General features: G+C 62.8%; 54 protein-coding genes and 1 tRNA gene (2 of these 55 running past the window's edge). 22 read left to right on the top strand and 33 right to left on the bottom strand.

Annotated features, from left to right (window positions below; translation table 11 throughout):
- The 3 genes from C163_RS20675 to C163_RS20685 all read left to right on the top strand — a co-directional run.
- Nucleotides 1-1999, top strand: partial view of a glucose/quinate/shikimate family membrane-bound PQQ-dependent dehydrogenase gene (locus C163_RS20675; protein WP_025340415.1) — the 3' portion only. It extends 413 nt beyond the left edge of the window; 1999 of the gene's 2412 nt are visible here — the last part of the coding sequence; its start codon lies off the left edge, out of view; its stop codon occupies nt 1997-1999.
- A gap of 217 nt (nt 2000-2216) precedes the next feature.
- Nucleotides 2217-4637, top strand: coding sequence for an endopeptidase La (lon, locus tag C163_RS20680; protein WP_025340416.1), 2421 nt, complete (start codon nt 2217-2219; stop codon nt 4635-4637).
- 170 nt (nt 4638-4807) lie between these two features.
- Nucleotides 4808-5197 (top strand): protease inhibitor I42 family protein, encoded by a 390-nt coding sequence (locus tag C163_RS20685; protein ID WP_025340417.1) that lies wholly within the window; start codon nt 4808-4810, stop codon nt 5195-5197.
- 6 nt (nt 5198-5203) lie between these two features.
- Here C163_RS20685 and C163_RS20690 read toward each other — a convergent pair whose 3' ends face one another.
- The gene (locus C163_RS20690) at nt 5204-6139 is read right to left on the bottom strand and encodes an alpha-xenorhabdolysin family binary toxin subunit B (protein WP_025340418.1); all 936 of its coding nucleotides are present in this window, start codon (nt 6137-6139) and stop codon (nt 5204-5206) included.
- Nucleotide 6140: 1 nt separating this feature from the next.
- Nucleotides 6141-7331, bottom strand: a complete 1191-nt coding sequence (locus C163_RS20695) for an alpha-xenorhabdolysin family binary toxin subunit A (protein ID WP_025340419.1) — start codon at nt 7329-7331, stop codon at nt 6141-6143.
- 214 nt (nt 7332-7545) lie between these two features.
- On the opposite strand from C163_RS20695, the gene cmoA reads away from it, so the two are divergent.
- Together cmoA and cmoB are read left to right on the top strand one after the other, a co-directional pair.
- The gene (gene cmoA, locus C163_RS20700; protein ID WP_025340420.1) at nt 7546-8289 is read left to right on the top strand and encodes a carboxy-S-adenosyl-L-methionine synthase CmoA; all 744 of its coding nucleotides are present in this window, start codon (nt 7546-7548) and stop codon (nt 8287-8289) included.
- A complete protein-coding gene (cmoB, locus tag C163_RS20705) occupies nt 8286-9242 on the top strand; it encodes a tRNA 5-methoxyuridine(34)/uridine 5-oxyacetic acid(34) synthase CmoB (RefSeq protein WP_025340421.1) in 957 nt (318 codons plus the stop codon). The genes cmoA and cmoB overlap by 4 nt, the downstream gene beginning before the upstream one ends.
- Before the next feature lie 68 nt (nt 9243-9310).
- Here cmoB and C163_RS20710 read toward each other — a convergent pair whose 3' ends face one another.
- Nucleotides 9311-9514 carry a hypothetical protein gene (locus C163_RS20710; protein ID WP_025340422.1) on the bottom strand — a complete coding sequence of 68 codons (204 nt, stop codon included), beginning with the start codon at nt 9512-9514 and terminating at the stop codon, nt 9311-9313.
- A gap of 344 nt (nt 9515-9858) precedes the next feature.
- Here C163_RS20710 and C163_RS20715 point away from each other — a divergent pair, with 344 nt between their 5' ends.
- Together C163_RS20715 and C163_RS20720 are read left to right on the top strand one after the other, a co-directional pair.
- Entirely contained in the window at nt 9859-10533 is a 675-nt protein-coding gene (locus C163_RS20715) for a heavy metal response regulator transcription factor (RefSeq protein WP_025340423.1), read from the top strand.
- Nucleotides 10530-11912, top strand: a complete 1383-nt coding sequence (locus C163_RS20720) for a heavy metal sensor histidine kinase (protein ID WP_025340424.1) — start codon at nt 10530-10532, stop codon at nt 11910-11912. The genes C163_RS20715 and C163_RS20720 overlap by 4 nt, the downstream gene beginning before the upstream one ends.
- A gap of 127 nt (nt 11913-12039) precedes the next feature.
- On the opposite strand, the gene pdxJ is transcribed toward C163_RS20720, so the two are convergent.
- The 10 genes from pdxJ to rpoE form a co-directional block, all read right to left on the bottom strand.
- A complete protein-coding gene (gene pdxJ / locus C163_RS20725; RefSeq protein ID WP_153670549.1) occupies nt 12040-12762 on the bottom strand; it encodes a pyridoxine 5'-phosphate synthase in 723 nt (240 codons plus the stop codon).
- A 61-nt stretch (nt 12763-12823) separates the two neighbouring features.
- Complete coding sequence (gene recO, locus C163_RS20730) at nt 12824-13507, bottom strand: DNA repair protein RecO (protein WP_015271594.1); 684 nt, start codon at nt 13505-13507, stop codon at nt 12824-12826.
- Between the two features lie 170 nt (nt 13508-13677).
- Nucleotides 13678-14580 carry a GTPase Era gene (era, locus tag C163_RS20735; RefSeq protein ID WP_015271595.1) on the bottom strand — a complete coding sequence of 301 codons (903 nt, stop codon included), beginning with the start codon at nt 14578-14580 and terminating at the stop codon, nt 13678-13680.
- Nucleotides 14573-15262 (bottom strand): ribonuclease III, encoded by a 690-nt coding sequence (gene rnc, locus C163_RS20740; protein WP_003258487.1) that lies wholly within the window; start codon nt 15260-15262, stop codon nt 14573-14575. The genes era and rnc overlap by 8 nt, the downstream gene beginning before the upstream one ends.
- Before the next feature lie 161 nt (nt 15263-15423).
- Entirely contained in the window at nt 15424-16278 is an 855-nt protein-coding gene (gene lepB / locus C163_RS20745; RefSeq protein ID WP_003258486.1) for a signal peptidase I, read from the bottom strand.
- Between the two features lie 5 nt (nt 16279-16283).
- Entirely contained in the window at nt 16284-18083 is a 1800-nt protein-coding gene (gene lepA, locus C163_RS20750) for a translation elongation factor 4 (protein ID WP_025340425.1), read from the bottom strand.
- Between the two features lie 181 nt (nt 18084-18264).
- Nucleotides 18265-19665, bottom strand: coding sequence for a DegQ family serine endoprotease (locus C163_RS20755; RefSeq protein ID WP_371257967.1), 1401 nt, complete (start codon nt 19663-19665; stop codon nt 18265-18267).
- A gap of 222 nt (nt 19666-19887) precedes the next feature.
- Nucleotides 19888-20850, bottom strand: coding sequence for a MucB/RseB C-terminal domain-containing protein (locus C163_RS20760; protein ID WP_025340427.1), 963 nt, complete (start codon nt 20848-20850; stop codon nt 19888-19890).
- A gap of 12 nt (nt 20851-20862) precedes the next feature.
- Nucleotides 20863-21453: a sigma-E factor negative regulatory protein gene (locus C163_RS20765; protein WP_015271600.1), complete on the bottom strand. Its 591-nt coding sequence runs from the start codon at nt 21451-21453 to the stop codon at nt 20863-20865.
- A 31-nt stretch (nt 21454-21484) separates the two neighbouring features.
- Nucleotides 21485-22066: an RNA polymerase sigma factor RpoE gene (gene rpoE, locus C163_RS20770; RefSeq protein WP_003252049.1), complete on the bottom strand. Its 582-nt coding sequence runs from the start codon at nt 22064-22066 to the stop codon at nt 21485-21487.
- Between the two features lie 434 nt (nt 22067-22500).
- Between rpoE and nadB the strand changes: the two genes are divergently transcribed.
- Nucleotides 22501-24105: an L-aspartate oxidase gene (nadB, locus tag C163_RS20775; RefSeq protein ID WP_025340428.1), complete on the top strand. Its 1605-nt coding sequence runs from the start codon at nt 22501-22503 to the stop codon at nt 24103-24105.
- Nucleotides 24106-24223: 118 nt separating this feature from the next.
- On the opposite strand, the gene C163_RS20780 is transcribed toward nadB, so the two are convergent.
- Both C163_RS20780 and C163_RS20785 read right to left on the bottom strand, forming a co-directional pair.
- Nucleotides 24224-24682, bottom strand: coding sequence for a protein YgfX (locus C163_RS20780; RefSeq protein ID WP_025340429.1), 459 nt, complete (start codon nt 24680-24682; stop codon nt 24224-24226).
- Nucleotides 24666-24920 (bottom strand): succinate dehydrogenase assembly factor 2, encoded by a 255-nt coding sequence (locus C163_RS20785; RefSeq protein ID WP_003252043.1) that lies wholly within the window; start codon nt 24918-24920, stop codon nt 24666-24668. The genes C163_RS20780 and C163_RS20785 overlap by 17 nt, the downstream gene beginning before the upstream one ends.
- 133 nt (nt 24921-25053) lie before the next feature.
- Here C163_RS20785 and C163_RS20790 point away from each other — a divergent pair, with 133 nt between their 5' ends.
- Nucleotides 25054-25995, top strand: coding sequence for a folate-binding protein YgfZ (locus tag C163_RS20790; RefSeq protein WP_025340430.1), 942 nt, complete (start codon nt 25054-25056; stop codon nt 25993-25995).
- A gap of 55 nt (nt 25996-26050) precedes the next feature.
- Nucleotides 26051-26857 carry an HDOD domain-containing protein gene (locus C163_RS20795; RefSeq protein ID WP_025340431.1) on the top strand — a complete coding sequence of 269 codons (807 nt, stop codon included), beginning with the start codon at nt 26051-26053 and terminating at the stop codon, nt 26855-26857.
- Between the two features lie 127 nt (nt 26858-26984).
- On the opposite strand, the gene C163_RS20800 is transcribed toward C163_RS20795, so the two are convergent.
- Together C163_RS20800 and C163_RS20805 are read right to left on the bottom strand one after the other, a co-directional pair.
- On the bottom strand, nt 26985-28364 hold the full coding sequence (locus C163_RS20800) for a sensor histidine kinase (protein WP_025340432.1): 1380 nt from the start codon (nt 28362-28364) through the stop codon (nt 26985-26987).
- Complete coding sequence (locus C163_RS20805) at nt 28357-29028, bottom strand: response regulator (RefSeq protein ID WP_025340433.1); 672 nt, start codon at nt 29026-29028, stop codon at nt 28357-28359. Before C163_RS20805 ends, C163_RS20800 begins: the two co-directional genes overlap by 8 nt.
- A gap of 199 nt (nt 29029-29227) precedes the next feature.
- Here C163_RS20805 and C163_RS20810 point away from each other — a divergent pair, with 199 nt between their 5' ends.
- The 5 genes from C163_RS20810 (at nt 29228) to C163_RS20830 (ending at nt 34724) form a co-directional block, all read left to right on the top strand.
- Nucleotides 29228-30517 carry an OprD family porin gene (locus C163_RS20810; RefSeq protein ID WP_025340434.1) on the top strand — a complete coding sequence of 430 codons (1290 nt, stop codon included), beginning with the start codon at nt 29228-29230 and terminating at the stop codon, nt 30515-30517.
- 46 nt (nt 30518-30563) lie between these two features.
- A complete protein-coding gene (locus C163_RS20815; protein WP_025340435.1) occupies nt 30564-31544 on the top strand; it encodes a tripartite tricarboxylate transporter substrate binding protein in 981 nt (326 codons plus the stop codon).
- Nucleotides 31545-31723: 179 nt separating this feature from the next.
- Nucleotides 31724-32182 carry a tripartite tricarboxylate transporter TctB family protein gene (locus tag C163_RS20820; protein WP_025340436.1) on the top strand — a complete coding sequence of 153 codons (459 nt, stop codon included), beginning with the start codon at nt 31724-31726 and terminating at the stop codon, nt 32180-32182.
- Between the two features lie 3 nt (nt 32183-32185).
- On the top strand, nt 32186-33700 hold the full coding sequence (locus C163_RS20825; protein ID WP_025340437.1) for a tripartite tricarboxylate transporter permease: 1515 nt from the start codon (nt 32186-32188) through the stop codon (nt 33698-33700).
- The gene (locus tag C163_RS20830) at nt 33693-34724 is read left to right on the top strand and encodes an AbrB family transcriptional regulator (protein WP_025340438.1); all 1032 of its coding nucleotides are present in this window, start codon (nt 33693-33695) and stop codon (nt 34722-34724) included. Before C163_RS20825 ends, C163_RS20830 begins: the two co-directional genes overlap by 8 nt.
- Before the next feature lie 120 nt (nt 34725-34844).
- Here C163_RS20830 and ung read toward each other — a convergent pair whose 3' ends face one another.
- Complete coding sequence (gene ung / locus C163_RS20835; RefSeq protein ID WP_025340439.1) at nt 34845-35537, bottom strand: uracil-DNA glycosylase; 693 nt, start codon at nt 35535-35537, stop codon at nt 34845-34847.
- A 126-nt stretch (nt 35538-35663) separates the two neighbouring features.
- On the opposite strand from ung, the gene C163_RS20840 reads away from it, so the two are divergent.
- On the top strand, nt 35664-36770 hold the full coding sequence (locus C163_RS20840; RefSeq protein ID WP_025340440.1) for an enoyl-CoA hydratase/isomerase family protein: 1107 nt from the start codon (nt 35664-35666) through the stop codon (nt 36768-36770).
- Between the two features lie 130 nt (nt 36771-36900).
- On the opposite strand, the gene C163_RS20845 is transcribed toward C163_RS20840, so the two are convergent.
- A complete protein-coding gene (locus C163_RS20845) occupies nt 36901-37353 on the bottom strand; it encodes a hypothetical protein (protein ID WP_025340441.1) in 453 nt (150 codons plus the stop codon).
- 143 nt (nt 37354-37496) lie between these two features.
- On the opposite strand from C163_RS20845, the gene C163_RS20850 reads away from it, so the two are divergent.
- The 5 genes from C163_RS20850 to C163_RS20870 all read left to right on the top strand — a co-directional run bounded on the left by C163_RS20850 (nt 37497) and on the right by C163_RS20870 (nt 41828).
- Nucleotides 37497-37709 (top strand): cysteine-rich CWC family protein, encoded by a 213-nt coding sequence (locus C163_RS20850; RefSeq protein ID WP_015271611.1) that lies wholly within the window; start codon nt 37497-37499, stop codon nt 37707-37709.
- Nucleotides 37710-37718: 9 nt separating this feature from the next.
- Nucleotides 37719-38411, top strand: coding sequence for a pseudouridine synthase (locus C163_RS20855; RefSeq protein WP_025340442.1), 693 nt, complete (start codon nt 37719-37721; stop codon nt 38409-38411).
- Nucleotides 38412-38859: 448 nt separating this feature from the next.
- Nucleotides 38860-39747, top strand: coding sequence for a (R)-3-hydroxydecanoyl-ACP:CoA transacylase (gene phaG, locus C163_RS20860; RefSeq protein ID WP_025340443.1), 888 nt, complete (start codon nt 38860-38862; stop codon nt 39745-39747).
- Nucleotides 39748-39858: 111 nt separating this feature from the next.
- Nucleotides 39859-39932: transfer RNA gene (locus C163_RS20865), tRNA-Gly, on the top strand.
- 165 nt (nt 39933-40097) lie between these two features.
- Nucleotides 40098-41828 (top strand): SulP family inorganic anion transporter, encoded by a 1731-nt coding sequence (locus tag C163_RS20870; protein WP_025340444.1) that lies wholly within the window; start codon nt 40098-40100, stop codon nt 41826-41828.
- Nucleotides 41829-41859: 31 nt separating this feature from the next.
- Here the strand turns inward: C163_RS20870 and C163_RS20875 are convergent, their stop codons facing one another.
- Nucleotides 41860-42927: a glycerophosphodiester phosphodiesterase family protein gene (locus C163_RS20875; RefSeq protein ID WP_025340445.1), complete on the bottom strand. Its 1068-nt coding sequence runs from the start codon at nt 42925-42927 to the stop codon at nt 41860-41862.
- Nucleotides 42928-43166: 239 nt separating this feature from the next.
- Here C163_RS20875 and C163_RS20880 point away from each other — a divergent pair, with 239 nt between their 5' ends.
- On the top strand, nt 43167-44177 hold the full coding sequence (locus tag C163_RS20880; RefSeq protein ID WP_025340446.1) for a DUF4917 family protein: 1011 nt from the start codon (nt 43167-43169) through the stop codon (nt 44175-44177).
- Between the two features lie 152 nt (nt 44178-44329).
- Here the strand turns inward: C163_RS20880 and C163_RS20885 are convergent, their stop codons facing one another.
- The 13 genes from C163_RS20885 to C163_RS20945 all read right to left on the bottom strand — a co-directional run.
- Complete coding sequence (locus C163_RS20885) at nt 44330-45373, bottom strand: lipopolysaccharide assembly protein LapB (protein ID WP_025340447.1); 1044 nt, start codon at nt 45371-45373, stop codon at nt 44330-44332.
- A gap of 1 nt (nt 45374) precedes the next feature.
- Nucleotides 45375-46343: a type II secretion system F family protein gene (locus tag C163_RS20890; protein ID WP_025340448.1), complete on the bottom strand. Its 969-nt coding sequence runs from the start codon at nt 46341-46343 to the stop codon at nt 45375-45377.
- 27 nt (nt 46344-46370) lie between these two features.
- Entirely contained in the window at nt 46371-47357 is a 987-nt protein-coding gene (locus C163_RS20895) for a type II secretion system F family protein (RefSeq protein WP_025340449.1), read from the bottom strand.
- The gene (locus tag C163_RS20900; protein WP_025340450.1) at nt 47354-48796 is read right to left on the bottom strand and encodes a CpaF family protein; all 1443 of its coding nucleotides are present in this window, start codon (nt 48794-48796) and stop codon (nt 47354-47356) included. The genes C163_RS20895 and C163_RS20900 overlap by 4 nt, the downstream gene beginning before the upstream one ends.
- Nucleotides 48797-48799: 3 nt before the next feature.
- Nucleotides 48800-50017: an AAA family ATPase gene (locus tag C163_RS20905; RefSeq protein WP_025340451.1), complete on the bottom strand. Its 1218-nt coding sequence runs from the start codon at nt 50015-50017 to the stop codon at nt 48800-48802.
- Complete coding sequence (locus tag C163_RS20910) at nt 50011-50514, bottom strand: TadE/TadG family type IV pilus assembly protein (protein WP_025340452.1); 504 nt, start codon at nt 50512-50514, stop codon at nt 50011-50013. Before C163_RS20910 ends, C163_RS20905 begins: the two co-directional genes overlap by 7 nt.
- Complete coding sequence (locus tag C163_RS20915) at nt 50514-50984, bottom strand: TadE/TadG family type IV pilus assembly protein (RefSeq protein ID WP_025340453.1); 471 nt, start codon at nt 50982-50984, stop codon at nt 50514-50516. The genes C163_RS20910 and C163_RS20915 overlap by 1 nt, the downstream gene beginning before the upstream one ends.
- A 9-nt stretch (nt 50985-50993) precedes the next feature.
- Complete coding sequence (locus C163_RS20920; protein ID WP_025340454.1) at nt 50994-52328, bottom strand: TadE/TadG family type IV pilus assembly protein; 1335 nt, start codon at nt 52326-52328, stop codon at nt 50994-50996.
- Between the two features lie 10 nt (nt 52329-52338).
- Nucleotides 52339-52614: a hypothetical protein gene (locus tag C163_RS20925; RefSeq protein WP_025340455.1), complete on the bottom strand. Its 276-nt coding sequence runs from the start codon at nt 52612-52614 to the stop codon at nt 52339-52341.
- Nucleotides 52615-52629: 15 nt separating this feature from the next.
- Nucleotides 52630-54117, bottom strand: a complete 1488-nt coding sequence (locus C163_RS20930; protein ID WP_038408277.1) for a type II and III secretion system protein family protein — start codon at nt 54115-54117, stop codon at nt 52630-52632.
- A gap of 87 nt (nt 54118-54204) precedes the next feature.
- Nucleotides 54205-55017 carry a Flp pilus assembly protein CpaB gene (gene cpaB, locus C163_RS20935; protein WP_025340457.1) on the bottom strand — a complete coding sequence of 271 codons (813 nt, stop codon included), beginning with the start codon at nt 55015-55017 and terminating at the stop codon, nt 54205-54207.
- A gap of 12 nt (nt 55018-55029) precedes the next feature.
- Nucleotides 55030-56367, bottom strand: coding sequence for an ATP-binding protein (locus tag C163_RS20940; protein WP_025340458.1), 1338 nt, complete (start codon nt 56365-56367; stop codon nt 55030-55032).
- A 15-nt stretch (nt 56368-56382) separates the two neighbouring features.
- Nucleotides 56383-56852 carry the 3' portion of a prepilin peptidase gene (locus C163_RS20945; RefSeq protein ID WP_025340459.1) on the bottom strand. Its footprint extends 49 nt past the window's final position, so only the last 470 of its 519 coding nucleotides appear in the window; its start codon lies beyond the right edge, outside the window; the stop codon is at nt 56383-56385.

The following is a 56852-nucleotide window of genomic DNA, read 5'->3' on the forward strand; positions in this document are numbered from 1 at the left end:
GGGCAGCCAGTTCACCCACCCCGGTGAAGTGTTCGGCGAACTGGGCCGCGACAGCAGCGAAATGGCCAGCGCCGCCCCGGCCATGCCCGACGGCGAATGGCAGGCCTACGGCCGCACCGAGCACGGCGACCGCTATTCGCCGCTGCGCCAGATCACCCCGCAGAACGCCTACCGCCTGGAAGAGGCCTGGCGCATCCGCACCGGTGACCTGCCGACCGAAAACGACCCGGTGGAGCTGACCAACCAGAACACCCCGCTGAAGGTCAACGGCATGCTCTATGCCTGCACCGCGCACAGCCGCGTGCTGGCCCTGGACCCGGACACCGGCGCGGAAATCTGGCGCTACGACCCGCAGGTCAAGAGCCCGGTCGGCACCTTCAAGGGCTTCGCCCACATGACCTGCCGTGGCGTTTCGTACTATGACGAAAACCGCTACGTCAGCCGCGACGGCAGCCCGGTACCGAAAATTACCGACGCCGGCCAGGCCGTGGCCCAGGCCTGCCCGCGCCGCCTCTACCTGCCCACCGCAGACGCCCGCCTGATCGCCATCAACGCCGATAACGGTAAAGTCTGCGAAGGCTTCGCCAACCAGGGCGTGATCGACCTCACCACCGGCATCGGCCCGTTCACCGCCGGCGGCTACTACTCCACCTCGCCAGCCGCGGTCACCCGAGACCTGGTGATCATCGGTGGCCATGTCACCGACAACGAGTCGACCAATGAGCCATCCGGCGTGATCCGCGCCTACGATGTGCACGATGGCCACCTGGTGTGGAACTGGGACAGCAACAACCCGGACGACACCCAGCCACTGGCTCCCGGCAAGATGTACAGCCGCAACTCGGCCAACATGTGGTCGATCGCCAGCGTCGACGAAGACCTCGGCATGATCTACCTGCCACTGGGCAACCAGACCCCGGACCAGTGGGGCGCAAACCGCACCCCGGGTGCCGAGAAGTACAGCGCCGGCGTGGTCGCCCTGGACCTTGCCACCGGCAAGGCTCGCTGGAACTACCAGTTCACCCATCACGACCTGTGGGACATGGACGTCGGCAGCCAGCCTACCCTGGTCCACCTGAAGACCGACGATGGCGTGAAGCCGGCAATCATCGTGCCGACCAAGCAAGGCAGCCTGTACGTGCTCGACCGCCGCGACGGTACGCCGATCGTGCCGATCCGCGAGATCCCCACCCCGCAAGGTGCGGTGAAAGGCGACCACACCTCGCCGACCCAGGCCCGCTCCGACCTCAACCTGCTCGGCCCTGAACTGACCGAACAGGCCATGTGGGGCGCCACGCCGTTCGACCAGATGCTGTGCCGCATCCAGTTCCGCGAACTGCGTTACGAAGGCCAGTACACACCGCCGTCCGAGCAAGGCTCGCTGATCTACCCGGGCAACGTCGGTGTGTTCAACTGGGGTAGCGTGTCGGTCGACCCGGTGCGCCAACTGCTGTTCACCTCGCCCAACTACATGGCCTTCGTGTCGAAGATGATCCCGCGTGAGCAGGTGGCCGAGGGCAGCAAGCGCGAAAGCGAGACCAGCGGCGTGCAGCCGAACACCGGTGCGCCGTACGCGGTGACCATGCACCCGTTCATGTCGCCACTGGGCGTACCGTGCCAGGCCCCGGCCTGGGGCTATGTCGCCGCCATCGACCTGTTCACCAACAAGGTGGTGTGGAAGCACAAGAACGGCACCACCCGCGACAGCACCCCGGTGCCGATCGGCCTGCCGGTTGGCGTGCCGAGCATGGGTGGTTCGATCGTCACCGCCGGTGGCGTCGGCTTCCTCAGCGGCACCCTGGACCAGTACCTGCGCGCCTATGACGTGAACAACGGCAAGGAACTGTGGAAAGCCCGCCTGCCAGCGGGTGGCCAGGCCACGCCGATGAGCTACAGCGGCAAGGATGGCAAGCAGTACGTGCTGGTGACTGCCGGCGGGCATGGCTCGCTGGGCACCAGGATGGGCGACTACATCATCGCTTACAAACTGGCTGAGTAATCCAGAGATGCGGCAGTGAACCTGCTGCCGCATTCGCGGGTAAACCCGCTCCCACAGGTATGGCGCTGCCCCCAAGCTCGGCGCCGTACCTGTGGGAGCGGGTTTACCCGCGAAGAGGCCGGTACAGGCATCACTCCTCTCTGCACCCTTCATCTACCATTGAAACCCATCCCCCCCCGCCCCATCTAAGCACCATAGTCATTCACGCAGGTGCCCCATGAGCGACCAGCAGGATTTCCCGGAACATCCCGACGAACACAGCGAAGTCGAACACACCACTCCCCAGGCCGAAACCGGCCACGCCCTCGCCCTGCCCGGCCAGCAGCTGCCGGACAAGGTCTATGTGATTCCGATCCACAACCGCCCGTTCTTCCCGGCCCAGGTGCTGCCGGTCATCGTCAATGAAGACCCTTGGGCAGAAACCCTCGACCTGGTGGCCAAGTCGCCAGACCACAGCCTGGCCCTGTTCTTCATGGATACCCCGCCAGAAGACCACCGCCACTTCGACACATCGGCGCTGCCGCAGTACGGCACGCTGGTGAAGGTGCACCACGCCAGCCGCGAAAACGGCAAGCTGCAGTTCGTCGCCCAGGGCCTGACCCGTGTACGCATCCGTACCTGGCTCAAGCACCACCGCCCGCCGTACCTCGTCGAGGTGGAATACCCGCGTCAGCCAGCCGAGCCGACCGACGAGGTCAAGGCCTACGGCATGGCGCTGATCAATGCGATCAAGGAGCTGCTGCCGCTCAACCCGCTGTACAGCGAAGAGCTGAAAAACTACCTCAACCGCTTCAGCCCCAACGACCCGTCGCCGCTCACCGACTTCGCCGCCGCCCTCACCTCGGCCACCGGCAACCAGTTGCAGGAGGTACTCGACTGCGTACCCATGCTCAAGCGCATGGAAAAGGTCCTGCCGATGCTGCGCAAGGAAGTCGAGGTGGCGCGCCTGCAGAACGAGATCTCGGCCGAGGTCAACCGACAGATCGGCGAGCACCAGCGCGAGTTCTTCCTCAAGGAACAGCTCAAGGTCATCCAGCAGGAGCTGGGCCTGACCAAGGACGACCGCAGCGCCGACCTCGAGCAGTTCGAGCAGCGCCTCGAAGGCAAGACCCTGCCGGACCAGGCACGCAAGCGCATCGACGAAGAGATGGGCAAGCTGGCCATCCTCGAAACCGGCTCGCCCGAATACGCCGTCACCCGCAACTACCTGGACTGGGCCACCGCCCTGCCCTGGGGCGTGTACGGCAAGGACAAGCTCGACCTCAAGCATGCACGCAAGGTCCTGGACCAGCACCACGCCGGCCTCGACGACATCAAGGAGCGCATACTCGAATTCCTCGCCGTGGGCGCCTGGAAAGGCGAGATCAGCGGCTCGATCGTGCTGCTGGTGGGCCCGCCCGGGGTAGGCAAGACCAGCATCGGCAAATCCATCGCCGAATCGCTCGGCCGGCCGTTCTACCGCTTCAGTGTCGGCGGCATGCGGGACGAGGCCGAGATCAAGGGCCACCGCCGCACCTACATCGGCGCCCAGCCCGGCAAGCTGGTGCAGGCCCTGAAGGACGTCGAGGTGATGAACCCGGTGATCATGCTCGACGAGATCGACAAGATGGGCCAGAGCTACCAGGGCGACCCGGCTTCAGCGCTGCTGGAAACCCTGGACCCGGAGCAGAACGTCGACTTCCTCGACCACTACCTGGACCTGCGCCTGGACCTGTCCAAGGTGCTGTTCGTGTGCACCGCCAACACCCTGGACTCGATCCCCGGGCCATTGCTCGACCGCATGGAAGTGATCCGCCTGTCCGGCTACATCACCGAAGAGAAACTGGCCATCGCCAAGCGCCACCTGTGGCCCAAGCAGCTGGAAAAGGCCGGCGTGGCCAAGACCAGCCTCGGCATCAGCGACAGCGCCCTGCGCGCGGTGATCGAAGGCTATGCCCGCGAAGCCGGGGTACGCCAGCTGGAGAAACAACTGGGCAAGCTGGTGCGCAAGGCCGTGGTCAAGCTGCTGGAAAACCCCGAGGCCAAACTGAAGATCGGCACCAAGGACCTGGAAGCCGCGCTCGGCATGCCGGTGTTCCGCAGCGAGCAGGTACTGGCTGGCAAAGGCGTGATCACCGGCCTGGCCTGGACCAGCATGGGCGGCGCCACGCTGCCGATCGAAGCCACCCGCATCCACACCCTCAACCGCGGCTTCAAGCTGACCGGCAAGCTGGGTGATGTGATGAAAGAGTCGGCCGAAATCGCCTACAGCTACGTCAGCTCCAACCTCAAGCAGTTTGGTGGTGACCCTGGTTTCTTCAACGAAGCGTTCATTCACCTGCACGTGCCCGAAGGCGCCACGCCCAAGGACGGCCCGAGTGCCGGCATCACCATGGCCAGCGCCCTGCTGTCGCTGGCCCGAGACCAGGCGCCGAAGAAGGGCGTGGCCATGACCGGCGAGCTGACCCTGACGGGGCAGGTACTGCCGATTGGCGGTGTGCGCGAGAAGGTGATTGCGGCGCGGCGGCAGAAGATCTTCGAGCTGATCTTGCCGGAGCCTAACCGTGGGGACTATGAGGAGCTGCCGGACTACCTGCGCGAAGGCCTGACCGTGCATTTCGCCAAGCGCTTTGCCGACGTGGCCAAAGTACTGTTCTAGCCAGCACCGGCCTCTTCGCGAGTAAACCCGCTCCCACAGGGATAGCGCAGGGCTTGAGCCCAGTGAGATCACTGTGGGAGCGGGTTTACCCGCGAAAGGGCCGCCACAGGCAACACAAATCTCCTCGATCATCGGTTATCCTCAGGCCATCGTCAGCCTCCGGAGCCAACATGACCGCCCCTCGTCTGCTCGTTCCCCTGAGCTTCGCCCTGATTTCCGCCTGCGCCCAACAGCCCACGCAACCCGTCGAACTGGACGCCGAAAGCGAATGCCCGACGCGCCTGCAGGTTGGCCAGGCGCTGACCCTGAGCTTGCCCAGCAACCCGTCCACCGGCTACCGCTGGCGCGTCGAGAACCCCGCCTCGAATGTGCTGAAAAGCCTTGGCCCGGAGGTGTACAACGCACCCGAGGAAGACATGGTCGGCAGCGCCGGTGTCTCTACCTGGCGCTACAAGGCCAGCAGTGTCGGCACATCCCAGTTGCTGCTGCTTTACCAACAACCCTGGGCTAAAGACGTCGCCCCGGTGCAGACCTTCGAATGCAAAGTTATCGTCCGTTAAGGGCAATCAGCTGCGGTCATACGCCATCTGAACCACCTTCAGGTACTCGCAGAGATCTTGCAACGCGACCGTGCCATCCGGCAAAGCCATCGTCGGGTCGAGCTTTGCAGCTTGACCCTGCCACTGCAGTTCCAACTTGCGAAGCTCTTGCAGCCACTCATTCTTGAGTGGCTCGACCCCGGCCAATGCCTTGACGGCATCGCGCTCATCCAGGGTGCTTTCCAAGGTTTGCTGAGCATGCCGCCGGTCACTCAGTGCCCCCTCGATTCTTGCATCAAGCCTGCTGCGGGCGTCACTCAAGTCCCTGAATGTCTTGACCCCTTCCAGCACATCAGCATGCTTGTGCAGCTTTTGCGTTGCCGCCTTGAGCACACTCGAATCGATTTTCGGATCCGTGATCAAGCCGATTATCTGGTCAATCTCGTCATCGTTCGGTATCAGCCCCTTCAAGGCACTGGCAACAGAGGGCTTTTCCAGTACCTCGATAGCCGCGACGATATCTGTCTGTTTTTGCCGCAGTTCATTCAAGCGTTCATCGAACGCCATTACTTGCTGCCTATGCAGGTCGACGCGGCTTTCCAGTTCCGGCAATGCCTCAATCAAGGCGGCTAACGAGAAAAGTTCCAGACGCTGATTTTGCCTGGCCAGTACCGAGTGAAGCTGACTCAGACGATTCAGAACAGTTGCCAACCTGTGGTGGGTCTCAGCACCTGGTTGGCTTGAAATAAACTGCCGGTCCTCCAGCAACACGATAGCGCCTATCAGGCTTTCCTTGAAAGAACGCTCGACTGCCAGCAACAGCACTCGTAACTCACCAAGTTGCTCTCGCGCCCGCGGTAGCACTTTCATGCCCCATGCGTCTTCAAGGCTGAATATCTGATCTTGCACTTGCTGCATGCGTACGAAGTCGGGCACAGCGGCTTTGATATCTACTACGTCCATGTCAGGCATCCTCATACTCTTCAACGAGCTCATCAAACAGTTCAGACAAGGTGTGGCAGATGCTCCCTATTTTTTCCCAAGGCCTGATGACTTCCGAAAAATCATGAACGAACGCCTCCAGCTGTTTTATATCCTTCAATTCCTTTGCTTCGTTTACCGAGCTATTGGCATACGAAGCCATGAACAACCAGACGTCCGCCAGACGCCGAGTTGCCGATGACAGGTCCTTGCACCTGAACTGTAAATCCCTGACCAATGTCGAGATACGCTCGAAGTCCTGGAGGGCCGGCAAGAGTTTTGCCATTTCCTGCGCCAGCTCATCACGCTTCTCGATCAGTGCATTCTTTTCTGCCCGAATGCTTTCCGCTTTGGAGCCGAAAACGCCTCCGGTCACGGCTACACCGATCGGTCCGAACCAAAGCCCGGTGAATGCATAGCCCACGTTGGCAGAATAATCTGACGCCAGCTGATCGATCTTTTCATCCCATTTATCGAGTTGCTGCCGCTTTTGCACGATGACGTCACTGGAAGCCTTTTCGTCGAAATGCGTGATCAAGCGACCCAGGCGCGGCTTGATCTCGCGTTTGATTTCACTATTGAACCAATTGGCGCGGGCGTCGACTTCATCGATGCGACGACGAGTGCCTTCGATTTCCCTTACCAATTCGGTAATACCAGGTGCCAGTACATTCCTTAGCTGTGCCTGCTCATCTTCACTCAACGCCGTGATATACACGTCGTCACCCTGTTCGGCCCTGGTGCTCTTGATCGTCAGAAACACATCGCTGTTTTCCAGATTGTTCAACAGGGTACTGCCACGCTGTACCAGGCTTTCGGCGAACAGTTCAATTTCCGGGCCAAGTTGCTTGACGCTTCGTTCGAGCTCGTCCCATACATCAATATGCCTGTGTAGCGCACGATAAAGCTCATACACAAGCGAAGCGTCCAGCCTCAAGGCTGCATAGTCAGCTTCCTTTTCGACCTGGTCCAAGGTACGCGGCAACTGGCTTACTACGTTGGCATACCTCTTTATTGCTTTCAGATTCTCCGCAGTCAACAAGCTGCCTGCTTGCTGACCATTGCTCAGTCGGCTTCCAAGGAACTCAAAATAGCGCTCCGGTAGCATTTTAACTTTGCTCAGCGGATCCATTTCATCTACGGTATACTTTTCCAAGTCAGTTGCGACAGTCATTACTCACCTCAAGATATTGACGACAGCATGCACAGTCATGCACTTGAATTTTGTTTGTTCGTCGAACTCGATACTGTCGCTTTGATAAAGTAACGATGTGGGAAACTTCGCTTTATTCTGGGGTAACCGTCCAGCCCTCTTGAAGCATTGCCATGGCAAGACGCGTGGCCTTTGGCTAAAATGCGCCTCCGTTTCACCCTGTATCGAGCCCGCCGTGAGCAAACAACCCGACCGCCTTTTCGCCCAGCCCCTGGAGCAAGTGCCCGACTTCGTCTTCAACGAGGACGTGGTGCGCGTGTTCCCGGACATGATCAAGCGCTCGGTGCCGGGCTACCCGACCATCGTCGAGAACCTCGGCGTGCTGGCCGCGCGCTTCGCCCAGCCGCATACCGCGCTGTACGACCTGGGTGCGTCGCTGGGTGCCGTTACCCAATCGCTGCGCCGCCATGTGCGCAGTGACGGCTGCCGGGTAATCGCCGTGGACAACTCCGCGGCGATGGTCGAGCGTTGCCGCCAGTACCTCACCGCCCAGGACTCGATGTTCCAGGAACTGCTGCCGGTGCAGGTGCTGGAAGCCGACATCCTGGCCCTGCCCTTCGAGCCCGCCTCGGTGGTGGCGATGAATTTCACCCTGCAGTTCATCGCCCCCGACCAGCGCCTGGAGCTGCTCGGCCGCATCCGCCAGGCGCTGTTGCCCGGTGGTGCGCTGATCCTCTCGGAAAAACTGCGCTTCGCCGATGATGAACAGCAGGACCTGCTCAATGAACTGCACCTGGACTTCAAACGTGCCAATGGCTACAGCGAACTGGAAATTGCCCAGAAGCGCAGCGCCATCGAGAACGTGATGAGGCCCGACACCCTCGAAGCCCACCAGGCGCGCCTGCGCGCAGCCGGTTTTTCGAAGGTGGTGCCCTGGTTCCAATGCCTTAACTTCGCCTCTTTGATTGCCCTGCCATGATCGATCTGTCCCCCCTCGTCCGCCGCTTGGCGGGTACGCCCCTGGCTTCCTGGTCGCAAGGCCTGCAAGCGCAACTGGAAGCCAAGCTGGAGAAGGGTCACGGTGACCTCGACCGCTGGCGCGGTGCGCTGGAAGCCTTGCCCGCCCTGCAACCGAGCGAAATCGACCTGGTCAACGGGCTGCGCCTGGACTGCGATTGCGACGACGCCACCCGCGCGCAGATGCGCCAGGCACTGATGGGCCTGTCCCCTTGGCGCAAAGGGCCATTCGACCTGTTCGGCGTGCATGTGGACACCGAATGGCGTTCGGACTGGAAATGGTCCCGGGTCGGCCCGCACCTCGACCTCAAGGGCAAGCGCGTGCTCGACGTGGGCTGCGGCAACGGCTACTACCAGTGGCGCATGCTCGGTGCCGGCGCCGACATGGTGATTGGCGTCGATCCCAACTGGTTGTTCTTCTGCCAGTTCCAGGCCGTTCAGCAATACCTGCCAGAGCTGCCCGCCTGGCACCTGCCATTCGCCCTGGAAGACCTGCCGGCCAACCTCGAAGGTTTCGACACGGTGTTTTCCATGGGGGTGTTCTATCACCGCCGCTCGCCCATCGAGCACCTGCTGGCGCTCAAGGACTGCCTGGTCAAAGGCGGGGAACTGGTGCTGGAAACCCTGGTGATCGAGGGTGACGAAAACCAGGTGCTGGTACCTGAGGACCGCTATGCACAGATGCGCAACGTCTGGTACCTGCCGTCGGTGCCTGCCCTGGAGCGCTGGTTGCGCCGTGCCGGTTTCAGCGACGTGCGTTGCGTCGACGTAAGCGTGACCAGCGTCGAGGAACAGCGCAGCACCGAATGGATGCGCTACCAGTCACTGGGCGACTTCCTCGACCCGAACGACCACAGCAAGACCATCGAAGGCCTGCCGGCCCCACGCCGCGCCACCCTGCTGGCGCGCAAATAAAAAAGGCGCCCGGATGGGCGCCTGAATACACCCGCGCCGAGGAGCTTTCACGGCGTAGGTGCTGTCACTCAATCCTTGGCCAACTCGCGGGCCTTCTCCTGTGCCTTGCGCTCACGCTCGGCAACGGCCTGTTGCTTGTCGCCGTGCAGGCGCTGCTGGTCTTCGCGGAACGCTTGCCAGAATTGTTTGGAACGTTCCGCACCGCCCTCGGCGTAAACACTGGCGCTGCCCAGGGCAAGGGTGGCCAACAGCAGGTATTTGGTCAGGTTCATCGTGGTTGCCTCGTGATAACCGATCAGACAGGGCCATCCTAGCGAGGGCTAGCTAACGGCAAGGTGAGGCGGGGATTACAGTCTTGCAATGTGGCCCTGTGTTGTCTGTGCTGGCCTCTTCGCGGGTAAACCCACAGGAACTGCACGGATTTCAGCGTCTGTGAAAATCCTGTGGGAGCGGGTTTACCCGCGAAAGGGCCCTAACAGACAGCCAGATAACACCAGGATTACAAATCCGTTATCTGCGCCGCGCGTCCTTACTCATGCCGTAACATCCTGCGCCTTGACCCTGATGCCACTACAGGGTCGAGAATCGCCCCCCTTTCATCACACCGAGCCCACCCATGCGTCTACTGATCATCGAGGACGAACTGCGTACCGCCGACTACCTGCAACAGGGCCTGCGCGAGAACGGCTACGTGGTCGACTGCGCCCACACCGGCACAGATGGCCTGCACCTGGCACGCCAGCAGCCGTACGACCTGGTCATCCTCGACGTCAATCTGCCCGAACTCGATGGCTGGACCGTGCTGCAGCGGCTGCGCGCCGAATCGGCCACGCGCATCATGATGCTTACCGCCCACGGCCGCCTGGCCGACCGGGTCAAGGGCCTGGACCTGGGGGCCGACGATTACCTGCTCAAACCTTTCGAGTTCCCGGAACTGCTGGCCCGTATCCGCAGCCTGCTGCGCCGCAACGACCAGCAACTGCAGCCCAGCACCCTGCGCGTCGCAGATCTGGAGCTGGACCCCGGCCGCCACCGCGCCTACCGCGCCGGCCAGCGTATAGACCTGACCGCCAAGGAATTCGCCCTGCTGCACCTGCTGATGCGCCAGACCGGCGAGGTGCTGTCGCGCACCCAGATCATCTCGCTGGTGTGGGACATGAACTTCGACTGCGACACCAATGTGGTCGAGGTTTCGATCCGGCGCCTGCGGGCAAAGCTCGACGACCCGTTCGACAACAAACTGATCCATACCCTGCGCGGCGTCGGCTACGTGCTCGAGGCACGCTTTTGAAAAACGCCAGCCTGTCACTGCGCCTGGGCCTGAGCGTGACGCTGATGGGCGCCGCACTGGTGCTGCTGCTGGCCTGCCTGGCCGTGTTCGCCCTCGATCACGAACTGGACAGCCGCGCACGCAAGGACCTGGCGCGCAAGATGCTGCAGGTCGAGCACAACCTGCGGGTCGACCTGCGTAGCGAAGACCTGGGCAGCCGCGCCCATCCCTTGCTCGACCTGGTGATGGGGCACGACAACCTCAGCCTCAGCGTGCTGGCCCTCGAAGGCCGCCACCCGCACCTGCTCAGCCTGGGGCCAGCGCTGGAATCGCAGGTAGGCGATCTGCGCACCGATGCCCGCCTGGCCTTTCATGCGTGGCGCGACAGCAATGGCAACCAGATACTCACCGTGACCCGGCTGATGCGCCTGCGCGACGACACCCCGGTCAAGGTGATGATGTCGCTCAACCGCGCCGACGACAACGCCCTGCTGCAGGCCTACCTGCACTCCACCTTGCTCGCGCTGCCGTTGCTGCTGTTGCTGATCGGGGCCGGTGCCTGGTGGCTGATGCAGCGCGGCCTGAGGCCACTGCGGCACTTCCGGCGCATTGCCGGGCGGGTGTCGGCCCAGGACCTGCAACATCGTCTTCCCGCTACCGGCCTGCCGCTGGAGCTGGCAGAGCTGGCCAGCAGCATCAACGTGATGCTCGACCGCCTCGATCAGGGCGTCAGCCAGCTGTCGCAGTTCTCCGATGATCTGGCCCATGAACTGCGCACACCGTTGAGCAACCTGATGGGCAAGGCGCAAGTGACGCTGGCCCGCGAACGGGACAACGCGAATTACCGGGAAGTGCTGGAAGACAGCATCGAAGAACTGACCCGGCTCAACCGCATCATCAATGACATGCTGTTTCTCGCCCAGGTCAGCCAACCCCAGGCCCAGGTCGCGCTCAAGCCCATGACATTGGCCGACGAGACGGCGCGGGTTGTCGAGCTGTTTGCGTTCAGTGCCGAGCTGAAAGGGGTTGAGTTGCGTATGCAAGGCTGGGGGACGGCGCAGGGTGATCGGCTGATGTTTCAGCGGGCACTGTCGAACCTGTTGAGCAATGCCATTCGGCACGGCCCCGATGACAAGCCTGTGGAACTACGTATCGAGCGCGTGGGCAGCGAAGTTCGGCTTTCGGTGGAAAACCAGGGGCCTGGTATTGCTGAAGAACACCAGTCGCGCTTGTTCGAACGGTTTTACCGGGTGGGCTCGGGGCGCTCGCGGCTGGAGGGAGGGACCGGGTTGGGGCTGGCGATCGTGAAATCGATCATGCAGTTGCATGGTGGGCGGGTCGAGGTCAGCAGCAGCCCCTTGGGGCCTACCCGGTTTACCCTGGTGTTTCCTGCCGAGTGATCGGCTGCCTGCACCAGCCTCTTCGCGGGCTTGCCCGCTCCCACAGGTACCCCACAGGCCTTGAAGCTTGTGCAATCCCTGTGGGAGCGGGCAAGCCCGCGAAGAGGCTGGTGCAGGCGACCAACGATTAGCGCGAAGCCGCCACGATCAGCGCCTTCATCTCGGCCACAGCGGCCTTGAAGCCGACGAACAGCGCATGCGCCACCAGCGCATGGCCGATGTTCAGCTCATTGATGCCCTTGATTGCCGCCACCGCCTCGACGTTGTGGTAATGCAAGCCGTGGCCGGCATTGACGATCAGCCCCTGCCCCACGCCAAACGCCACGCCATCGACGATACGCTTGAGTTCCTCGGCCACTTCGGTCGGGGTTTCGGCATCGGCGTAACGCCCGGTGTGCAGTTCGATGGCAGGCGCGCCAACGCGACGCGAAGCCTCGATCTGCCGCTCGTCGGCATCGATGAACAGCGACACTTCGGCACCGGTACGCGACAGGCGCTCAACCGCAGCCTTGATCCGTGCTTCCTGGCCCGCCACGTCCAGGCCGCCTTCGGTGGTCAGCTCCTGTCGGGTTTCGGGTACCAGGCAGATGTGCGCCGGGCGGATCTTCTCGGCAAAGGCCATCATCTCTTCGGTGACGCCCATCTCAAAGTTCATGCGCGTCTGCAGCACGTCCTTGAGCAGCACCACGTCACGCTCCTGGATGTGCCGGCGGTCTTCACGCAGGTGCACGGTGATGCCATCGGCGCCTGCTTCCTCGGCATCCAGGGCAGCCTTGACCGGATCAGGGTAACGCGTGCCCCGGGCCTGGCGCAGGGTCGCCACGTGGTCGATGTTTACGCCGAGAAGCATGCGGTTGCTGTGAGTCACGAAAGGCTCTCCTGAAGATTGAGCCCCACAGCATACGTCGTGATCAGCGCTTGCGAAACAGTTCCCGGCTGACCAGCGGTTTTGCCCCCAGGTGAACCGCCAGTGCCTGGCGCATCAGGCGCTTGGCAGCGAGCAAGGCACCTGGGGCATCCCAGTCGGCTTCGGCCAGGGCCAGCAGTTCGGTGCCGCGGAACAGCCCGGGTTGCACCAGCTCGACCCGCTCCAGGCCGGCATCCACACGCAAGCGGTACAGGCCATCGACCGCGATCGCCTGGTCATTGACGTCGTGGTGCAACGAAAACGCGTAACCGAGTTCGTCCAGCAGCCGCCATTCGAAGGAGCGCAGCAGCGGCTCCAGCGGGCGACCGGCGGCCAAGGCCTGCAAGGTCAGGGTGTAGTGCTCGAACAAAGCCGGGAAAGGCGCTTCGGCGGGCAGCAGGCGCATGAGCAGTTCGTTGAGGTACAACCCGCTGAACAGGGCATCGCCATGCAGCCAGGCGGCGATGCCGGCACTGTCCATGCGCCCGACATTCTTCAGCTCGCCACGCCCACGCAGTTCCAGCTCCAGCGGCACGAACGGCCGCACCAGGCTGCCACCTTTGCCACGCGCACGGCGCAGCACGGCGCGCATGCGGCCCTGCGGGGTGAAGAAGTCCACCAGCGCGCTGGTTTCCTTGTAGGCACGGCTGTGCAGCACGTAGGCTGGCTGGCCGACAGGTTGTTCCATGGAAAATACGTGCCCCAGGGGTTGCACTGGCCCTTGTAGGAGCGGCCTTGTGTCGCGATAGGGCTGCGCAGCAGCCCCAGCAATTTATGCTGCGAAGCTGAAAATCCGGGGCCGCTTTGCGGCCCCGTCGCGACACAAGGCCGCTCCTACAGAGACCGGCCGTGCGAGGCTTAGAGGTCGCCGTAGCCCAGCGAGCGCAGGGCGCGCTCGTCATCGGACCAGCCGCCTTTCACCTTGACCCACAGGTTGAGCATGACCTTGGAGTCGAACAGCACCTCCATGTCCTTGCGCGCCTCGGAGCCGATGCGCTTGATGCGCTCGCCCTTGTCGCCAATGATGATCTTTTTCTGGCCGTCGCGCTCGACCAGGATCAGCGCATGGATGTGCAGCACATGACCCTGCTGCTTGAATTCTTCAATTTCCACGGTGATCTGGTACGGCAATTCCGCACCCAGCTGGCGCATGATCTTCTCGCGCACTAGTTCGGCGGCCAGGAAGCGGCTGCTGCGGTCGGTGATCTGGTCTTCGGGGAAGAAGTGCTCGTTCTCGGGCAGGTGCTTGGCGATCTGTGCTTCCAGCGCCTGCAGGTTGTGCCCCTGCTGCGCGGAAATAGGCATCACTTCGGCGTTCGGCAACTGCTCCTGCAGCCATTGCAGGTGCGGGATCAGTTCGGCCTTCTCTTCCATGCGGTCGGTCTTGTTGACCGCGATGATCAGTGGGCCCGTCACGTACTGCACGCGCTCCAGCACCAGTTGGTCCTCGTCGGTCCATTTGGTGCGGTCGACCACGAAGATCACCACGTCGACGTCCTTCAGGGCCGCCGAAGCGTTGCGGTTCATGTAGCGGTTCAAGGCCTTGTCGTTGGCCTTGTGCATACCGGGGGTATCGACGTAGATCGCCTGCACGTCACCCTCGGTCTTGATGCCGAGCATGTTGTGGCGGGTGGTCTGCGGCTTGCGCGAGGTGATCGCCAGCTTCTGGCCGAGGATGTGGTTGAGCAGGGTCGACTTGCCCACGTTCGGGCGGCCGACAATGGCTACGTAGCCGCAGCGGGTCGGGTTGCTATCAGTCATTGCCATTCTCCACGCCCAGGGCGATCAGTGCAGACGCGGCAGCGACTTGCTCGGCGATACGCCGGCTAACGCCCTGGCCACGGCTCTTGTTGTTCAGCAGCACCACTTCGCATTCGACGAAGAAGGTCCGGCAGTGCGGTTCGCCCTGGATGTCCACCACTTCGTAACGCGGCAGCTCGCAGCTGCGCGACTGCAGGAACTCCTGCAGGCGGGTTTTCGGGTCCTTGTTGGTATCGACCAGGGTCAGGCCTTCGAACTCATCGGCCAGCCAGGCCAGCACGCGCTCCCGGGCCGTTTCCATGTCGGCGTCCAGGTAGATGGCGCCAATCAGCGCCTCCAGGGCGTCGGCCAGGATCGACTCGCGGCGGAAGCCACCGCTCTTGAGCTCACCCGAACCCAGGCGCAGGTGATCGCCCAGGTCGAAACCACGGGCCAGGCGGGCCAGGGTCTCACCCTTGACCAGGCGCGCGCGCAGGCGCGACAGCTGGCCTTCGCGGGCCTGCGGGAAGCGCTCGAACAGCGCTTCGCCGGCGACGAAGTTGAGAATGGCGTCACCGAGAAACTCCAGGCGCTCATTGTTGCGCCCGGCGTAACTGCGATGGGTCAGTGCCAGGAGCATCTGGTCCTGGTTCTTGAAGGTATAACCGAGCTTTCGCTCCAGACGGGCAAGGGGAGCACTCATGCAGCCACCCGTTCGTTGTTCAACGCGTTGTTCAAATCAACATCCTGAAAGACTGTTTGGCTGTGGCCCGCCGCGATGTGCGGCGAATCTCCCGATCCCTGAGAACACAGCCTATGTCAGAAATGCATTCGGCGCTGCCTGCTGGCCAGCGCCGATGGGTATCAATGGATCAGACCGACCCGCGACAGGTTGGGCAGGTGGCTGAGCTTGGGCTCTGGCCAGCTCATCCACACCGCGAAGGCCTTGCCGACGATGTTCCGGTCCGGAACCATGCCGTGCAGTTCCTTCGGGATGTTCGGGTCATCCCAGTAACGGCTGTCGTTGGAGTTGTCGCGGTTGTCGCCCATCATGAAGTAATGGCCTGCCGGCACGGTCCATTGCTGGTCCGGCGGCATGCGGTAACGGCTCATTTCCTTGCGGATCAGGTGTTCGGCCTCGCCGAGCTTTTCCTTGTACAGCTCGGCGCTGCCCAGGGTGCCCGGCTCGGTGCCCACCAGTTGTTCGGCAATCGGCTGGCCGTTGACGAACAACCGCTTGTCGCTGGTGTAGCGCACCTGGTCACCCGGCAGGCCTACCACACGCTTGATGTAGTTGACGTTCGGGTCGCTCGGGTAACGGAACACCATCACATCACCGCGTTGCGGGTCACCCACCTCGATGACCTTCTTGTCGATCACCGGCAGGCGAATGCCGTACGAGAACTTGTTCACCAGGATGAAGTCGCCCACTTCCAGGGTCGGCTTCATCGACCCCGAAGGGATCTGGAACGGCTCGACCAGGAACGAACGCAGCACCAGCACGATGAACAGCACCGGGAAGAACGACTTGCCGTACTCGACCAGCAACGGTTCCTTGCCCAGGCGCTCGACCACCGCCATCTCGGGCTGGCTGACGCTGCCCTGGTAGTTGGCGATTGCCGCACGCCGGCGCGGAGCCAGGAACAGCAGGTCGATCAAGCCCAGCAGGCCGCAGACGAAGACGGCGATGACTAGCAACAGCGGGAAATTTAGCGACATAGGACCTAGCTATCCAACCTGAGCACGGCGAGGAAGGCTTCCTGTGGAATCTCCACGTTACCCACCTGTTTCATGCGTTTCTTACCGGCCTTCTGCTTCTCCAGCAGCTTCTTCTTACGGCTGACGTCACCACCGTAGCACTTGGCCAGTACGTTCTTTCTGAGCGCCTTGACGGTTGTCCGCGCGATGATCTGGCCGCCGATAGCTGCCTGGATCGCCACGTCGAACATCTGCCGAGGGATCAGTTCCTTCATTTTCTCGGTCAACGCACGGCCTTTGTAGGCCGCGTTGTCGCGGTGCACGATCAATGCCAGGGCATCGACCTTGTCGCCGTTGATCAGTACATCCAGCTTGACCAGGTTGGCCGACTGGTAGCGATCGAAATGATAGTCCAGCGAAGCATAGCCGCGGCTGGTGGACTTGAGGCGGTCGAAGAAGTCCAGCACCACTTCGTTCATCGGCAGGTCGTAGCGCACCTGCACCTGGCTGCCGAGGAACTGCATGTCGCGCTGCACGCCACGCTTCTCGATGCACAGGGTGATGACGTTGCCCAGGTGTTCCTGCGGTACCAGGATGGTGGCAGTGACGATCGGCTCGCGGAAATCGGCGACCGCCGAGACGTCTGGCAGCTTCGACGGGTTGTCGACGGTGATGGTCTCGCCGGTTTTCAGTTCCAGCTCGTAGATCACGCTTGGCGCCGTGGTGATCAGGTCCAGGTCGTATTCGCGCTCCAGGCGCTCCTGGATGATCTCCATGTGCAGCATGCCGAGGAAGCCGCAACGGAAGCCGAAGCCCAGGGCGTCGGAGCTTTCCGGCATGTATTGCAGCGACGAGTCGTTCAGGGTCAGCTTCTGCAGCGCATCGCGGAAGTCCTCGAAGTCGTCGGAGCTGACCGGGAACAGGCCGGCGTAGACCTGCGGCTGGATCTTCTTGAAGCCTGGCAGCACTTCGACCTCAGGGGTCGAGGACAGGGTCAGGGTGTCACCGACCGGGGCACCGTGGATGTCCTTGATGCTGGCAATGATGAAGCCCACTTCGCCAGCCTTCAGGTCGGCGGTCTGGGTGTGTTTCGGGGTGAACACGCCCACGCTGTCAACCAGGTGCACCTTGCCGGTGGACTTGACCAGGATCTTGTCGCCTTTCTTGACGCGGCCGTGGCGCACGCGCACCAGCGAGACCACGCCCAGGTAGTTGTCGAACCAGGAGTCGATGATCAGTGCCTGCAGCGGCGCCTCGATATCGCCTTCCGGCGCAGGGATGGTTTGTACCAGGCGCTCGAGCACCTCGTCCACGCCCATGCCGCTCTTGGCACTGCAGGCCACGGCGTCGGTGGCGTCGATGCCGATGATCTTCTCGATCTCGTCCTTGACGCGATCCGGATCGGCCTGGGGCAGGTCCATCTTGTTCAGTACCGGCATGACCTCAAGGCCCTGCTCGATGGCGGTGTAGCAGTTGGCTACGGATTGGGCCTCGACGCCCTGGCCGGCATCCACCACCAGCAGCGCGCCTTCACAGGCCGCCAGCGAACGCGAGACTTCGTAGGTGAAGTCGACGTGGCCGGGGGTATCGATGAAGTTCAGCTGGTAGACCTTGCCGTCCTGCGCCTTGTAGTTGAGCGTGACGCTGTGGGCCTTGATGGTGATACCGCGCTCACGCTCCAGGTCCATGGAATCGAGCACCTGGGCTTCCATCTCGCGTGCCGACAGGCCACCGCACATCTGGATGAAACGGTCGGCCAGCGTCGACTTGCCATGGTCGATGTGGGCGATGATGGAGAAATTGCGGATATGACTCAAATCACTCACGGGTCAACACTCGAAAAGGCTGCGAGCCGGACGCCCGCCGAAAAATAGCCGGGAATTGTACCTTAAGCTGCCGGGATATGGGAGATTCCTCTATCGGACTGTACACAGCATTCGTCCCTGCAATTGTGAACTTTCATGAAAAAGGGCAGCCGAAGCTGCCCTTTTCTCCTTGCCAAGCCGCTTATTCAGCCAGCTTGAAGGTAATGAAGCTGGCACGGCCCTGACGCAGCACGCGCATCGACACCGAACGGTTCTTCGGCAGTTCCTTGGCGATTTCGGTGAATTCCTTGGCCGAACCGATGGCCTGGTTGTTCAGGTGGCTGATCACGTCACCCGGGCGCAGGCCGATCATCGCGGCGGGGCCATCCTGGACTTCCTTGATGACCACGCCACCCTTGAGCTCCAGGGCTTTCTTCTGCTCGGCGGTCAGGTCGGCCACCGAGACGCCCAGGCGGTTGCTGCTGCGCTCGGCGCTGCCTTCGGCGCCGGTACCGATGTCGGCATCGTCGTCCGGCAGTGCGCCAACGCTGATGTCGAGGTTCTGGCGCTTGCCGTTGCGGATGATCTCCAGCTTGGCCTTTTCGCCGTCCTTGAGGCTGCCGACCAGGTGCGGCAGGTCGGCCGACATGACGATCGGCTGGCCGTTCATGCTCAGGATCACATCACCCACCTGCAGGCCGCCCTTGGCTGCCGGGCCGTTTTCCAGCACCTGGGCCACCAGGGCACCGGCCGGTTTGTCCAGGCCGAACGACTCAGCCAGGTCCTTGTTGACCTCCTGGATCACCACGCCCAGCCAGCCGCGGCTGACCTTGCCGTCTTTCTTCAGCTGGTTGGAGACATCGATCGCCACATCGATCGGGATGGCGAACGACAGGCCCATGAAACCGCCGGAACGGGTGAAGATCTGCGAGTTGATACCCACCACTTCGCCGTTCATGTTGAACAGCGGGCCGCCGGAGTTGCCCGGGTTGATGGCAACGTCCGTCTGGATGAACGGTACGTAAGTGTCGTTGGGCAGGGTGCGACCCTTGGCGCTGACGATACCTTTGGTCACCGAATGGTCGAAGCCGAACGGCGAACCGATGGCCAGTACCCACTCGCCCACCTTGAGCTTCTCGGAATCACCCAGCTTGACGGTCGGCAGGTTCTTGCCCTCGACCTTGAGCAGGGCCACGTCGGTGCGCGGATCGGTGCCGACCAGCTTGGCCTGCAGCTCGCTGCGGTCCGACAGGCGGACGATGATTTCGTCGGCATCGGCTACCACGTGGTTGTTGGTCAGCACGTAGCCATCACTGGAAATGATGAAGCCCGAACCCAGCGACTGGGCCTCGCGCTGGCGGTCGCCACGCGGCGAGCGCGGCTGCTGCGGCATGTTGCGCTCGAAGAACTCGCGGAACATCGGCGGCAGGCCTTCCAGGTCGGGCATCTGCCCGGCGGCCATGCGGCGGTCCGGCAGCTTCTGCTTGGTACTGATGTTGACCACGGCTGGCGAGGCCTGCTCGACCAGGGTAGTGAAGTCCGGCAGGGCTTCCTCGGCCTGGGCGCTGAGCACCTGGCCGAGCATCAGCACGGCGGCGAACATCGATAGGTAGGATTTCAAGCGTGGTATTGACATACGGCTCCCGTCACAACGAGCGGTAGTTTAGAAAGGCCCCTGCACAAAGCAGGAAAGGCCAGGCTCCAAGAAGCCTGACCTATAGAAAATTTGCCGATGGATTGCAAATGACAATGCTTTAATTTCATTTCAGAGGCATTTCCGCACGCCTTGGCATGGCCCGCACGCCAGGCCCGCAAATGCGCGCCATCACTGGCGCGCCTGGCCATCCTGGGGGCGCATCGACAGCGCCACACGCTCTGCGGTACCCAGCGGAATCTCGCCGACCACTGTGACCATCACCTTGCCCTTGGGCGTGTTCAGCCGACGCGAGACCGCCGAAGTCGGGCCAAGCTGGGTGCGCATGTCGGTCCCGCCCTCATCCTTTACCGACTCGAGGAACACCGAGAAGCGCGCCAGGCCATCGTCGTACATCAGGCTGCTGACCGTGCTGTCATTCTTGGGGTCGCGGCGTACCGAGCTGTTGACCAGTTCGAAGCCAGGCGGCAGCCAGTCCGAACGCCAGCCGGCGACCGTGTCATTGGCGGCAGCGGCCACATGCTGCACCGGCTTGCACGCAGCGCTGGCGCGCAGGTCGTCGTCGCTAGGTGCTTCGGTATCGAGACGGGTCATCTGGAACCGCTCCAGCAACTGCCCCTTGTCGTTGACCATCAACGAGCGCAGCGGCAGGCCGGTAGCACGGTCCAGGTGCAATTCGAAGGCATAACGGTGCTGGTCGCGCGGGGTGAGCGTCACGATCACGGCATCGCGCCCAGCGACCCGTGACTTGCCCGCCACGCTCAAGTCATACCAGCCCATCAGTTTCAGCGGATCAAGCACACGCTGCGCGGTGTCCGGGGGCGTCGTCACACCACTGGCCAAGGCCCCGCTGACGCACTCTACCTTGCCATCCACGCGCACGATCTCCTGGGCGGCGCCATCGAGCTGCAACAGCCGCTCGCTGACCTTGCCGTCGTCGACCCTGCGCCAGATCTCGTGGGAAGAGAAGCTGCCATTGCGTTCGTAGACAAAAGAGCCTTGGTAGCTCTGCTTTTGCTCGGCCTGTGCCAGCTTGCTCAGCCACTCGCTCGCCTCAGGCGAGGAATTGGCCGCCAATGCTGGCACCGTCATGCAGCTGCCAATCAGCAGCGACAGGAGAGGTAGCGCGCGCATGATCCTCCTTACTTAACGGTTTTCCAGGCTGGCGGCGCGGGCATACGGCAATGCGGTTTCGGTGCCCTTGAGCGCAGATTCCTGGGCATGCTGGCGCAGATAGCCTGGCAGACGCTGGTCCCAGCCGGCCTGGTTCTGCAGCACGCCGTTGGCCATCGGCCCGGTCGGTTGCTCACTGCTCTCACTATAGCCTGCCAAAACGGCCGGGCCTTGTGCTTGTGGCACACTCAGGCCTTGCTGGGCAGGTTGCTGGGCAGCAAGCTCGGCGCCAGTGATCTCGTCCTGGTTGTACATGCGCACACCGGCCAGCACCGCTACGGTGACCGAGGCAGCTACCGCCAGGCGGCCAATGCTGCGCCATGGCCCTTTCTTGACCTTGGCCGGCACGGCTTCGTCAGCCAGCGCTGCAGACACCGCCGAGGCGATATCCAGGTTGGGCAGCAACAGCTCCTTGTGCATGGCTGCGCGGGCAACCTGGTAACGCGACCAGGTGGCACGGGTTTCAGCATCGTCTACGGCGTTCAACACACGACGCAGTTCAAGCTCGTCCGCTTCGTTATCCATCACCGCGGACAGCGATTCCTGCAAAGCTTCACGACTCATGGCGGTTCCTCTCTTGGCTGTCGCCGCTGTCTCAGGTTTCCTGCAGCAAAGGTTGCAGGGCTTTGTCTATGGCCTCCCGAGCGCGGAAGATTCGAGAGCGCACGGTACCCACCGGACATTGCATGACACTGGCAATGTCTTCGTAACTCAGCCCGTCGAACTCGCGCAGGGTCAGTGCCGTGCGCAGGTCTTCAGGCAGTTGCTGGATGGTGCGATGGACAGTGCCTTCGATTTCATCCCGCAACAACGAGCGTTCTGGGGACTCGAGATCCTTGAGACCATGATCGCCGTCGTAAAACTCCGCATCCTCGGAGCTCACATCACTGTCTGGCGGCCGTCTTCCACGGGACACCAGGTAGTTCTTCGCCGTGTTGATGGCGATGCGGTACAGCCACGTATAGAACGCACTGTCTCCGCGGAAGTTGCCAAGCGCACGGTAGGCCTTGATGAAGGCTTCCTGTGCTACATCCTGGGCCTCGTGGGTATCGTGAACGAACCGCACGATCAACCCGAGAATCTTGTGCTGATACTTCAGCACCAACAGATCGAAAGCTCGCCTGTCACCGCGCTGAACGCGCTCGACAAGCTGCTGATCCTCTTCCTGGGTTAGCATGAACACTCCTCAGTGAACTCGAAGGAGCGTTGCAACAGCCATCGTTCAGGCTTGCAACCATAGACTCGGGCTTTGCGCAAAAGTTCTCCCCTCCAAGCAAGTTTCCTGCAGCCCTTGGTCGGGTTGCACGGAAGACGCGGCACGGTCACGGCCGGCTACGTCGATAATCAGGTTTCGAGTACGCAGGGACAGCCCGGACAGGCCTGCCGCCCTGCGTCGCCGCGGCAAGTTGTGGCGCGTGGGCAGCCTTCATAGGATTTCCGGCCATGTCGGAAAGTTCCCACAAAGGTTGTCGCGACCAGGCAAGTGGCATGGAAATGGGCCACCCGGGGCTGCTATAAAGGCAACCCGGCCAGCTTTAACGATAGTTTCACAATGCCATCGGCGCGTGACTATTGTGCCGCGCCCCTTCCAAAGAATACTAGTGTCCCGACATGAGCCAACAATTCCAACATGATGTCCTGGTGATCGGCAGCGGTGCCGCCGGTCTCAGCCTGGCACTGAACCTCCCCAGCCACCTGCGAGTCGCCGTGCTCAGCAAGGGCGACCTGGCCAACGGCTCGACCTTCTGGGCCCAGGGCGGTGTCGCGGCAGTGCTGGACAATACCGATACCGTGCAGTCGCATGTCGAGGACACCCTCAATGCCGGCGGCGGCCTGTGCCATGAAGAAGCTGTGCGCTTTACCGTCGAGCACAGCCGCGAAGCCATCGAGTGGCTGATCGAGCAAGGCGTGCCCTTTACCCGCGACGAACACTACAGCGTCGACGACGGTGGCTTCGAGTTCCACCTGACCCGCGAAGGCGGCCATAGCCACCGGCGCATCATCCACGCCGCCGACGCCACCGGCGCAGCCATCTTCACCACGCTGCTGGAGCAGGCCCGCAAACGCCCGAACATCCAGCTGCTGGAGCAGCGCGTGGCGGTCGACCTGATTACCGAACGTCGCCTCGGCCTGCCCGGCGAGCGCTGCCTGGGTGCCTATGTGCTCGACCGCAACACCGGCGAGGTGGACACCTTCGGTGCGCGCTTCACCGTGCTGGCCACTGGCGGCGCGGCCAAGGTCTACCTGTATACCAGCAACCCCGATGGTGCCTGCGGCGACGGCATCGCCATGGCCTGGCGGGCCGGTTGCCGGGTGGCGAACCTGGAGTTCAACCAGTTTCACCCGACTTGCCTGTACCACCCACAGGCCAAGAGCTTCCTGATCACCGAAGCCCTGCGCGGCGAAGGTGCCCTGCTGCGCCTGCCCAATGGCGAGCGTTTCATGCCACGCTTCGACCCCCGCGAAGAACTGGCCCCGCGCGACATCGTGGCCCGCGCCATCGACCACGAGATGAAGCGCCTGGGTGTGGACTGCGTGTACCTGGACATCACCCACAAGCCGGCCGACTTCATCAAGAGCCACTTCCCCACCGTGTACGAGCGCTGCCTGGCCTTCGGCATCGACATCACCCGCCAGCCGATCCCGGTAGTACCGGCGGCGCACTACACCTGCGGCGGAGTGATGGTCGACGACCGCGGCCACACCGACGTGCCGGGCCTGTATGCCATAGGTGAAACCAGCTTCACCGGCCTGCACGGTGCCAACCGCATGGCCAGCAACTCGCTGCTGGAATGCTTCGTCTATGGCCGTGCCGCCGCCGCCGACATCCAGGCGCACCTGGATGAGGTGACCATGCCCAAGGCCCTGCCCGGCTGGGACGCCAGCCAGGTCACCGACTCGGACGAGGACGTGATCATTGCGCACAACTGGGACGAACTGCGGCGCTTCATGTGGGACTACGTCGGCATCGTGCGCACCAGCAAGCGCCTGCAGCGAGCGCAGCACCGCATTCGCCTGCTGCTGGACGAAATCGACGAGTTCTACAGCAACTACAAGGTCAGCCGCGACCTGATCGAATTGCGCAACCTGGCGCAGGTGGCCGAGTTGATGATCCTGTCGGCCATGCAGCGCAAGGAAAGCCGCGGACTGCATTACACCCTGGATTACCCGGGGATGCTGGACGAGGCTAAGGACACCATCCTCAGCCCGATCTGAAATCGGCGTCGCGGCCTTCGCGGGCCCGCCCGCTCCCACAGGATTCCCACTGCCTCGCAGGCTTGCGCAGTACCTGTGGGAGCGGGCAAGCCCGCGAAGAAGCCAACTAGGTATGGCTTTATGCCCGGCTCACCCCTGCCCACCTACGCCGGCTGAATTTCAACCGCACCCGCAAGCGCCTGTGCTCATCAGCCCCCAGCGCATCCCGTGGCACGCATTGGCTCTCCCCCAACCAGCGCCCCGCCCGCACAAAGCGCAACACCACCAGCGCCGGCAACGCCACGCTGTCCCGGCACAAGCGCACCGGCTGCCAGCCACGGGCACGGCTGAACACCTGCCAGCCGCGCACATCACGGCGCAGGCCAACAACGGCATGCTCATGCGTCAGCAGAATACGTCGGGGAATGGCCCAGCCAGCGTGGGCAATACAGGCGGCGACAACAGCAAGGGCCGACCACCCGGACAGCGGGCTCGCCCATATGGCGAACCACGCCAGTACCTGGCCCCCCAGGTAGGCCGCCAGCAGCAGGCGCGAGCCTTGCCAGCGGCACTCGAAGCACTCACTTGGGCTGGACACGGTCCAGGATGATGCGAACCATGCGCTGCAGCTCCGGGTCTTCGGACTCGGTGCGCTCCATGAACCAGCCGAACATGTCCTGATCCTCGCAGCTCAACAGACGCACGTAGAGTTCGCGGTCGGTTTCGTTGAGCGTGGGGTAGACTTCCTGGGTGAAAGGCACCAACAGTACGTCCAGTTCCAGCATGCCGCGGCGGCTGTGCCAGAAAAGCCGGTTGAGTTCAGTTTGTTCGACCATGGGGCCCTCCTCGAATGGCCCGCCAGTATACAGCCAGGCGAGCGAAGCGACACCGGGCGTTGGTCTAGTCACCTACCTATTTTGTTACCGGCGTTCTATGATGGCCGCCAGTCTTTAGCCACCGCGATGACCCATGGCCGATTCCGCTTTCTTCTGCCCCCTGTCCCACGAGGGCATCCTCGCCGTCCGCGGCTCCGATGCAGGCAAGTTCCTGCAAGGCCAGCTGACCTGCAACATCAACTACCTCAGCCCGGAACACGCCAGCCTCGGCGCCCGCTGCATGGTCAAGGGGCGCATGCAGTCGAGTTTCCGCATCCTGCCCGAAGGCAACGGCTACCTGCTGGCCATGGCCAGCGAGCTGCTCGACGCCCAGCTGGCCGACCTCAAGAAGTACGCCGTGTTCTCCAAGGCGACGCTGACCGATGAAAGCGCTGCCTGGGCACGCTTCGGCCTGCAAGGCGGCGATGCGGCGCTGCAGGCCCTGGGGCTCGATGTGCCTGCGGCAGCTGGCAGCACCGTGCGCCACGACGGGTTGATCGCCATTGCCGTGTCCGCTGGCCGCGTGGAGCTGTGGGTACCGGCAGACAAAGCCGACAGCGTTCGCCAGGCGCTGGCCGCCGCACTGCCCGAAGGTAGCCTCGGCGACTGGCTGCTGGGGCAGATTCGCGCCGGGATCGGCCAGGTAATGGGGCCGACCCGCGAGCTGTTCATCCCGCAGATGATCAACCTGCAGGCCGTCGACGGCGTCAGCTTCAAGAAGGGCTGTTACACCGGTCAGGAAATCGTTGCCCGCATGCAGTACCTGGGCAAGCTCAAGCGCCGCCAGTACCGTCTGGCACTGGACCAGCAGGCCATTCCGGCCCCGGGCGCCGAGATCTTCTCGCCCACCCATGGTTCGTCGGTCGGTGAAGTGGTCATTGCTGCCAGCAACGGCACAGGCTGCGAACTGCTCGCCGTGCTCAGCGCCGAAGCGGTGGAAGACGACAACCTGCACCTGGGCAGCCTGGAAGGCCCACGCCTGCAGGTGCTGACCCTGCCCTACGAACTGGACCGCGACCGGGAAATCCAGCGTTGACCAGCCTGCCCCGCCTACGTGGCGGGGCCGCACCACCACTGCGGTAGACACGCCCATGAACAAGCTGGCCGAGATGGTTCAAGCACAGTTGCTCGATGCCATCGAAAAGGATGACCTGGTCCTGCCGACCCTGCCCGAGGTTGCCTTGAGCATCCGCGAGGCGGCGGAAGACAGCGAAATCAGCGTAGCGGCCCTGAGCAAGGTGATCGGTCGCGATGCGGCCCTTTCAGCGCGCCTGATCAAGGTCGTCAACAGCCCACTGCTGCGCGCGGCGGTCGAGGTCACCGACCTGCACACCGCCATCACGCGGCTGGGCATCAACTACAGCTGCAACCTGGCCATTGGCCTGGTGATCGAGCAGATTTTCCACGCCCGGGCGCCGGCGGTGGAGCAGAAGTTACGTGATATCTGGGCCAACAGCCTGGATGTGGCGGGCATCAGCTACGAAATCTGCCGCCGCTATACACAGCTCAAGCCCGACCAGGCTACCCTCGGCGGGCTGGTCAACCAGATTGGCGCACTACCGGTGCTAATCTATGCCGAAGAGCACAACGAACTGCTGTCCGACCCGGTGTGCCTGCATTATGTGATCGAGCAGATCCAGCCGGTGCTGGGCGACAAGATCCTCAAGGCCTGGGAATTTCCGGAGCAACTGGTCAACCTGCCGAGCCAGGTGCAGGACCTGGACCGGCAGACTGACAAGATCGACTACATCGACATCGTGCAGATCGCCCGCTGCATCAGCCAGCGCGGGCGCCACCGGCCGCTGGCAGCACTACCGGCATACCGCCACCTGGGCCTGCCGTACGGCACCGAGCTTGAAGTAGGTGAACTGATCGAGGCGCGGAGCATGTTGCGCTGACCGGTGTCAGCCTGTGCCGGCCTCTTCGCGGGTAAACCCGCTCCCACAGGTATAGCGCAGCCTTCAGCAGCGGCGCGGTCACTGTGGGAGCGGGTTCACCCGCGAAAGGGCCGGTACAGGCCACACATCAATCCGCGATAAAACTCACCCGCACCCGCAACCCGCCCTTCGCACCGTCATGCAGGCTCACCTGCGCCAAGTGCGCCCGGCAGATCTCGCCGACAATCGCCAAGCCAAGCCCACTGCCCTGCGCACTGCGCCGGTAGAAGCGCTCGAACACCCGCTCACGCTCGGCCTCGGGAATCCCCGGCCCGTCGTCCTCCACCTCAAGCACCGCCGGCGCCAGCACCCGCAAGATCACGTTGCCGCCAGCCGGCGTATGCGCCAAGGCATTGTCCACCAGGTTGCTCAACAACTCGTTGAGCAGCGTCGGCTCCCCCTTCAGCCACACCGGCGCCTCGGCCTCCAGGGCCAGCGCCACCCCGCGTTTGTGCGCCAGCGGTGCCATGGCCATGCCCAGCTCACGAGCCAACTGGCTCAGGTCCAGGCGCTGCGCCCCGCCTTCGGCAATCGCCCGCGCACCGTTCTCGACCCGCGCCAGCGACAGCAGCTGGTTGGCCAGGTGGGTCAGGCGGTCAGTGCCCTGGGCCGCGGACTCCAGTGTCTGCCGCCACTCCTGCGGCTCGGCCGAACGCAGGCCCAGCTCGACACGTGCCTTCAGCGCGGCCAGTGGCGTGCGCAACTCGTGGGCGGCGTCGGCGATGAACTGCGCCTGGCGCTCGAACTGGCCACGCAAACGCTCGGTGAAATGGTTCAAAGCCCGCACCAGTGGGCCCAGCTCACGCTGCACCTGCACCACCGGCAAGGCCCGCAGGTCGTCCGGCTGGCGCTCTTCCACCGCCGTGCGCAGGCGCTCCAGCGGCCGCAACGCGGCACTCACGGCAAACCACACCATCACCAGCGCGCCCAGCGCCAGCATCCCCAGGCGCAGCAGGGTATCGGCCATCAGGCCACGAGCCATGCGCACCCGCGCTTCCTCGGTCTCGGCCACACGGATCTCCGCCATGCCGTTCATGTTCGGCTCGCTCACCGGCTTCAACAGGCTGACCACGCGCACGTCCTGGCCCAGGTAGGTGGCGTTGTAGAACCGCGCCAGCGCCGGATAGTCGTCGGTACGCGGCGTGCCCGGCGGCGGCGCTGGCAGGTTCTCGTAACCGGAAATCAGCCGCTGCTGGATGTCCAGCACCTGGTAGTAGATGCGCCCGGCACTGTCGTAGGCGAAGGTGTCCAGGGCCACGTAGGGCACATCCGCGCTCAGCGAACCGTCACGCTGGGACAGGCCTGCGGCAATGGTCCGCGCCGAGGCCAGCAGGGTCCGGTCGTAGGCGGTATCGGCGGCCTCGCGGCCGTTCCAGTAGGCGCTCAGGCCACTGGCCAGCATCAGCACCACCAGCAGCAAGGCCAGGTTGCCGAGCAAGCGCCCGCGCAGGCTGCCGTTGTCACGCATCGCGGTGCTCGAGCAGGTAGCCAAGGCCACGGAAGGTGACGATGGCCACCGGGTGGCCGTCGAGCTTCTTGCGCAGGCGGTGGATGTAGATTTCGATGGCGTCGGGGCTGGCTTCTTCGTCCAGGCCGAACACCTGGGCGGCCAGTTGCTCCTTGCTCATCACCCGGCCCGGTCGGGCGATCAGCGCTTCCAGTACGCTCTGTTCGCGCGAGGTCAGGGTCAGGTTTTCGCCACCCAGGGCGAAGCGCCGGGTGTCCAGATCGTACACCAGCGGCCCGCAGCGTTGCTGGCGCTCGCCACCGAGCACGCTGCGCCGCAGCAGGGCCTTGACCCGTGCTTCCAGTTCGGTCAGCTCGAACGGCTTGGCCAGGTAGTCGTCGGCGCCCAGGTTCAGGCCGTGGACCCGGTCCTTGACGTCACTGCGCGCGGTCAGCATCAGCACCGGCAGGGTCTTGCCACGGCCGCGCAGGCGCGCCAGCACCTCGAAGCCGTCCATGCGCGGCAAGCCGACATCCAGCACGGCCACGGCGTATTCCTCGCTGGCCAGGGCCAGGTCGGCGGCCACGCCGTCATGCAGCACATCCACGGTCAGGCCATGGCTTTTCAAGGCCTGGGCCACGCTTTCGGCCAGTTGCAGGTGGTCTTCGACCAGCAGCACACGCATCGGATTCTCCCTGCTCGGGTGGGACGGTGGCGCGGAGTGTACCGCTGTCGGCAGGCCTGTGAAGCCCTGTCGACAAACCTTTCACGCTGAAAGGTTAGCGAAAGGTTGGTTACCTAGCATCGCACCACGGTCGCCCTTCGCGCCGAAAAAAGCACCAGCAAGGTGCAACGAATAAGAACAATAAACGGAGCCATCAGTGATGCTGTCATCGCAGCCGCAGGCGTTCGCGCCTACCCGTTCCTTTGCCGCACGCCCCTCCGCCATCGCCAGCGCCCTTGCGCTTGCCGGTGTCGCCCCGATGAGCCAGGCCGCCTTCTTCGAAGACAGCACGGCTACCTTCGAAACCCGCAACATGTACTTCAACCGAGACTTCCGCGACGGCACCAGTGCGCAGCAATCCAAGCGCGACGAGTGGGCCCAGGGCTTCATGCTCAACTTCGAGTCTGGCTACACCGATGGCACCGTGGGCTTCGGCCTGGATGCGCTGGGCATGCTCGGCATCAAGCTCGACTCCAGCCCCGACCGCACCGACACCGGCCTGCTGCCGACCCACGATGACGGCAAGGCCGCCGACGAGTACTCCAAGCTCGGCCTGACCGGCAAGGTGAAGGTGTCGCAGACCGAACTGAAGATCGGCACGCTGATCCCCGAACTGCCGACCCTGCAGCCCAACGATGGGCGCATCCTGCCGCAAACCTTCGAAGGCGGCCTGCTCACCTCGAAGGAGGTCAAGGGCCTTACCTTCACCGGCGGCCGACTGGACAAGGCCAAGGACCGCAACGACACCAACTGGGAAGACCTGGCCCTGAACAACAAGAACGGCCGCTTCGGTGGCTCGTTCAGCGCCGACAACCTGGACCTGGCCGGCCTCGACTACCAGTTCACCGATCGCATCACCGGCAGCTACCACTTTGCCCAGCTCGACGATATCTACCGCCAGCACTTCATCGGCATGGTCGCCACCCAGCCATGGGGCCCGGGCACCTTCGGCGCCGACCTGCGCCTGGCGGTGAGTGACGACGCTGGCGCCGCCAAGGCCGGCAACATCGACAACACCACCGTCAACGGCATGCTCAGCTACGCCCTGGGTGGGCACAAGGTCAGCGCCGCCTGGCAGCAGCTGTCCGGCGACAGCGCCTTCCCGTACGTCGATGGTGCCGACCCGTACCTGGTCAACTTCGTCCAGATCAACGACTTCGCCGGCGCCGACGAGCGCTCCTGGCAGGCGCGCTACGACTACAACTTCGCAGCACTCGGCGTGCCGGGCCTGACCTTCATGACTCGCTACATCAGCGGCGACAACGTCAGCCGCGCGGCCGGTGGCGAGGGCAAGGAGTGGGAGCGCAACACCGAACTGAAGTACGTGGTACAAAGCGGCCCGTTGAAGAACGTCGCCGTGCGCCTGCGCAACGCCACCTTCCGCTCCAACTTCGCCCGCGACGCGGACGAGGTGCGGCTGCTGGTGAGCTACAGCGTGGCGCTGTGGTAACCCCATAGCGATAACTTGATAACAACAACGCTCACGGAGATAGACGATGACCTTTTCACTGCGCCGCCTCGTCCTCGCTACCGGCTGCCTGCTGTTGGCCGGCAACGCCCTCGCTGCCGAACCGAAACGCCCCGAATGCATTGCCCCCGCCTCGCCCGGCGGCGGCTTCGACCTGACCTGCAAACTGGTGCAGAGCGCCCTGGTGCAGGAAAAGATCCTCACCAAGCCGATGCGCGTCACCTACATGCCCGGCGGTGTCGGCGCGGTGGCCTACAACGCCGTGGTCGCCCAGCGCCCGGCCGATGCCGGCACCCTGGTGGCCTGGTCCAGCGGCTCGCTGCTGAACCTGGCCCAGGGCAAGTTCGGCCGCTTTGACGAAAACGCGGTGAAATGGCTGGCCGCCGTCGGCACCAGCTACGGCGCCATCGCAGTGAAAAGCGACTCGCCCTACAAGACCCTCGACGACCTGGTCGCGGCGTTGAAGAAAGACCCGAGCAAGGTGGTGATCGGCTCCGGCGGTACCGTCGGCAGCCAGGACTGGATGCAGACCGCCCTGATCGCCAAGGCCGCCGGCATCAACCCGCGTGACCTGCGCTACGTGGCCCTGGAAGGCGGCGGAGAAATCGCCACGGCGTTGCTGGGCGGGCATATCCAGGTAGGCTCGACCGATATCTCCGACTCCATGCCGCACATTCAGAGCGGCAACATGCGCATCCTCGCGGTGTTCTCGGAAAACCGCCTGGACGAGCCCGAGATGAAAGACATCCCCACCGCCAAGGAACAGGGCTACGACATCGTCTGGCCGGTGGTACGCGGTTTCTACCTGGGGCCAAAGGTGAGCGACGAGGACTACGCCTGGTGGAAACAGTCATTCGACAAGATGCTGGCCTCGGAAGACTTCGCCAAGCTGCGTGACCAGCGCGAACTGTTCCCCTTCGCCATGACCGGTGCAGAGCTGGACGGCTATGTGAAGAAGCAAGTGGCTGACTACAAGGCACTGGCCAGGGAGTTTGGCCTGATCCAGTAAGCCGCCACCGACGTTCGCTCCTATGTAGGAGCGGCCTTGTGTCGCGAAAGGGCTGCGAAGCAGCCCCAGCGATTTGTGCAGCGATGCTGAAATCCTGGGGCCGCTTTGCGACCCATCGCGACACAAGGCCGCTCCTACAAAGGATCTGCGTCTTGCCGATGAACAACGAGGATTCCTTCATGATCCTGCAACGCATCTTCGCCCTGGCCCTGCTGGCGGTGTGCACCGCCCTGGCCGTGATGGCCTGGCCTTACCAGGCGGCGTTTTCCTATGAACCGGTGGGCCCGCGCGCCTACCCGCTGTTGATGCTCGGCCTGCTTGGCCTGGGCCTGCTGTACCTGGTGTTCCGCCCCACGCCCATCGTGCGCAAGGACGACGAACCGGAACTGGACCGCGAAACCCTGATCAAGATCACCGCCTGCGTCGGCCTGCTGATCGTTTTCGCCAGCACCTTCGAAGCCCTGGGCTTCATCCTCAGCGCCATCCTGGTCGGCGTGCCCATGGCCCGCCTGTACGGCGGCCGCTGGCTGCACAGCGCCATCGTGGTGGTGGGCATGAGCCTGTTCCTCTACTGGCTGTTCGACCGCGTGATGGACGTGCCCCTGCCCCTTGGACTGCTGAGCGTACTGGAGAACTGACACATGGATACCTTGAGCTACCTGGGCCAGGGCTTCGGCGTCGCCCTGTCCCCCTACAACCTGGTCACCGCCCTCTCCGGCACGCTGATCGGCACCGTGGTCGGCCTTCTGCCGGGCCTGGGCCCGATCAACGGCGTGGCCTTGCTGATCCCCATCGCCTTCGCCCTCGGCCTGCCGCCGGAGTCGGCGCTGATCCTGCTGGCGGCGGTGTACCTGGGCTGTGAGTACGGTGGGCGCATCAGTTCGATCCTGCTGAACATCCCCGGCGAAGCCTCGACCGTGATGACCACCCTCGATGGCTACCCGATGGCCCGCAATGGCCTGGCTGGCGTAGCGCTGTCGCTGTCGGCCTGGAGTTCGTTCATCGGTGCGCTGATCGCCACCTGCGGCATGGTGCTGTTCGCCCCGCTGCTGGCGAAATGGGCAATCGCCTTCGGCCCGGCGGAGTACTTCGTGCTGATGGTGTTCGCCATCGTCGCCCTCGGTGGCATGGCCGGCGACAAGCCGCTGAAAACCTTCATTGCCGCACTGATCGGCCTGTTCCTGTCGGCAGTCGGCATCGATGCCAACAGTGGCGTGTACCGCTTCACCGGCGACAGCGTGCATCTGGCCGACGGCATCCAGTTCGTGGTGCTGGTGCTGGGCCTGTTCTCCATCAGCGAAATCCTCCTGCTGCTGGAAAAGACCCACCATGGCCACCAGGCAGTCAAGGCCACCGGGCGCATGCTGTTCAACTTCAAGGAAGCGGCCTCGGTGTTCGTGGTCAACATCCGCTGCGGCCTGCTGGGCTTCATCATGGGTGTGCTGCCTGGCGCCGGTGCAACACTGGCCAGCGCCGTGGCCTACATGACCGAAAAACGCCTGGCAGGCGACAAGGGCAAGTTCGGCAAGGGCGACGCCCGCGGCCTGGCCGCCCCGGAAACCGCCATCGGCGCCTCCTGCTGTGGCGCCCTGGTACCGATGCTGACCCTGGGCGTACCCGGCTCGGGCACCACTGCGGTGATGATTGGCGCACTGACCTTGTACAACATCACCCCGGGCCCACTGCTGTTCGAACAGCAGCCAGACATCGTCTGGGGCCTGATCGCCTCGCTGTTCATCGCCAACATCATGCTGGTGATCCTCAACATCCCGATGATCCGCATCTTCACCCGCATCCTCGCCGTGCCGAACTGGGCGCTGGTGCCGGTGATCGCCATCATCACGGGGATCGGGGTGTACGCCGTGCATGCCACCACCTTCGACCTGTTCCTGATGGTCGGCATCGGCATCATGGGCTATATCCTGCGCAAGCTGGACTTCCCGCTGTCGCCGATCCTGCTCGGCTTCATCCTCGGTGGGCTGATGGAGCAGAACCTGCGCCGGGCGCTGTCGATCTCCAACGGCGAACTGGGCATCCTCTGGTCGAGCCCGATCAGCATGTCGGTATGGGTACTGACCATTTGCATGCTGACCCTGCCGCTGCTGCGCATCTGGCGCAAACGCAGCCAGCAGCGCCGGGCGATGGCCGATGCCTGATCGCTCGTTGCCGTTGTTTGTCGCGACCGGGCTGGTCGGCCTCGCTGGCGGTTTTGCCGCCAGCAAGGTCGGCTGGCCTTTGCCGTGGATGGTCGGCTCGTTGCTGGCGATCATCCTGGTGCGCTGCATGACACCCTGGCAGCTGCCGGAAATCCCCAATGGTCGCAAATGCGGGCAGTGGATCATCGGCATCGGTATCGGCCTGCACTTCACCCCGGCGGTGATCGAGCAGGTGGCCAGCCATTTCGCGCTGATCTTCTTCGGCGCGCTGTTCACCACCCTGTCCAGCGTGATCAGCGTATGGCTGTTGCGGCGCACCGGTGAAGACCGTGCCACGGCGTTCTTCGCCAGCATGCCGGGCGGTTCGGGGGAGATGGTCAACCTTGGCGCGCGCAACGGCGCTGTGCTCAGCCAGGTAGCGGCGGCGCAGAGCCTGCGCGTACTGGCGGTGGTACTGTGCGTGCCGGCGCTGTTCAAGTTCCTGCTGGGCGACGGGGTACCGCTGAATCACACCGGCAGTGTGAGCTGGGGCTGGCTGGCGCTGATTGCTCCGCTGGGCGTTGCCGTCGCCCTGCTCTGGCAGCGCTTGCGCCAGCCCAACCCGTGGCTGTTCGGGCCATTGCTGGTGGCAGCCACCGTGAGCCTGGCGGGCAACCTGCAGATAACCCTGCCCAATGGCGCCAGCCAGATCGGCCAGTGGTTGATCGGCAGTGGCCTGGCCTGCCACTTCAACCGCGCGTTCTTCCGCCGAGCACCGTCGTTCCTGGGGCGTACCCTGGTGGCCACGGCGTTGTGCATGGCGATTGCCGGCAGCGCCGCTTGGGTATTGAGCGTGATGACCGCGCTGGACCTGCGTTCGCTGACATTGGGGATGATGCCGGGCGGAATTGCCGAGATGAGCCTGACGGCAGAGACCCTGCAACTGTCGGTGCCGCTGGTGACGGCGCTGCAGGTGATGCGCTTGTTGTTCGTGCTGTTTCTGGCAGAGCCGTTGTTCCGGGTGTGGAACACCAACTCGGAATAATCGCGTCGCCTGCTTCGCGGGCTTGCCCGCTCCCACAGGGATAGCACCTGCCTTGAGGGCGGTGCAGTACCTGTGGGAGCGGGTTCACCCGCGAAGCAGGCGACGCGTTCTCTCAGGTGATCACAACGGTGGCAACGCCCAGTTGATCGGCGCCAGCCCGCGCTGCTGGAGGAAACTGTTGGTCCGGCTGAAATGCCCGCACCCCAGGAACCCACGGTAAGCCGACAACGGCGATGGATGCACCGACTTCAGCACCAGGTGCTTGGTCCCGTCGATCAGCTTCTGCTTGCTTTGCGCATGCGAACCCCACAGCAGGAACACCACGTTCGGGCACTGCTCGCTGACCACCTGGATGACCCGGTCGGTAAAGAACTCCCAGCCCTTCTTGGCATGCGACGCGGCATTGGCGCGCTCCACGGTCATGGTCGTGTTGAGCAACAGCACGCCCTGCTCGGCCCAGCTCTGCAGGTAGCCATGGTTGGCAATCGGGATGTTCAGGTCGCGCTGCAGCTCCTTGTAGATGTTGACCAGCGACGGTGGCGTGGCCACGCCCGGCTGCACCGAGAAGCACAGGCCATGCGCCTGGCCCGGCCCGTGGTACGGGTCCTGCCCGAGGATGACCACCTTCACCTGGTCCAGCGGCGTCGAGTTGAGCGCATTGAAGATCAGCGGCCCTGGCGGGTAGATCTCCTTGCCGGCGGCGTACTCGCCGCGCAGGAACTCGCGCAGCTGATGCATGTAGGGCTGGTCGAATTCGGCGCGCAAGGCGGCCTTCCAGCTGGGTTCGAGTTTGATGCGATCGTCGTCAGTCATGGGGCCTTCCATAAACAATGGCGCGACACTAGGTAAGCCCTTCCCGCTTGTCAAACGATCCGACCGACGACCGGCATGTTCGGCCAGGCAAGCCATACTTGTCCGATGACTTGCGCGAGGTAGTCCATGACCATTCACTGCGAGGTACTCACCGGCGCCGATGGCGCCCGCATCGGCATCGCCACCCTGGATGCGCCCAAGGCGCTCAATGCCCTGAACCTGCCGATGATCGAGGTATTGGGCGAACAGTTGCACGCCTGGGCTCGCGACCCGGGGATCGTTTGCGTGCTGCTGCGCGGCAATGGTGCCAAGGCCTTCTGCGCCGGCGGCGATGTGCGTGCGCTGGTGCAAGCCTGCCGCGACCACCCCGGCAGCGTCCCCCCGCTGGCCGCCACCTTCTTCGCCGCCGAATATCGCCTGGACTTTGCCCTGCACACCTATCCCAAGCCGCTGCTGTGCTGGGGGCACGGGCATGTGCTGGGCGGCGGCATGGGCCTGCTGCAGGGCGCCAATGTACGCATCGTCACCCCCAGCAGTCGGCTGGCCATGCCGGAAATCAGCATCGGCCTGTACCCGGACGTAGGCGCCAGCTGGTTCCTTGCCCGCCTGCCGGGCAAGCTGGGGTTGTTCCTCGGCCTGACAGGCGCGCCGATCAATGCTCATGACGCCTTGGACCTGGGCCTGGCCGACCGCTTTCTGGGTGAGTACCAGCAAGAGGCGCTGATCGAAGAACTGCTGCAACTGAACTGGCAGGAACAAACTGCCCTGCAACTGAACAGCCTGCTCAAGGCCGAACAGCACCGCGCCTGCGCCGAGTTGCCCGAGGCCCAGTGGCTGCCGCGGCGACAGGTAATCGATCAGTTGCTCGACGTGGCCGACGCAGCCGCCGCCTGGCGTGCGCTGGAGGGGCTAAAGCACCACGACGACCCGCTGCTGGCAGATGCCGGCCAACGGTTGCATGAAGGTTGCCCGCTGACCGCACATCTGGTGTGGGAACAGATCCGCCGGGCACGGCACCTGTCGTTGGCGCAGGTGTTTCAGATGGAGTACAGCATGAGCCTGAACTGCTGCCGCCACCCGGAATTCAGCGAAGGCGTGCGTGCGCGCTTACTGGACAAGGACAACCAGCCGCACTGGCACTGGCCCGATGTGGCGCAAGTGCCGGCGGCGGTGGTGGAGGCGCATTTTGCCAAGGTGTGGGAGGGGCGGCATCCGCTGGCGGATCTCGGGTAGTTTCGAGAAGCTGGGGCTGCCTTGCAGCCCATCGCGACACAAGGCCGCTCCTACAAGCGGATCGCGGTCCCCTGTGGGAGCGGCCTTGCGTCGCGAAAGGGGCGCAACGCGCCCCCGATTTTCAATTCACCTACCGCTGCCAGTTCCCTCCTTGCCCATGCCCACGCCGCCCGTCCCCGCGCCGGTCACCATCCCCCCGCCCGTTGGAGTGCCAACGGTCATTCTGCTGGTAGCGCTGGCTGCCACCGCGATAATCATGACGGTCACGGTCGCGCCCATAGTCATACCGCTGGCGGTTGCCATAGTCATAGCGTGGGTTGCCATGCCACTGCTTCATCCCCGGCTGTGGGTGAGACCGGTAGTGAGGCGCAGGCGCCGAGCGGTAGTAGTAGCGCGGTGCCGGCTGGTAGTAATAGCGCTGTTGCGGCGTTACGTAATAGCGGTCATAGCGGTAATAATCCGGTGACACATAACGGTCGGAATAGTAGTGGTCCGACCGGTAATAGCCCCCGCTCTCGTAGTACGGAACGCAGGCGGAAGTCATCAGCCCCAGCAGGGCGATCAACAGGATTCGATAGGACATGGCGGCCTCCTGGACCGCTGGAGTGCCCGAACAGCGGCGCTGGCGAGCATCGATGCGAAATGCGATCATCGACATTGAATAAGACAGTGCCGCCAAGGTGCAGTGCCATTTCTGCAACAATTTGATACAGGTGAGCGGCAGCCATGCCCGACAACCAGCACTGCCCCGCTTGTGGCGCCCTCAACCAGTGCAGCCTGGCCGACCCGCGCCGGGCCACCCAGGCCTGCTGGTGTTACAGCGTGACCATCGACCCTGCCGTGCTCGAGGCCTTGCCCGCCGAGCTACGCGACAAAGCCTGCCTGTGCCCGCGCTGCGCCGCCGTCGAAGAACAACTTCGCTCCCCCGCTTCCGACTGACCGTTTGCCATGCGCCTCGACCGTTTCCTCGCCAACCTGCCCAGCCACAACCGCCAGCAAGTCCGCCTGATGCTGGCGCAACGCCGCGTGCGGCTGGATGGCCAGGTGGTCAGCGATCCACTGGCCGAAGTGCGCGAATTCAGCCGCGTGGAGCTGGACGACCAGCTGCTGCAGGCTGGCCGCCCGGCGCGCTACCTGATGCTGCACAAGCCCGCTGGCTGCGTCAGCGCCACCCAGGACCCGCAACACCGCACCGTGCTCGACCTGCTGCCAGCCGCGTTGCGTGAGGACCTGCACATTGCCGGGCGCCTGGACTTCAACACCACCGGCCTGATGATCCTGACCAACGATGGCCAATGGTCACGGCGGCTTACCCAGCCCACGACCAAGCTGCCCAAGCACTACCTGGTGGAAACCGAGGACGAGATTGGCGAGCACTATGTGGCCAAGTTCCTGGAGGGCTTCTACTTCGCCTTCGAAGACCTCACCACCCTGCCCGCCCAACTGGACATCCTCGGGCCGCGCCAGGCGCGGCTGGCGATCGTCGAAGGGCGCTATCACCAGGTGAAGCGCATGTTCGGCCATTTCGACAACAAGGTGGTGGGGTTGCATCGGGAGAGCATGGGGGCGATCCGGCTGGACCCGCGGTTGGTGCCAGGGGCGTTTCGTGAGCTGACGGCGGATGAAATAGCGACGGTCTAATCAGCCTGTACCGGCCTCTTCGCGGGCACGCCCGCTCCCACAGGTACACCACAGGCCTCCGGGCTGGTGTGATCCCTGTGGGAGCGGGCGAGCCCGCGAAGAGGCCGGACCAGACAGATCAGAGTCGTCATACGACCGCTCAGCGACAAAAGTCACATTTTCCCCCGAACGGCACTTGCGGGATCCCCGACCCACTGCTTGAATCCAAATCGTCAGTCTGCATGTGACTACCAAGTCACGCCCGCAGTCGAAGACACCTTTTGCCGGCCACCCAGGGCCTCGATGCCTTGGGGCACGGCAAATTGCCCGCCAAAAACAATACCGTCGACGCAAGTGCCAAGGATCGACACAGGGCCCCCCGGTTTCTCTTCAGGCAAATGCCTACCTGTCATAAAGAACGTGCACCCTAGGTGACGCGAATACCCTTTTTGCGCCAGGAGTCGATGACATGAGGCCAGAAATCGCTGTACTTGATATCCAAGGTCAGTATCGGGTTTACACGGAGCTCTATCGCGCGGACGCGGCCGAGAATACGATCATTTTGATCAATGGCTCGCTGGCCACCACGGCCTCGTTCGCCCAAACGGTACGTAACCTGCACCCGCAGTTCAACGTAGTACTGTTCGACCAGCCATACGCGGGCAAATCCAAGCCGCACAATCGCCAAGAGCGCCTTATCAGCAAGGAGACCGAAGCGCATATCCTCCTCGAGCTGATCGAGCACTTCCAGGCGGACCACGTGATGTCGTTCTCGTGGGGTGGCGCAAGTACGCTGCTGGCGCTGGCGCACCAGCCGCGGCACGTGAAGAAAGCTGTAGTGAGTTCGTTCTCGCCGGTGATCAACGAACCGATGCGCGACTACCTGGACCGTGGTTGCCAGTACCTGGCCGCCTGCGACCGCTATCAGGTCGGCAACCTGGTCAACGACACCATCGGCAAGCACCTGCCGTCACTGTTCAAGCGCTTCAACTACCGCCACGTCAGCAGCCTGGACAGCCACGAGTACGCGCAGATGCACTTCCACATCAACGAGGTGCTGCAACATGACCTGGAGCGGGCGCTGGATGGTGCGCGCAATATCGACATCCCGGTGCTGTTCATCAACGGCGACCGCGACGAGTACACCACGGTCGAAGATGCACGGCAGTTCAGCAAGCACGTGGGCCGCAGCCACTTCAGCGTGATCCGCGACGCAGGCCACTTCCTGGACATGGAAAACAAGACCGCTTGCGAGGATACCCGCAGCGTCATGCTGGGGTTCCTGAAGCCAACCATGCGTGAACCTCGTCACCGTTACCAGCCGGTAAAACAGGGGCAGCATGCATTGGCCATCTGAGCAGCTCGGCGTCCTGTGGTTGAGACCCGCAAGCCAGGGGGCGCCGACAAGCTTTTTTATAACTTGGGCTTCTAATTCGTTGAGGGTTCTGGTAAAAAGTGCTGCGCAAACGCGGGTATAGTTTAGTGGCAAAACGAAAGCTTCCCAAGCTTTAGTTGAGGGTTCGATTCCCTCTACCCGCTCCACATCGCATTCCCGCATGGCGTTCCCGCAACGTCATCGCTGTCAAAAGGAGCCCAGGCTCCTTTTTTCGTTTCTCCCCCCTCCCTTTGACCTGCCCCATGGCCATTTGCCTGCCGATCCGCTTCAATGCGTGGATGGATTCGTGAAGCATTTCGAAAGGACGACGTATGTTTCTCTCCCGCTGGCTACCGGGCCTTGCCAACCTGCTGCACTACCGCCGCGAGTGGTTCCACGCCGACCTGCAGGCCGGCCTCTCGGTGGCAGCGATCCAGATTCCCATAGCCATCGCCTACGCGCAGATCGTCGGCCTGCCGCCGCAGTACGGCCTGTACGCCTGTGTGCTGCCGATGATGGTCTACGCCCTGATCGGCAGCTCGCGCCAGCTGATGGTCGGCCCTGACGCTGCCACCTGCGCGATGATCGCCGGCGCCGTGGCGCCGTTGGCCATGGGTGAGCCGCACCGGATTGCCGAACTGTCGGTGATCGTCACCTTGCTGGTCGGGGTAATGCTGATCGCGGCCGGGGTGGCCCGGGCCGGGTTCATCGCCAGCTTCTTCTCGCGGCCGATCCTGATCGGCTATCTCAACGGTATCGGCCTGAGCCTGATCGCCGGGCAGTTGTCCAAGGTGGTGGGGTTCAAGATCGAGGGCGATGGCTTCATCCTCAGCCTGATCAACTTCTTCCAGCGCCTGGGTGAAATCCACTGGGTGACGCTGCTCATCGGCCTCGCCGCACTGGGCCTGCTGATCTGGCTGCCACGGCGCTACCCCCGCCTGCCTGCGGCGCTGACGGTGGTGGCGCTGTTCATGTTGCTGGTCGGCCTGTTCGGCCTCGACCGCTTCGGCGTCGCCATTCTCGGCCCGGTGCCTGCAGGCATCCCGCAACTGGCCTGGCCACACAGTAACCTGGCAGAAATGAAAAGCCTGCTGCGCGACGCCCTGGGTATCGCCACCGTCAGCTTCTGCAGCGCCATGCTCACCGCACGCAGCTTTGCCGCCCGGCACGGCTACGCGATCAACGCCAACCACGAATTCGTCGCCCTGGGCGTAAGCAACCTGGCTGCCGGTGTTTCCCAGGGCTTTGCCATCAGCGGCGCAGACTCGCGCACGGCGGTCAACGACATGGTCGGTGGCAAGAGCCAACTGGTGGGCATCATCGCCGCGCTGGTCATCGCCCTGATCCTGCTGTTCTTCACCGCGCCGATGGCGTGGATCCCGCAGGCCGCGCTGGGTGCCGTGCTGCTGATGGCCGGCTGGGGGCTTATCGACATCAAGTCGCTGGGGCACATTCGCCGCCTGAGCCGCTTCGAGTTCTGGCTGTGCCTGCTGACCACGGTCGGCGTTCTGAGCCTGGGTGTGCTGCCCGGTATCGTGTTTGCCGTGACCCTGGCGATCCTGCGCCTGCTGTACAGCATCTATCAGCCCACCGACGCGGTGCTGGGCTGGCTGCCGGGCACCGAAGGCCAGGTGGACATCCGCAAACACAAGGATGCCCGCACCGTGCCAGGCCTGGTGGTGTACCGCTTCGACGACGCGATCCTGTTCTTCAACGCCGACTACTTCAAGATGCGCCTGCTCGAGGCGGTGCAGAGCCAGGACCAGCCCAAGGCCGTGCTGTTCGATGCCGAAGCGGTAACCAGCATCGACGTCAGCGGTATCGCCGCCCTGCGCGAAGTGCGCGACACCCTGGCCGCCCAGGGCATCTTCTTCGCCATCGCCCGCGCCCGCGGCACCTTCCTGCGCATGCTGGTGCGCTCGGGGATGGCCCGCGAGATGGAAGACAAACTGCTGTTCGGCTCGGTGCGGGCGGGCATTCGCGCCTATCGGGTTTGGCGCAACAGGAGTCGCAGTGAGAGGACACCTGCACAAGTTCAGGATCCGACGCAGGTCCCTTTGTAGGAGCAACCTAGTGCCAGTACGCATGCATTCATCAGTATCCCAACCTCTCCAGCATCACCACCTCAGGCTCCGCCGGACGCTGATAGAACCGTAGCAACGCCCCCGTGCGGTTGGTAAAAATCCCGTCGACACCTGCCTTCATCGCCTTGTCGAAGTCCACCGGGTCGTCGAGGGTGTACGCATGCACCAGCAAATCCCGCGCCTGGCTGGCCTGGTTCATCCAGGGCTGGATCAGGTCGGCATAGCTCTGTTCGCCCAGATGAGTGCGCATGGCAGAAGGCCCCGTACCGACCGCACCGCCCTGCCTGGCCTGATCGAGCCAGCGCAGGAATTCTGCCTGGTCCTTCGGCTGCTGACGGGCATAGAACGCGGCCTTGTCGGTTTCACCCGAGTCAGCGAAATCCTGCCCGGAAGCGGGCTCGATGGTTTTTGTCCCCACCCACAGCAGGAGTACCTTCGGCACCTGCGGCATGGCCTCGTGCAGCAACGCCAGGCTGTTGCGGTCGAAGGTCTGCAACACCACACGGCCTGGCCGGTCGAGCCAGCCGCGGGCTGCGAGGCGCGCCTTCAGGTCCTGCTCGATACCCGGGAACTGCTTGGGGACCTTGGTCTCGATGTACAACCCGGGGTGCCGCTCGGGGTTGCCTTCGGCGATGTCGATGACCTCGTCCAAGGTGAGGATCGGCAGTTTGCGGAAAGAGGCCCGGGCGCGCGCCGGGTAGGCCTGGTTGAACCAGCTGCCAGCATCCAGCGACTTCAGCTCGGCGAGCGTGAAGGCGCTGACCGGGCTGTCCTTTCGCTCTGGGAAGCGCTCGGCGACATCGCTGGTACGCGACAGCACATCGTCATGGACCACCACCAGCACGCCGTCACTGCTGCGTTGCAGGTCGAGTTCCAGGTAGTCGGCGCCCTGGTCGCGGGCCAGCAGGTATGCAGGGGTGGTGGATTCCGGGGCATCGTACGAGGCGCCGCGGTGGGCGATCACCGCCGGGTGCGCAATGCCGTGGGCGGTGGCCAGGGCCTTGCCATTGCTGGCGGAAGCGGCCGATACAGTGAGCAAAGTGGTCAAAGCCAAGAAACTGAACATGGGATTGCGCATGGATAAGTCCTTTATCGTTCTGTGAACCTTGCGCTGCCTGTTCTGGCCCCTTCGCGGGCACGCCCGCTCCCACAGGTACTGCATTGAATTCATGGGCAGTGTAATTCCTGTGGGAGCGGGCGTGCCCGCGAAGGGGCCGGCATTGCCGACACAAGGCCCTTGCCTGGATACAACCCTCGCACACCTTGCATGACATGCTAAAGTCGCCCCCGTTCCCGCTCCACCCAACGGACCCCAGCATGCCCGCACTAGACGCCACCCTCACCCCCTGGCCGGAACTCGCCGCCCGCCACCCTTGCGACGCCCTGCTGCTGGGCAACGGCGCCAGCCGCGTGCTGTGGAAGCCGTTCGGCTACTTCTCGCTGTTCGAGGAAGCGCAACGTGCCGGCCGCAAGAAAGGCCTGGCCGTCAGCGACCAGGCACTGTTCAAGTCGCTGGGTACGGAACTGTTCGAGCCGGTGCTCAGCGCCCTCAACACCACCGTGCGCACCAACGCCGCGCTGGCCATCAACTCCACCGCGCCGCTGAACCGCTACTACTCGATCAAGGAAGCGCTGATCCACGCGGTACGCACGGTGCACCTGCCGTGGCCACTCATGCCGGCCACGACCCTGGCAACCCTCAACCAGGCCCTGCGCGGCTACCGCAGCGTCTACACCAGCAACTACGACCTGCTGCTACCGTGGGCCGTGCAACACGCACCGCACGGCTTCGCCGAACTGTTCGACGAGCAAGGCTTCTTCGACGTGCGCCGCACCAACGGCGAAGGCACGCGGGTGCTGCATCTGCATGGCGGCCTGCACCTGCTCAAGCTGCCGGACGGCACCACCCGCCAACGCAGCGCCGACAGCGCCGAACTGCTCGATGGTTTTGCCGTGAACATCCCGGGCGAAGTGCCGCTGTTCGTCAACGAAGACCGCAGCGACGAGAAACTGCGCGCCATCCGCAACTCTGACTACCTGGGCTGGTGCCTGGGGCAACTGGCGCGGGAAAGCCAGGGGCTATGCCTGTTCGGGCTGCACCTGGACAGCAGTGACCAGCATCTGCTCGAAGCCATCCGACAGGCCCGGCCGAAGCATCTGTCGATTGCCATACGGCCATTGAGCGAGGCATCGGTGATCAACCAGAAGCAGCATTTTGTCGACAGGTTCGGGGATATGCCCGGGACCGTGCTGCATTTCTTCGATGCCAGTACGCATCCGTTGGGGCAAGCAGCGTTGGCTATTGAAGCACCGCTGACCCACAGGTGAAGTGGACCAATTGGGGGCCGCTTTGCGGCCCATCGCCGGCAAGCCAGCTCCCACAGGGATCGCGCAACGCCTGAATTCTGCGCGGTACTTGTGGGAGCCGGCTTGCCGGCGATGGGCTGCGTAGCAGCCCCGTCTACGCTATATGTCAGGCATCAAGGCGCCGACGCGGTTGTCACCTGCACGGCCGGGCCAACTGCAACCGGCTCGGGCATCGCTACATCGGCGCCCAGTTGGCGGATTTGCCGAATCTGCTGGACCCTGTTCAGGTTTTCCCAGGCGACTGGATAGTGCCCCGGCGACAACTCGATCGCGCTGCGGAAGAACTGCTCAGCCACATCCAGCTTGCCTTCCACCAGGCAGACATAGCCGACATCATTGCTGGCCTCGGCACGCTTTTCGACCTGTTCAAAGGCAGACACCGCCTCCTCATAGCGCCCCATGCGAGCCAGCAGCAACCCATAGTTGCGCCAAAGCGGTTTGTACGTGCCGTCGTAGCTCACACCACGTTTGTACCGGAGCTCGGCATCGGCCCATTGCCCGGCCATGTAATAGGAGTACCCCAGGCTGTTCTGCACCAACGCCGAATGTGGGTCGATGAGCTCGGCCAGGCGGTAGTAGGTCTGCGCCTCGGCGAAGTTGTCGGCCAGATCCGCGAGCACCCCGAGCCCGTTGTAAGCCTTGAGTGGTGACTTGCTGTCGACCCTGAGCGCAGCCGCTCCTGTCTGGGTATTGGCTGGGTCCTTGGCGAAGCGTTTCTGATCCTCGGCAACTGCCTTCAACAGCATCACCTTGGCTTGCTCATGTTTACGCATGGACAGGTTCAGCAGGCCCATTTCAGTCAGCGCATCAGGGTTTTCCGGCGCCTTGCTCAGTACCTCGGTGAAAGCCATCTCGGCAAGCTGGTTATTGCCGCGTTCGCGGTGGATACGGCCAACCCAGACCAGGGCCTCATAACGTTCGGGCGCCAGCTCGAGGACGCGCAGGTACTGGTACAGCGCCTGGTCCAGGTCACCGGCCTGATAAGCCATCGCGGCCATCTGCATTGCCTGGTCGGGCGAGTTGCTCTGCGACTGCACTTGGTAGAGCACCGAATTGCCACCGGAGTAGACAGAACGCACCCCATTCAAGTCTGGCCCTGTGCTCTGGCAACCCGAGAGCACGGCGATCATGGTCAACAGCAAGCTGATCCTGTTCATGTCATGGCTTCCCGAACGTGTTAAGTATCCCGATGATCACCGGGCCGATGGCAACCAGAAAGAAGCTTGGCCACAAACAGAAAATTAGCGGAAAAATCAGCTTGGTTCCGACTTTCGCGCCCATTTCCTCGGCGGCTTGCATGCGCCGGTCACGAAACTCCTCGGCATAGATGCGCAAAGTAGCCGCTACGCTGGTGCCGAAGCGGATACTCTGCGCCAACAGGCTGACCAGGCCTTGAATGTCCTCCAGGCCGGTGCGATCAGCCAGTTGCCTGAGCGCTTCGGTACTGGAAATACCGGCGCGGATCTGCGCATTGACCAAGGCCAGTTCCTCGGCCAGCTCGGCCTGACTGACCGACATTTCTTCGGCCACCCGCTCGATAGCCTGGGGCAATGCCAGACCCGACTCCACGCAAACCACCATCAAGTCCAGGGCATCAGGAAATGCCGCACGCAACCGCCCCTGCCGAGCCTTCTTGCGCTTTTCGACATACACTGCCGGCAGCAGCCATCCGGCGCCAGCCCCCATCAGCACCAAGCCTATGATCGTGATCGAGGAGAGGTTAGGTACCAACGGCAGTATCAGCACCGAGATACCGAGCTGCATCAACGGCAACAGCAAACGCACCGCCCAGTACACCTGTACCGCTGACCCCGAGCCGTAACCTGCATGAGTCAACAGGGTTCGGGTGGCCGACGCCTGCCCCTCAGCAGACGGGGTAACACGCCGACCGACCCGTTCCAGTAAAAGCTGCAGGTTGCTTGGCGCTTCCCGTCCGGCTGCAGCGCTGGAATGGCCCTGTTTGATCAACGCAAGTCGGCGTTGCAGAGGGCTCTGCAGTCCCAGCACTAGTAAAGTCACGGTCATCACCGCAATGACAGTGCTCAGCCCGATCGCACCGACGATCAGCAGTCGTGTCAGAGCCTCATTGTCCGTCACCCTACTCATCAAACCGAGCAAATAATCCATGACCGATACCCCCTATGCCAGTACTGCTTAAATCTGGATACGGATAATTTTACGAATCCAGAAAATCCCGACCAACATGGAGCCAAAAGCCCCCATGATCAGCTTATGCCCAGTAGGATCTTTGATTAGCAACGTCAAATACTCCGGGGTCGTGGCAATGATCGCTGCCGCCAACAGGAATGGTATGGCCACCAATACCCAAGCCGACATTCGCCCTTCGGCCGACATTGTCTTGACCTTGCGCTGAAAGCGGAAACGCCCCCGGATCAGACTACTCAGGCGCTCCAGTACTTCGGTCAGGTTGCCGCCGGTTTCGCGATGAATAAGAATCGAGGTCACCAGCATCATCACGGTCATGCTCGGCATCCGCTCCAGCAGGCCAAGCATGGCCCGGCGCACATCATTACCGTAGTTGATATCGGCGAAGGTCAGGCCGAATTCGTGCGCCACTGGCCCCTTGTGTTCATCGGCCACCAGGCGCAGGGTTTCATTGAAGGGGTGCCCAGCGCGCAACGCCCGGCACATAGCTTCCAGCGCATCCGGCAAACCCTCCTCGAACTTGGCGAAACGCTTGCCACGATCAGCAGTGATTTTCAGCAGCGGCAGCCAGAACGCCACGAACGCTGCCGCTAGCGCCAGCCACCAGTAAGGAAAGAACAACCAGGCCAGCATCCCGGCAGCCGCAGCCAGAACGAACCCCAGCAGCAATACCCGATAGGCTCGGTATTCATGCCCAGCCTGCTCGATCAGTTGCGTCAGCGACGCCATGAAGGGCAACTGCTCGAGCCGCGCCTCCAGCGGCGACAAGCGTGTCAGGTACTTCTGCCGCAGCACGGTCTGCATGTTCGGCAGATGACTTGCCCGCTCCAGGATCACCAGTCGGCTACGGATACGCTTGCGTACCTTACCCGCCTCGCCGAACACCGGCACCACCAGGCCTTGGCTGAGAAGAAACACGGCAACGAACACCATGCCAAGAAATATCAGGATGTATTCAACGGGTATCTGGCTCATGGCTGACGAGCCTCCATCCATTCAGGTCTGAACATCGTCAGCGGCAACTCGATCCCGCGCTTGGCCAAAGAATCGCGAAACGCGGGGACCATGCCACTTGGCCGGAAGTCACCAAGCACCTGGCCCTGCTCGCCCACACCATTGCGGACAAATGAGAAGATCTCGGTCATGGTGATGATTTCACCTTCCATACCGTTGATCTCCTGCACACTGACCAACCGCCGCTTGCCGTCTTCCTGCCGTTCCAATTGGATTACCACATCGATGGCCGATGCGATCTGCTGGCGCATGGCCTTGATCGGGAACGTAGCGCCAGACATCAAGACCATGTTCTCGACCCGGCCCAACGCATCGCGCGCGGTATTGGCGTGGATCGTGGTCAGTGAACCATCGTGGCCGGTGTTCATCGCCGTCAGCATGTCCAGCGCCTCGGCACCACGCACCTCACCGATCACGATGCGGTCGGGGCGCATCCGCAGGCTGTTGCGCACCAGCTCACGCTGGCCAACCTCCCCACGTCCCTCGATGTTCGCCGGCCGTGTTTCCAGGCGCACCACATGCGGCTGCTGCAGTTGCAGTTCGGCCGAGTCCTCGATGGTGACGATGCGCTCGTTATGGGGAATGAAACTGGACAGCACATTGAGCATGGTGGTCTTGCCGCAGCCAGTGCCGCCGGAGATCAGCACGTTCAGCCGGCCCCGCACGATCGCCTTGAGCAGCAACGCGATGGCCGGCGTCAGGGCGCCCGCCTGGATCAGGCTGTCGGTATTGAGCAGGTCCACCGCAAAGCGGCGGATCGAGATACTTGGCCCATCGATGGCCAGCGGCGGGATGATCGCATTGACCCGCGAACCGTCCTTGAGTCGTGCATCGACCAACGGCGAAGACTCGTCGATTCGCCGGCCGAGGCTGGAGACGATGCGGTCGATAATGTTGAGCAGGTGCTGATCATCGCGAAAGCGCACATCGGTGCGCTGCAACTTGCCGAACCGCTCGACATACACCGAGTCATGCCCGTTGACCAGAATGTCGGACACCGTGTGGTCGGCCAGCAGCGGCTCCAGCGGGCCAAGGCCAAGCACTTCATCGGTGATCTGCTTGATGATCAACTGGCGGCTGGCAGAGCTCACCGGCGCCGAATGCTCATCGAGCAGACGCTGGCAGATATCGCGGATCTGCCGCACGGCCTCGGCCTGCTCGAGCGAGTCGAGCAAGGACAGGTCCATGACCTTGAGCAGTTGCGCATAGGTTTTTTCCCGCCACTCGGCTTCTACCGATGTGACCTGGCTTTTCGTTTCAAACAGAACATCCGGTGCTGAATGTTCCCACGCCATCAGCGCCTCTGCCGGGTCCTTCGCGCCGCCACCCTGCTTCGACGGCGTCGATGCCTCGGGGATGGCTGCCTGTTTGCGCAAACGGTTACGGAAATCGCTAAGCATGGTTCACCCCCGAAAAACACGCTTGAAGGCGCGTTTGAACAGTCCGTTTTCAGTGTCCACCTGCTTGCCAACCAATTCCTCGGCCAGCCCACGCAGCGCCTGGGTGATCGCGGAGCGAGGTGCTTGCAGACCTAATGGCACACCCGTGTTCTGGCTCTGGTTGATAACGCTGAAGTCATTCGGCAGTTTCACGATATTGGTGCAGCGCAGCGCCTCGCCGATGTCCTTGAGGCTGACCGGTGCCGCCTTGTCGTAGCGGTTGACCACCACCTCCAGCTGATTGCCGCGCACGCCCAAGTCATCGCGCAGAATGCGTGCCAGGGAACTGGCGTCGCGCAGGTGGTTGACGCTCTGCTGCACCACGACGTACACCCGGTCGGCCTGCTCCAGCACCGAGGCGGTGATGTGATCGATCTGCCGCGGCAAGTCCGTCACAACCCAGTCATAGTTGGCCCGCGCCAGTTGCAGCAGCGCATCGAGCTGTTCGGCCTGGACATCCTGCGGCAGGCACAGCTCATTGGCGCGGCTGCCAAGCACATGCAAGGACGGGCTGAAATGACTGCAGAAGCCGCGCAGTGCAACACCATCCATTTCTTTTATCTGCTGCAACACGTCCAGTTGGCTGTGCGACTGCGCCACATCCAGATGATGCGACACGCTGCCAAACTGCAGGTCCAGGTCAAGCAACAGGGCGTTGCCCTTGAGGCTGAGCTGATGCGCCAGGTTGCAGGCCAGCACAGTGCCGCCGGAGCCCCCCTTGGCATTCATCACCGCGATCAGTTTGCCTGTTGCCGTGCTGTTGGTCTGGGTTTCCATGACCATACGGTTCAATGCTGCGATAAGCTCCGAGGCAACGATAGGCTCCGGCAGAAAATCGCGCGCACCAGCCTGCATAGCCAGGCGCATGCCTTCCCGATCGTCCAGCTGGCCACATACGAGCAGCGGCGGGCGCTCATGTGCCGGGCGTTGCAACAGGGCCGCCAGCTCCTCACGCCACAGCTGGCCAACGCGCAGCAGCAAGAAATCGGGCATCCGGTCCAGCCCGTACAGAGGGTCGCAATGCCCATTGCTCACCTGGCGAACATTCACCTCCAGACCCGAGATGCGCTGACAGATTTCTTGCAACTGGCGCAAGGCCAGGGCGTCGGAACTGCTGATCAACAGACGCATTCCGGGCTTGATGGAGGTAGCGGATACGGAAGACTCCCTTAGATTCAGCATGGCGTGATCTCCGGTACGACATCCGCCTCGGTATGACGCCCGAGGCTCTCGCGAGGTAAGGTCGCCTTGAATACTGGCAAGGTAATGGGCACGCCAAACCCTGGAATAAACAGGCTGAATTGAAAGTTCTGCAGCGTCAGTTGCACATAGCGGACAGCGGCAAACCCGGTGGCACTTACCAGATCACCGGGGTTGGCGACCTGTGCACCGTTCTTGTCCAGGTAACGCAGAGTCAGATCCGAGGTGTCCAGGCCGGCCAGCAGGCTGCTGGCACCACTGTCGCCCGCAGTGTTGAATATCGCCCTGCGCAGCACCACCGGATCGCTGATATTGCACACCGCCGCCAGACGTGCACCACGCCGAACGGACTCATTCAGCACGTTCACGGTGTAGTACAGCCGGCCTATTTCAAGCACCCCGAACAGCAGCGTGAACATCAACGCACTGACGATGGCGAACTCCACCACGTAAACGCCCTGCATGCCTCTGCGCTTCATCACAGTGCCCTCATCACGGTGGTAGCGACCAACGGGAAGTTCAGTGCCGTGCCGTTGCCGATAAAGGCCGGAATGCCGCTGGCGATCAGTGGGGAAAAGACCGCGCTGATGGTCACCTGCACGTGGTCGTTGGTGCCCGCCACCTTGGCAACCTGCACGGTGGTATTGGCCGGCATCCCGGTCAGGCTGCAAGGCGGCGCGGAAGGTGCACCGTACACCGCCACTTTCTTGGTCATGCACTCGAGGTCGGTGCTCACCTCGACCTTGCCCAAGGTCGAGTTCCAGGCCTGGCTGGCCACAAAGCGCGCGGCATCCCGGCTGCCCTGCAGCAAGCTGTTGTATTGGTAAAGCATGCGGCCAAATTCGCCGAAGGCCAGCAAGGTCAGGAGCAACAGTGGCAGAGTGATGGTGAACTCGACGATTGCCACCCCTTGCTGACGCTGCGCACGCTTGAGCCGATAAAGTTCCATGACACGCTCCTAGGAGTCGGTGCTCGGTGTGCCACTGCCACTGATAAAGGTTTTGTACAGCTGGATGATCTGCGGGCCGGAATCGTCTTGCGGCGTAGGCCCAGGCACACCGTCGCCTTCGCATTGCTTGACGAACTGGCCGAATATCTGCGAATCCTTACCCGAGTTGTCGGCCGGCTGCACCACATAGAAGCAACCGAAACCGAGGGCCGGAATCGATGATGCCCCCGAGTTTTTGCCCGAGCAGTCGCCCACCACGATCTTCAGCATCCGTCGCTCGAAAACCCCACCCGACTGGCAACCCGTACCGCCTGCGATACATGCGGCTGTCTGCGCGGCATAGTCGTTGTAGTCGAACAGCGGCGTACTGCCAGCAGACAGGTTGCCATTGCTCGAAGTGACGACTTGGCCTTGGTGCTCCACCTTTTCAGTTTTGGCGTTGTACTTCATCGCCGGATTGCTATAGCTCGTAACCAGGTCGGGCGGATAGTCCGTGCTATTGAGCGACCCGGCGTACTCGCCGAAGCGCGTGTTCAGGCCTTTGACGGCAGGGCCAACCGTGTTGCCAGGCTTGGTGGTGACGTTGTCACCGACATTGCGGCAAACCGAGGCGCCTCCGGCCATGAGTTCGCCCACCTCCTTGCCGCCCGAGCCAAAATCGAGCAGCTGAAAGTTGCCCGGGCCAATCGGGTCGTTGTCCTTGGAAGCTGATTTCAAGACCTCCAGGTCACCAAAGCGATACCCCCAGAACATGCCGGTGTCCGGGTTGTATTTGGTCGGGTCGCCACACACCAGCAGAGGCGCAAGATCACATGGACTGGTCGGGCTCGGCCCAGCGGTGGCAATCGCCGTCACGCTCTTGGTCCCAACAGCACCTGTACCGATTGACTGGGCAAAGCTCCAGAAAAAGCCTGCCAGTGAGTAATTCAATACCTTGACCCGCACATAGGTGGCATTGGCCGGCCCAGGGAACGAGAAAGGCCCATAGACATTGTCTGCCAGCTCCACGACAGCGAATGTTCCAAGTTTGCCGCCAATTGCCGTCAACAGTTCCTTGTTGCCCGCGGCCTTGGCATTTTCGTTCAGGGTAAAGAGCGCGGCATCACGCGCGGTAGTGGCGGCATTGCCAGAACCCATCACCTGGCTCAGGGTCTTTGCACCACTCAGGGCGGCAGCGTCCACGGCATTTTGCAGTCGGGTCTTATTCAACAACATGTGACCACCATCGAGCACCAACGCGGCCATCATCAAAATCGCAACCAGGGCGATCACGATGATGACAGTCACTGCCCCCCGCTGTTGACCTGGCGGCGCGGTGAACATCCGTTGAGCTCGAGGAGTCATGGTCACGCCCTCAATCATTACTCAGTTGGATCTGAATCGGCTGACCGACCTGCTGGGCATCGCCGGTCGTCCCCCGATAACTATTCATCACCTTCTCCAGCAATGGCCCATCGGCGCCCACAACAGGCAGTTCGGTACCAGGGTTTGCAGCTACCTGCTTATCGGCAATCTGCTGGTAGGTAGTCTGGTAGACGCTGTAACCCAGCGGGCCGACGCGCCCCTCGTCGTATGACATGCAACCGGACAACCCCGACAGCAGCGCGCAACACACGATCATGGTTCTCATGCTGGTTCTCTCCGATCAGTTCAGATCATGGCCAAAGTTGCCACCGCTGACGCCGAGGCTGACAGGCACCGAGCGCCCGGGCTCACTGCTCTTGGTCTTGCCAAGCAGGTAGAAGTCCAGGTCACTGGGTTCGACGAATTTCTCGGTGGGCAGGCGCACCGCCTTGGCGTCCACAGGCTTGGCGAGGTGCGGGGTCACCAGGATCACCAGTTCGGTTTCACCGTTGATGAACGACTGGCTGCGGAACAGGTGCCCGAGTATCGGCAGGTCCCCCAGCCCGGGGAAACGGCTGACGAAATCGCGGGTGTTTTCACTGATCAGACCGGCGATGGCGATGGTCTGGCCATTGCCCAGTTCGACCGTGGACTCGGCGCTGCGCTTAGTCAGCGACGGAATGACCTGGGTAACACCATCGCCCAGAATACTGTTCAGGCCCGTGTCGAGTACCAACGAGTTGACGTTGGAAAGCTCGCTTACCGAGACATTCAGGTTGAGGTTGATACGCCCCGAATCGAGCACTACCGGCAGGAACTTCACGCCGACACCGAATTCCTTGTACTCGATGGTGATGCCATCATCCTCGGTAATCGGCACCGGGAACTCGCCACCGGAAATGAACTCCGCCTGCTGGCCGGTCAGCGTGGTGAGGGTGGGTTCTGCCAGCACCTTGGCCGAACCATTGTCCTTGGACGCTTCCAGCACCACGTTGAAGAGGAAATCGTCGGACAGGAACTGGGCGAACAAGCCTTTGCCGCCACCAATCAGCGAACCTGGCGAAAGGATCGACCCACCGCCTGGAGTCAGGCCCAGCCCTTGACCATTGTTGAACCCGCCACCGCTCCAGTTGCCGGATGAACCAAGTGCATTGAAGCGCACGTTGAGGTTCTTGATCAGGCTGCGCTGCATCTCGGCCACTTTCACTTCCAGCATCACTTGCTGGCTGCCACCGACGCTGAGCAGGTTGATCACCTCCAGGGACTGGGCCGGGGCCGCTGCGGCAGCTTCACCTTTGCCCTGCACCACACTCGAGGTCTGCGCGGCATAGGTCTTGGCCACTTTCATCGCTGTGTCCATGGCCGCGGCACTACGCACCTGACCACGCAGTACCAATGCGCCTTGTGCGCTGAACACCTCGATGTTCTCCTCGGGCAGCAGCTGGTGCAGTTTGGTCTTGAGCCCGGTGAGATCATGCACGACCTCCACATCCATGGTCTCGATCAAGCGGTTGTTGCTGTCCCACAGCAGCACGTTGGTAGTGCCCAGGGAACGGCCGAGCAGGTAGAGCTGGGTCGGGCTGGTGATCAGGATATCGGCGATATCCGGATTGCCGACCGAGATTTTCCTCACCGGCGTACGAGCGCTGATCGTACGCGACTTGTAGATGGGTACCTGGATCATATTGGTGTTGGCCGCCGGCATGGCGCTGTATCCCGATCCCGGTTCTGCAGCCTGCGTCACACCGACGAACAGCAGCTGCGTACCCAGCCCGCACAACAGGTACATCCCTAATCTCTGCAAAGTATTCATGCACAACTCCTTGCGAGGTGTTCTTGTTCCTGCCGAAAGTTAGCCATTCGGACGCCAGCCGCCTTAAAACCTTGCTTTCGCTACTTCAACTTCAGTCCCGCGGATGATGGTGACCGAGCCTACTCCACCGTTACCTTTTGCCACCGGTTTTGGTTGGGGTTTGGCTACTGGTGGCGCAGCCTGGACCGGCGCGACAGCGGCAACGGCTTGCGATTGTTTCTGAGCATCCAGCGGGTTACGCAGGGCCAGCTGCAACTTCCCTTCCGATTGCGCCTTGACCAGTACCTCGGCCTCTTTGGCCGACATTTCCAGGGTCACGGCACGCACCACCACCGGTTGTGTCTTGTCCGTCCCCGCCGTCTGGTCCACGGCCAGTACGCGCAAGTCCTGGAGGATGGTCCTGGACTCTGAGTCATTACTGTTACCGTCGCTGCGCTTGGTCGCCAGTACATCGACCCGGTTGCCCGGCAACAGGAACCCACCCACCCCGACCACGTCATCCACACGCACCGAAATGGCTCGTTTGTCGGGGGCGATCAACGACGCCAGGGTACTGCCACCCAAGTGCTCAGCCACGCGTGCGCTGCGCAGCACATCGCCGCGCAACAGAGCGAAAGTGGCAATCTTGCCAACCACCTTTTCATTGCTGTCGAAGGCATCGTCGGGCACCGCATCCTTGGGCATGCGCACGATGGCGACCTGCTGGGCCTCGATCATCTGCCCGAACGGGATCTCCACCGTGGCGACCACCACATTCTTCATGTTGTCATCCGGGGCGGCGTTGAGACGACCATTGAGCCAGTTGTTGGCCATCAAGGCGGCACCAAGCCCCAAGGTCAGGGAAACGGCAACCAGGGTCAGCGTACGGGCACTCATGTCTGCATCTCCTTATCCAAGGAAGTCGATCTGGACGAAGTAGCTACGCCAGGCCCATTCCAGCTCCTGCGGCGACAGCGCCCCCTCGCCCCCCAGGTAACGCTGGCGGTCGAGCGCCATGTTCAGCAGGTCGCGAGGGTGGCATGGCACCAGCGGCACGCCTTCGGCCTCGTACAGCGCCTGTAGCGCATGGCGCAACAGCGACGGGTCGTAAGCCAGGCCCAGGCGCTCGCACTCCTGGCGCCAGATACGTTCGTATTCATCGACCTTCAGGTAGCTGAACTGCAGCTTGTAGCCAATGCGCCGCAAGAAGGCTTCGTCGGCCAGCTCCAGGGGATTGAGGTTGGTGGAAAAAACCAGCACCAGATCGAACGGCAACTCGCAATGGCGCCCGCCACCCAGGTTGAGGAAGTCGCGCTTCTCTTCCATCGGCACGATCCAGCGGTTGAGCAGTTCGGCCGGAGCCATGCGCTGGCGCCCCATGTCGTCGATGATGAACAGGCCGTTGCTGGCCTTGAGTTGCAGGGAGGCCTGATATTGACGGGTACTGGGATCGAAGCGGACGTCCAGTTGCTCCATGCCCAACTCACCGCCAGTGATCACAACCGGGCGTTTGCAGCGCACCAGCCGGCGATCGATGCCTTCGTTCAGCAACAGGCTGGTGGGTTGACCCTCCTCCTCCTCCAGGCGCTGATGCACCTGAGGGTCATACACCTCGATGACCGACTCATTGATTTCTATGGCATGCGGTACCCAGATGGATTCGGCGAACAGGCGAATCAACCGGCTGCTGACGTAGGTCTTGCCGGTGCCTGCGGGGCCGTAAATCATGATCGCGCGCCCGGAGTTCAGCGCTACGCCCAGTTGATCGAGCATGCTCTCCGAGAGCACTACGCCAGCGAAGGCCGTGTGCATGTCCTGCGTATTAATGCGGCCATGGTGGATGGTCTGCAGCTTGAGCAGGTCACGGTAGGCACTTACGGGGAAGGGCGCCGCGCCGATGTAGCCGCTGCGCGCCAATGCATCCCGGGCGGTACCGCGGCCGCGCTCGGTCAAGCCGTATCGCAGCACCTGCCCCCCCGTTTGCACACCTACCTGGCCCAGTACTTCGACGCGGCCATCCTTACGCAGAAAGGCCAGTACTTCTTCTACCACCGCACCGGTCAGTGCCAAGCGCTCCACCAGGCGCGACAGGTCCAGCGTACCGGCGTCGTGCAGGTGCTTGCACAGCAAATCACCGAGAAAGCTTTCTGCCAAGCCAGTCTCACGGACTGTACGTGGCTGCGGTGCCAGGCTCTGCACTGCATCCTTGTCACAGGCGCAGGCACCACTGTCTCTAAGTGCGTACATGGTTAGCCTCCCAGGCTATAGGCCAAGCGGTAGCCCGAAAAGGCTGACAAGGGTTCCAGACAAAATTGCGACCGAATAAGGGAAAGGCTTACCTGCCACCTCATCCTCCATCGGCGCCAAGTAAGCCCGCGCCGTCAACATCAGCCAATAGCGTTCTAAAGTCCGTTGTAATTGGCCACGTATGAGCACTATCAGGATTCCGCAAACTCCACCGGCTATCAGGCTGAAAAGTGCAGCCGAAAGTGCGTCATACGGTGTTAGAAAGGCTCCGACCATGGCCATCAACTTTACGTCGCCAGCGGCCATCCCCTCCAGCGCGTACATCGGCAGGAAAATGGCAAAACCAATAAACATACCCAACACGCCATGCCCCAGCCCAATAAGCCCGGCGGAGTAAGCCTGACCCGCCAAGCCCAAACCCAATCCCAGCAAGATAAGGACGTTGGGAATGCGGTGGTGGCGAAGATCCCCCACCACCGCAATAC

Origin of the sequence: Pseudomonas sp. FGI182, assembly GCF_000511325.1 — a bacterium.
Taxonomy (GTDB): Bacteria; Pseudomonadota; Gammaproteobacteria; order Pseudomonadales; family Pseudomonadaceae; genus Aquipseudomonas; species Aquipseudomonas putida_Z.

Bases quoted from the DNA above. Each gene is read 5' to 3' on its own strand.
- lon (WP_025340416.1), top strand. From the start codon at position 2,217: ATGAGCGACCAGCAGGATTTCCCGGAACATCCCGACGAACACAGCGAA.
- C163_RS20685 (WP_025340417.1), top strand. From the start codon at position 4,808: ATGACCGCCCCTCGTCTGCTCGTTCCCCTGAGCTTCGCCCTGATTTCC.
- C163_RS20690 (WP_025340418.1), bottom strand. From the start codon at position 6,139: ATGGACGTAGTAGATATCAAAGCCGCTGTGCCCGACTTCGTACGCATG.
- C163_RS20695 (WP_025340419.1), bottom strand. From the start codon at position 7,331: ATGACTGTCGCAACTGACTTGGAAAAGTATACCGTAGATGAAATGGAT.
- cmoB (WP_025340421.1), top strand. From the start codon at position 8,286: ATGATCGATCTGTCCCCCCTCGTCCGCCGCTTGGCGGGTACGCCCCTG.
- C163_RS20710 (WP_025340422.1), bottom strand. From the start codon at position 9,514: ATGAACCTGACCAAATACCTGCTGTTGGCCACCCTTGCCCTGGGCAGC.
- C163_RS20715 (WP_025340423.1), top strand. From the start codon at position 9,859: ATGCGTCTACTGATCATCGAGGACGAACTGCGTACCGCCGACTACCTG.
- pdxJ (WP_153670549.1), bottom strand. From the start codon at position 12,762: ATGCTTCTCGGCGTAAACATCGACCACGTGGCGACCCTGCGCCAGGCC.
- recO (WP_015271594.1), bottom strand. From the start codon at position 13,507: ATGGAACAACCTGTCGGCCAGCCAGCCTACGTGCTGCACAGCCGTGCC.
- era (WP_015271595.1), bottom strand. From the start codon at position 14,580: ATGACTGATAGCAACCCGACCCGCTGCGGCTACGTAGCCATTGTCGGC.
- rnc (WP_003258487.1), bottom strand. From the start codon at position 15,262: ATGAGTGCTCCCCTTGCCCGTCTGGAGCGAAAGCTCGGTTATACCTTC.
- lepB (WP_003258486.1), bottom strand. From the start codon at position 16,278: ATGTCGCTAAATTTCCCGCTGTTGCTAGTCATCGCCGTCTTCGTCTGC.
- C163_RS20755 (WP_371257967.1), bottom strand. From the start codon at position 19,665: ATGTTCGCCGCCGTGCTGATGCTCGGCCAGGTGCTCAGCGCCCAGGCC.
- C163_RS20760 (WP_025340427.1), bottom strand. From the start codon at position 20,850: ATGCGCGCGCTACCTCTCCTGTCGCTGCTGATTGGCAGCTGCATGACG.
- C163_RS20765 (WP_015271600.1), bottom strand. From the start codon at position 21,453: ATGAGTCGTGAAGCTTTGCAGGAATCGCTGTCCGCGGTGATGGATAAC.
- rpoE (WP_003252049.1), bottom strand. From the start codon at position 22,066: ATGCTAACCCAGGAAGAGGATCAGCAGCTTGTCGAGCGCGTTCAGCGC.
- nadB (WP_025340428.1), top strand. From the start codon at position 22,501: ATGAGCCAACAATTCCAACATGATGTCCTGGTGATCGGCAGCGGTGCC.
- C163_RS20785 (WP_003252043.1), bottom strand. From the start codon at position 24,920: ATGGTCGAACAAACTGAACTCAACCGGCTTTTCTGGCACAGCCGCCGC.
- C163_RS20790 (WP_025340430.1), top strand. From the start codon at position 25,054: ATGGCCGATTCCGCTTTCTTCTGCCCCCTGTCCCACGAGGGCATCCTC.
- C163_RS20795 (WP_025340431.1), top strand. From the start codon at position 26,051: ATGAACAAGCTGGCCGAGATGGTTCAAGCACAGTTGCTCGATGCCATC.
- C163_RS20800 (WP_025340432.1), bottom strand. From the start codon at position 28,364: ATGCGTGACAACGGCAGCCTGCGCGGGCGCTTGCTCGGCAACCTGGCC.
- C163_RS20805 (WP_025340433.1), bottom strand. From the start codon at position 29,028: ATGCGTGTGCTGCTGGTCGAAGACCACCTGCAACTGGCCGAAAGCGTG.
- C163_RS20810 (WP_025340434.1), top strand. From the start codon at position 29,228: ATGCTGTCATCGCAGCCGCAGGCGTTCGCGCCTACCCGTTCCTTTGCC.
- C163_RS20815 (WP_025340435.1), top strand. From the start codon at position 30,564: ATGACCTTTTCACTGCGCCGCCTCGTCCTCGCTACCGGCTGCCTGCTG.
- C163_RS20820 (WP_025340436.1), top strand. From the start codon at position 31,724: ATGATCCTGCAACGCATCTTCGCCCTGGCCCTGCTGGCGGTGTGCACC.
- C163_RS20825 (WP_025340437.1), top strand. From the start codon at position 32,186: ATGGATACCTTGAGCTACCTGGGCCAGGGCTTCGGCGTCGCCCTGTCC.
- C163_RS20830 (WP_025340438.1), top strand. From the start codon at position 33,693: ATGCCTGATCGCTCGTTGCCGTTGTTTGTCGCGACCGGGCTGGTCGGC.
- ung (WP_025340439.1), bottom strand. From the start codon at position 35,537: ATGACTGACGACGATCGCATCAAACTCGAACCCAGCTGGAAGGCCGCC.
- C163_RS20840 (WP_025340440.1), top strand. From the start codon at position 35,664: ATGACCATTCACTGCGAGGTACTCACCGGCGCCGATGGCGCCCGCATC.
- C163_RS20845 (WP_025340441.1), bottom strand. From the start codon at position 37,353: ATGTCCTATCGAATCCTGTTGATCGCCCTGCTGGGGCTGATGACTTCC.
- C163_RS20850 (WP_015271611.1), top strand. From the start codon at position 37,497: ATGCCCGACAACCAGCACTGCCCCGCTTGTGGCGCCCTCAACCAGTGC.
- C163_RS20855 (WP_025340442.1), top strand. From the start codon at position 37,719: ATGCGCCTCGACCGTTTCCTCGCCAACCTGCCCAGCCACAACCGCCAG.
- phaG (WP_025340443.1), top strand. From the start codon at position 38,860: ATGAGGCCAGAAATCGCTGTACTTGATATCCAAGGTCAGTATCGGGTT.
- C163_RS20870 (WP_025340444.1), top strand. From the start codon at position 40,098: ATGTTTCTCTCCCGCTGGCTACCGGGCCTTGCCAACCTGCTGCACTAC.
- C163_RS20875 (WP_025340445.1), bottom strand. From the start codon at position 42,927: ATGCGCAATCCCATGTTCAGTTTCTTGGCTTTGACCACTTTGCTCACT.
- C163_RS20880 (WP_025340446.1), top strand. From the start codon at position 43,167: ATGCCCGCACTAGACGCCACCCTCACCCCCTGGCCGGAACTCGCCGCC.
- C163_RS20885 (WP_025340447.1), bottom strand. From the start codon at position 45,373: ATGAACAGGATCAGCTTGCTGTTGACCATGATCGCCGTGCTCTCGGGT.
- C163_RS20890 (WP_025340448.1), bottom strand. From the start codon at position 46,343: ATGGATTATTTGCTCGGTTTGATGAGTAGGGTGACGGACAATGAGGCT.
- C163_RS20895 (WP_025340449.1), bottom strand. From the start codon at position 47,357: ATGAGCCAGATACCCGTTGAATACATCCTGATATTTCTTGGCATGGTG.
- C163_RS20900 (WP_025340450.1), bottom strand. From the start codon at position 48,796: ATGCTTAGCGATTTCCGTAACCGTTTGCGCAAACAGGCAGCCATCCCC.
- C163_RS20905 (WP_025340451.1), bottom strand. From the start codon at position 50,017: ATGCTGAATCTAAGGGAGTCTTCCGTATCCGCTACCTCCATCAAGCCC.
- C163_RS20910 (WP_025340452.1), bottom strand. From the start codon at position 50,514: ATGAAGCGCAGAGGCATGCAGGGCGTTTACGTGGTGGAGTTCGCCATC.
- C163_RS20915 (WP_025340453.1), bottom strand. From the start codon at position 50,984: ATGGAACTTTATCGGCTCAAGCGTGCGCAGCGTCAGCAAGGGGTGGCA.
- C163_RS20920 (WP_025340454.1), bottom strand. From the start codon at position 52,328: ATGACTCCTCGAGCTCAACGGATGTTCACCGCGCCGCCAGGTCAACAG.
- C163_RS20925 (WP_025340455.1), bottom strand. From the start codon at position 52,614: ATGAGAACCATGATCGTGTGTTGCGCGCTGCTGTCGGGGTTGTCCGGT.
- C163_RS20930 (WP_038408277.1), bottom strand. From the start codon at position 54,117: ATGTACCTGTTGTGCGGGCTGGGTACGCAGCTGCTGTTCGTCGGTGTG.
- cpaB (WP_025340457.1), bottom strand. From the start codon at position 55,017: ATGAGTGCCCGTACGCTGACCCTGGTTGCCGTTTCCCTGACCTTGGGG.
- C163_RS20940 (WP_025340458.1), bottom strand. From the start codon at position 56,367: ATGTACGCACTTAGAGACAGTGGTGCCTGCGCCTGTGACAAGGATGCA.